The 46,809-nt window shown below is 64.1% G+C and carries 33 protein-coding genes and 1 tRNA gene; 28 read left to right on the top strand and 6 right to left on the bottom strand.

Going from position 1 to position 46,809, the window contains the following annotated elements:
* Both BMY53_RS24670 and BMY53_RS26140 read left to right on the top strand, forming a co-directional pair.
* On the top strand, positions 1-271 hold a 271-nt coding region (locus BMY53_RS24670; RefSeq protein ID WP_143074233.1), incomplete at its 5' end, for a transposase domain-containing protein.
* Between the two features lie 78 nt (positions 272-349).
* Positions 350-493 carry a hypothetical protein gene (locus tag BMY53_RS26140; protein WP_177201045.1) on the top strand — a complete coding sequence of 48 codons (144 nt, stop codon included), beginning with the start codon at positions 350-352 and terminating at the stop codon, positions 491-493.
* A gap of 252 nt (positions 494-745) precedes the next feature.
* On the opposite strand, the gene BMY53_RS24660 is transcribed toward BMY53_RS26140, so the two are convergent.
* A complete protein-coding gene (locus BMY53_RS24660; protein WP_092949741.1) occupies positions 746-1,474 on the bottom strand; it encodes a Bax inhibitor-1 family protein in 729 nt (242 codons plus the stop codon).
* 96 nt (positions 1,475-1,570) lie between these two features.
* On the opposite strand from BMY53_RS24660, the gene BMY53_RS24655 reads away from it, so the two are divergent.
* The 5 genes from BMY53_RS24655 to BMY53_RS24635 all read left to right on the top strand — a co-directional run bounded on the left by BMY53_RS24655 (position 1,571) and on the right by BMY53_RS24635 (position 7,846).
* A complete protein-coding gene (locus tag BMY53_RS24655) occupies positions 1,571-1,972 on the top strand; it encodes a GlcG/HbpS family heme-binding protein (protein WP_092949739.1) in 402 nt (133 codons plus the stop codon).
* Between the two features lie 430 nt (positions 1,973-2,402).
* Positions 2,403-3,563: a glutamine-hydrolyzing carbamoyl-phosphate synthase small subunit gene (gene carA / locus BMY53_RS24650; RefSeq protein ID WP_092949737.1), complete on the top strand. Its 1,161-nt coding sequence runs from the start codon at positions 2,403-2,405 to the stop codon at positions 3,561-3,563.
* A 12-nt stretch (positions 3,564-3,575) separates the two neighbouring features.
* Positions 3,576-6,842, top strand: coding sequence for a carbamoyl-phosphate synthase large subunit (gene carB, locus BMY53_RS24645; protein WP_092949735.1), 3,267 nt, complete (start codon positions 3,576-3,578; stop codon positions 6,840-6,842).
* 81 nt (positions 6,843-6,923) lie between these two features.
* Positions 6,924-7,400, top strand: a complete 477-nt coding sequence (greA, locus tag BMY53_RS24640; protein WP_092949733.1) for a transcription elongation factor GreA — start codon at positions 6,924-6,926, stop codon at positions 7,398-7,400.
* On the top strand, positions 7,400-7,846 hold the full coding sequence (locus BMY53_RS24635) for a DUF4149 domain-containing protein (protein ID WP_092949731.1): 447 nt from the start codon (positions 7,400-7,402) through the stop codon (positions 7,844-7,846). Before greA ends, BMY53_RS24635 begins: the two co-directional genes overlap by 1 nt.
* A gap of 123 nt (positions 7,847-7,969) precedes the next feature.
* Here BMY53_RS24635 and yhbY read toward each other — a convergent pair whose 3' ends face one another.
* Positions 7,970-8,446 (bottom strand): ribosome assembly RNA-binding protein YhbY, encoded by a 477-nt coding sequence (gene yhbY, locus BMY53_RS24630; protein WP_092949729.1) that lies wholly within the window; start codon positions 8,444-8,446, stop codon positions 7,970-7,972.
* Positions 8,447-9,018: 572 nt separating this feature from the next.
* Here yhbY and BMY53_RS24625 point away from each other — a divergent pair.
* From BMY53_RS24625 to phoR, 18 genes are all read left to right on the top strand, one after another.
* The gene (locus BMY53_RS24625) at positions 9,019-10,695 is read left to right on the top strand and encodes a ShlB/FhaC/HecB family hemolysin secretion/activation protein (RefSeq protein WP_092949747.1); all 1,677 of its coding nucleotides are present in this window, start codon (positions 9,019-9,021) and stop codon (positions 10,693-10,695) included.
* A gap of 9 nt (positions 10,696-10,704) precedes the next feature.
* On the top strand, positions 10,705-11,331 hold the full coding sequence (locus tag BMY53_RS24620; RefSeq protein WP_092949727.1) for a toxin-activating lysine-acyltransferase: 627 nt from the start codon (positions 10,705-10,707) through the stop codon (positions 11,329-11,331).
* Positions 11,328-20,756: a hemagglutinin repeat-containing protein gene (locus BMY53_RS24615; protein WP_092949725.1), complete on the top strand. Its 9,429-nt coding sequence runs from the start codon at positions 11,328-11,330 to the stop codon at positions 20,754-20,756. Before BMY53_RS24620 ends, BMY53_RS24615 begins: the two co-directional genes overlap by 4 nt.
* A 7-nt stretch (positions 20,757-20,763) precedes the next feature.
* Positions 20,764-20,835 carry a hypothetical protein gene (locus BMY53_RS26840; RefSeq protein ID WP_404947909.1) on the top strand — a complete coding sequence of 24 codons (72 nt, stop codon included), beginning with the start codon at positions 20,764-20,766 and terminating at the stop codon, positions 20,833-20,835.
* Positions 20,822-21,565, top strand: a complete 744-nt coding sequence (locus BMY53_RS24610) for a DUF769 domain-containing protein (protein WP_404947908.1) — start codon at positions 20,822-20,824, stop codon at positions 21,563-21,565. The genes BMY53_RS26840 and BMY53_RS24610 overlap by 14 nt, the downstream gene beginning before the upstream one ends.
* Positions 21,566-21,821: 256 nt before the next feature.
* Positions 21,822-22,130 carry a DUF769 domain-containing protein gene (locus BMY53_RS24605; RefSeq protein WP_092949721.1) on the top strand — a complete coding sequence of 103 codons (309 nt, stop codon included), beginning with the start codon at positions 21,822-21,824 and terminating at the stop codon, positions 22,128-22,130.
* 95 nt (positions 22,131-22,225) lie between these two features.
* Positions 22,226-22,789: a DUF769 domain-containing protein gene (locus tag BMY53_RS25740; protein WP_143074232.1), complete on the top strand. Its 564-nt coding sequence runs from the start codon at positions 22,226-22,228 to the stop codon at positions 22,787-22,789.
* Positions 22,790-22,955: 166 nt separating this feature from the next.
* Positions 22,956-23,627, top strand: a complete 672-nt coding sequence (locus BMY53_RS24600; RefSeq protein ID WP_092949719.1) for an RlmE family RNA methyltransferase — start codon at positions 22,956-22,958, stop codon at positions 23,625-23,627.
* A 310-nt stretch (positions 23,628-23,937) separates the two neighbouring features.
* Positions 23,938-25,842: an ATP-dependent zinc metalloprotease FtsH gene (gene ftsH, locus BMY53_RS24595; protein WP_092949717.1), complete on the top strand. Its 1,905-nt coding sequence runs from the start codon at positions 23,938-23,940 to the stop codon at positions 25,840-25,842.
* A gap of 146 nt (positions 25,843-25,988) precedes the next feature.
* Positions 25,989-26,843 (top strand): dihydropteroate synthase, encoded by an 855-nt coding sequence (gene folP / locus BMY53_RS24590; protein ID WP_092949715.1) that lies wholly within the window; start codon positions 25,989-25,991, stop codon positions 26,841-26,843.
* Positions 26,844-26,903: 60 nt separating this feature from the next.
* Positions 26,904-28,238, top strand: coding sequence for a phosphoglucosamine mutase (gene glmM, locus BMY53_RS24585; protein WP_092949713.1), 1,335 nt, complete (start codon positions 26,904-26,906; stop codon positions 28,236-28,238).
* Positions 28,239-28,624: 386 nt separating this feature from the next.
* Positions 28,625-29,659: a phosphate ABC transporter substrate-binding protein PstS gene (gene pstS / locus BMY53_RS24580; protein ID WP_092949711.1), complete on the top strand. Its 1,035-nt coding sequence runs from the start codon at positions 28,625-28,627 to the stop codon at positions 29,657-29,659.
* Between the two features lie 135 nt (positions 29,660-29,794).
* Positions 29,795-30,811: a phosphate ABC transporter permease subunit PstC gene (gene pstC, locus BMY53_RS24575; protein ID WP_092949745.1), complete on the top strand. Its 1,017-nt coding sequence runs from the start codon at positions 29,795-29,797 to the stop codon at positions 30,809-30,811.
* Entirely contained in the window at positions 30,808-31,668 is an 861-nt protein-coding gene (gene pstA, locus BMY53_RS24570; protein ID WP_092949709.1) for a phosphate ABC transporter permease PstA, read from the top strand. The genes pstC and pstA overlap by 4 nt, the downstream gene beginning before the upstream one ends.
* Before the next feature lie 62 nt (positions 31,669-31,730).
* On the top strand, positions 31,731-32,516 hold the full coding sequence (gene pstB, locus BMY53_RS24565; protein ID WP_092949708.1) for a phosphate ABC transporter ATP-binding protein PstB: 786 nt from the start codon (positions 31,731-31,733) through the stop codon (positions 32,514-32,516).
* Positions 32,517-32,565: 49 nt separating this feature from the next.
* Positions 32,566-33,273 carry a phosphate signaling complex protein PhoU gene (gene phoU / locus BMY53_RS24560; RefSeq protein ID WP_092949706.1) on the top strand — a complete coding sequence of 236 codons (708 nt, stop codon included), beginning with the start codon at positions 32,566-32,568 and terminating at the stop codon, positions 33,271-33,273.
* Positions 33,274-33,287: 14 nt separating this feature from the next.
* Positions 33,288-33,989, top strand: coding sequence for a phosphate regulon transcriptional regulator PhoB (gene phoB / locus BMY53_RS24555; protein ID WP_092949704.1), 702 nt, complete (start codon positions 33,288-33,290; stop codon positions 33,987-33,989).
* Positions 33,990-33,999: 10 nt separating this feature from the next.
* A complete protein-coding gene (gene phoR / locus BMY53_RS24550) occupies positions 34,000-35,385 on the top strand; it encodes a phosphate regulon sensor histidine kinase PhoR (RefSeq protein ID WP_092949702.1) in 1,386 nt (461 codons plus the stop codon).
* An 88-nt stretch (positions 35,386-35,473) separates the two neighbouring features.
* Here the strand turns inward: phoR and BMY53_RS24545 are convergent, their stop codons facing one another.
* From BMY53_RS24545 to trxA, 4 genes are all read right to left on the bottom strand, one after another.
* Positions 35,474-37,123 carry a hypothetical protein gene (locus BMY53_RS24545; protein ID WP_092949700.1) on the bottom strand — a complete coding sequence of 550 codons (1,650 nt, stop codon included), beginning with the start codon at positions 37,121-37,123 and terminating at the stop codon, positions 35,474-35,476.
* A gap of 266 nt (positions 37,124-37,389) precedes the next feature.
* Complete coding sequence (locus BMY53_RS24540) at positions 37,390-37,656, bottom strand: type B 50S ribosomal protein L31 (protein WP_092949698.1); 267 nt, start codon at positions 37,654-37,656, stop codon at positions 37,390-37,392.
* Positions 37,657-37,913: 257 nt separating this feature from the next.
* The gene (gene rho / locus BMY53_RS24535) at positions 37,914-39,176 is read right to left on the bottom strand and encodes a transcription termination factor Rho (RefSeq protein WP_092949696.1); all 1,263 of its coding nucleotides are present in this window, start codon (positions 39,174-39,176) and stop codon (positions 37,914-37,916) included.
* A 360-nt stretch (positions 39,177-39,536) separates the two neighbouring features.
* Entirely contained in the window at positions 39,537-39,863 is a 327-nt protein-coding gene (trxA, locus tag BMY53_RS24530) for a thioredoxin TrxA (protein WP_092949694.1), read from the bottom strand.
* A 245-nt stretch (positions 39,864-40,108) separates the two neighbouring features.
* Here trxA and BMY53_RS24525 point away from each other — a divergent pair, with 245 nt between their 5' ends.
* From BMY53_RS24525 to BMY53_RS24515, 3 genes are all read left to right on the top strand, one after another.
* Positions 40,109-42,946 (top strand): PD-(D/E)XK nuclease family protein, encoded by a 2,838-nt coding sequence (locus BMY53_RS24525; RefSeq protein ID WP_143074231.1) that lies wholly within the window; start codon positions 40,109-40,111, stop codon positions 42,944-42,946.
* Positions 42,943-46,659 carry a UvrD-helicase domain-containing protein gene (locus BMY53_RS24520; protein WP_092949690.1) on the top strand — a complete coding sequence of 1,239 codons (3,717 nt, stop codon included), beginning with the start codon at positions 42,943-42,945 and terminating at the stop codon, positions 46,657-46,659. Before BMY53_RS24525 ends, BMY53_RS24520 begins: the two co-directional genes overlap by 4 nt.
* Before the next feature lie 27 nt (positions 46,660-46,686).
* Positions 46,687-46,763, top strand: a tRNA-Pro gene (locus BMY53_RS24515).
* Positions 46,764-46,809: the final 46 nt, after the last annotated feature.

The following is a 46,809-nucleotide window of genomic DNA, read 5'->3' as shown; positions in this document are numbered from 1 at the left end:
CTACGTTGAGGACGGCCGCTACAGCATCGACAACAACGTCCAGGAGAACGCGATCCGGCCGTTCTGCGTCGGCCGACGCAACTGGCTGTTCGCCGACACCGTGGCCGGGGCCAATGCCAGCGCAAACCTGTACTCGCTGCTGCAAACCTGCCAGGTCAACGGCATCGACGGCTACCGCTACCTGCGCGCACTGTTCGTTGCGCTGCCCAAGGCCCAGACGGCGGACGACTACGCCGCATTGCTGCCCTGGCGCATCGACCTCGCGGCCTGAATCGCTTCTACCCCGACAACTCGTTGGCGCCAAGGGCGCAGTTCATTGACCGCTTACACTCAAGCTGCAGGGGATGACGTGAAGCTCGACGCCACCGAGCGGCTTTTAGTGGCCTTGGCGAAAAAGCAAGTTATCAATGGTCGCCAGGCCCTTCGACTTCTCAACGATTACATGGAGGAGGCTGACGCCGTTCGGCCGTTCGGTCTGTTCGGCACCGTGTAGACACCAGCCCATCTTCGTGATCGTGAAGAGCGCAGGAATCGCACGGGTGACGTGCTGACGTGGGCCCGCGTCCGTCGATAGAAAGGCCCGGCGTTGCATGCAACGCTGGGCTCAGCCTAGCGAGTGAAATGGCTTCTAAGACATTGATTCATAAGGAGTTTTGGCAATCCTTGTGCATCAGCTAGATAATGCCGGCTGAAATGAAATAGGGCCCTGACGGGCCCTATTGCTATGGTGCGGCGTGGCCTGGTTTTACCGGCGGTCGCCGCCGAAGATGCCCAGCAGGGACAGCAGGGCCTGGAACACGTTGTAGAGATCCAGGTAGATGGCCAGCGTGGCGCTGATGTAGTTGGTCTCACCGCCATCGATCACGCGCTTGATGTCCACCAGCATGAAGGCCGAGAAGATGCCCAGCACGGCGACCAGCAAGGTCAGCATCAGGGCGGACGACTGCAGGAAGATGTTGGCGATGCCGGCGATCATCACGATGAGCGCGCCGACGAACAGGAACTTGGCCAGGGCAGACAGGTCGCGCTTGATGACCGTGGCCAGGGTGGCCATGCACAGGAAGATGGCGGCCGTGCCGCCGAAGGCCGTCATGATCAGCGTGGCGCCATTGCTGAAGCCCAGGATGGCGGCGACCAGCCGGGACAGCATCAGCCCCATGAAGAAGGTGAAGCCCAGCAGGAGGGCGACGCCCTTGCCGGAGTTCTTGTTCTTTTCCACCAGGAACATCAGACCGATGGCGCCGATGAAGAACACCAGGGTGGACAAGCCGTTGGACATGCCCTGGAACAGGCGCAGCTGCACGCCCAGCCACGCGCCCAGCACCGTGGGGACCAGCGAGGCGGCCAGCAGCCAGTAGGTGTTGCGCAGCACGCGTTGGCGCTCAGCCGCCAGCGAAGCGCCGAAACCGCCGAAGCCACCGAGTGGTCCCGACGAATTCTGCAGGTTTTGGTTGTTCAGGCCTTGGTTGTTCATGCGAACCTCCATCAAAAAGAAACCGTCCTCATTCTAGGTGGACGGGCCCACCTTGGCTAAAGTGGAGGCTTCCCCTTTGATTTCAACCGTAGCACTATGAAGCAGAAGCCCTACCTGAGTCTGGAAGACATCAAGCGCATCGCCACCGCCGCCGAGGCCGAGGCTGTCAAGCACCAGTGGGCGGTGACCATTGCCATCGTGGATGATGGTGGGCACCTGCTGTGGCTGCAGCGTCATGATGGCGCCGCCGCCAACTCGGCCGTCATCGCGCCTGCCAAGGCCAAGGTCGCCGCCATGGGTCGCCGCGAATCCAAGATTTACGAAGACATCGTCAACAACGGCCGTGCGGCCTTCCTCAGCGTGCCGCTGGAAGGCCTGCTCGAAGGTGGTGTGCCCATCGTCGTGGAGGGTCACTGCGTGGGTGCGGTGGGTGTCAGCGGCGTCAAGTCCAACGAAGACGCGCAGGTGGCCAAGGCCGGTATCGCCGCGCTGGGTTGAGCATCTCGCGGGGCGAGAGGGGCATGGCGTGGAGCGGCCTCCCGAAGGTTTCACGGAGCCTCCGGCTTCACGCAGAAGCAAGCACAACGTGACGTCATACGAATGACCGTTTGCGCAAAGCTTCTCGGTAGATACCCTGGCAGGCTATACTCAGCAGGTTTACCCGCAACCTACCGCGCCTCGCACACTTCACCCCCGCAAGGAATCACTCTTCACTGAGTGGCCCCTGAGCAGTACCAGAGCTTCCCTGTCGTTCCCGTTCGTTCCGGTCCCCGTCGCCCGCGTTGAGTCCACCCGCCCACCCCGGTGTGCGCTGCTCAGCCCCGGCGCCCAGGACAGGCGCCCGCAACGGAAAGGTCCACGGCAGACCTGGTACCGCCACCTGGGCCCTGAAGCAGAGCTGGGCGCGCGCACAACAACGGAGTTACCCGTGCTGCCCGATCTGCTTTCCTCCCCCCCAGCGATCCTCGCCCTGGCAGACGGCACGGTCTTCAAGGGTTCCGCGCTCGGCGCCGCCGGCCGGACCGTCGGTGAAGTGGTGTTCAACACCTCGCTCACCGGCTACCAAGAAATCCTCACCGATCCCAGCTACTGCCGCCAGATCGTCACCCTGACGTATCCGCACATCGGCAACTACGGTATCAACGATGAGGACGTCGAGGCGACGAAGATCCATGCCGCAGGCTTGATCATCAAGGAGGCTCCGGTCCTCGACTCCAACTTCCGCAAGTCGCGCACCCTGCGCCAATACTTGCAGGACGAAGGCACCGTCGCCATCGCTGACATCGACACCCGCCGCCTCACCCGCGTGCTGCGTGAAAAGGGCGCGCAGAACGGTTGCATCATGGCCCTGAAGGCTGGTGAGCAGATCACCGACGCGCTCATCCAGGAGGCCATCCAGCTGGCCCAGGGCGCGCCTAGCATGGCCGGTCTGGACCTTGCCAAGGTCGTCAGCCGCACCGAGCGTGAAACCTGGACGCAGACCGAATGGACCCTGGGCAAGGGCTACGGCGACCAGACCGCCCCGCGCTTCCACGTGGTCGCCTACGACTTCGGCGTCAAGAGCAACATCCTGCGCATGCTGGCCTCGCGCGGCTGCCGCATCACCATCGTGCCGGCCCAGACCCCGGCCTCCGAAGTGTTCGATCTGGAACCCGATGGTGTGTTCCTGTCCAACGGCCCGGGTGATCCGGAGCCTTGCGACTACGCCATCAAGGCCACCGCGCAACTGATCGAGGCCGGCATCCCCACCTTCGGTATCTGCCTGGGTCACCAGATCATGGCCCTGGCCTCGGGTGCGAAGACCTTCAAGATGAAGTTCGGCCATCACGGTGCCAACCACCCGGTCAAGGACCTGGACAACGGCCGCGTCAGCATCACCAGCCAGAACCACGGTTTCGCGGTGGATGCCGACACGCTGCCCGCCAACCTGCGCCCCACCCATGTCAGCCTGTTCGACGGCACGCTGCAGGGTCTGGCCCGTACCGACAAGCCGGCGTTCTGCTTCCAGGGCCACCCGGAAGCGAGCCCCGGCCCGCATGACATTTCCTATCTGTTTGACCGCTTCATCGGTCTGATGTCCAAGGCCTGATGGAGACCCGCAATGCCAAAACGTTCTGACATTAAAAGCATCCTGATCATCGGCGCGGGCCCGATCATCATCGGCCAGGCCTGCGAATTCGACTACTCCGGCGCCCAGGCCTGCAAGGCCCTGCGCGAAGAGGGTTACAAGGTCATCCTGGTCAACAGCAACCCGGCGACCATCATGACGGACCCCGACACGGCGGACGTCACCTACATCGAGCCCATCACCTGGCAGGTGGTCGAGAAGATCATCGCGAAGGAGCGGCCTGACGCCGTGCTGCCCACCATGGGCGGCCAGACCGCGCTGAACTGCGCGCTGGACCTGCACAAGCATGGCGTGCTGGAGAAGTACAAGGTCGAGATGATCGGTGCCAATGAGCACGCCATCGAGAAGGCCGAAGACCGCCTGAAGTTCAAGGACGCGATGACCAAGATCGGGCTCGGTTCGGCCCGCTCCGGCATTGCGCATTCGCTGGAAGAGGCCTGGAGCGTGCAAAAGCGCATCCTGGGCGAGATCGGCGGCAGCGGGTTCCCCATGGTCATCCGCCCCAGCTTCACGCTGGGTGGCACCGGTGGGGGCATCGCCTACAACCCCGAAGAATTCGAAGAGATCTGCAAGCGTGGCCTGGACCTGTCCCCGACCAACGAGCTGCTGATCGAAGAATCGCTGATCGGCTGGAAAGAGTATGAGATGGAAGTGGTCCGCGACAAGGCGGACAACTGCATCATCGTCTGCTCGATCGAGAACCTGGACCCGATGGGGGTGCACACCGGTGACTCCATCACCGTGGCCCCGGCCCAGACGCTGACGGACAAGGAATACCAGCTCCTGCGCAACGCCTCCATCGCCATCCTGCGCGAAATCGGCGTGGACACGGGCGGTTCCAACGTCCAGTTCTCCATCAACCCGGTCGACGGCCGCATGGTGGTCATCGAGATGAACCCGCGCGTGTCGCGCTCCTCGGCGCTGGCTTCCAAGGCCACCGGCTTCCCGATCGCCAAGATCGCTGCCAAGCTGGCCGTGGGCTACACGCTGGACGAGCTGCGCAACGACATCACGGGCGGCATCACCCCCGCGTCGTTCGAGCCCAGCATCGACTACGTCGTCACCAAGATCCCGCGTTTTGCCTTCGAGAAGTTCCCGATGGCCGACTCGCGCCTGACCACCCAGATGAAGTCGGTGGGCGAAGTGATGGCCATGGGCCGCAGCTTCCAGGAATCCTTCCAGAAGGCCCTGCGTGGCCTGGAGACGGGTATCGACGGGCTCACCGAGCGCAGCAGCGACCGTGAAGAGATCATCCAGGAGATCGGCGAGCCCGGCCCGGAACGCATCCTCTTCCTGGGCGATGCCTTCCGTGTGGGCATGACGCTGGACGAGGTCTATGAGGAAACCGCGGTGGATCCGTGGTTCCTGGCCCAGATCGAGCAACTGGTGAAGATCGAGCTGAGCCTCAAGGGCCGCACGCTGGCTGCGCTGAGCACCGACGAGCTGCGCCTGCTGAAGAAGAAGGGCTTCTCCGACAAACGTCTGGCCAAGCTGCTGGGCACCAACCAGCATGAGGTCCGCAAGACCCGCCATGCGCTGAACGTGCGTCCGGTCTACAAGCGTGTGGACACCTGCGCGGCCGAGTTCGCCACGCAGACGGCCTACATGTACTCCACCTATGACGAAGAGTGCGAGGCCAACCCGACCGACAAGAAGAAGATCATGGTGCTGGGCGGTGGCCCGAACCGGATCGGCCAGGGCATCGAGTTTGATTACTGCTGCGTCCACGCTGCCCTCGCCATGCGCGAAGACGGTTACGAGACCATCATGGTCAACTGCAACCCCGAGACGGTCTCGACCGACTACGACACCTCCGATCGTCTCTATTTCGAGCCGGTGACCCTGGAGGACGTGCTCGAGATCGTGGCCAAGGAGAAGCCGGTCGGCGTGATCGTGCAGTACGGCGGCCAGACCCCGCTGAAGCTGGCCCTGGACCTGGAAGCCAACGGCGTGCCCATCATCGGCACCACGCCGGATTCCATCGACATGGCGGAAGACCGCGAGCGCTTCCAGCAACTGCTGCACAAGCTGGCGCTGAAGCAGCCGCCCAACCGCACGGCCCGCAATGAAGAGCAGGCGGTGGCGCTGGCCAACGAGATCGGCTACCCGCTGGTGGTGCGCCCGAGCTATGTGCTGGGTGGCCGCGCGATGGAAATCGTGCACGGCGACAAGGACCTGGAGCGCTACATGCGCGAAGCGGTGCGTGTCTCCGAGAAGTCCCCGGTGCTGCTGGACCGCTTCCTGGAAGACGCGGTGGAGGTGGACGTCGATTGCATCTGCGACGGCGAAGGCGTGATGATCGGCGGCATCATGGAGCACATCGAGGCTGCGGGTATCCACTCCGGCGACTCGGCCTGCTCGCTGCCGCCCTACACGCTGTCGCAGGAACTGCAGGAAGAACTGCGCCGCCAGACGGCCGCCATGGCGCGTGCGCTGAAGGTGGTGGGCCTGATGAACGTGCAGTTTGCCATCCAGGGCGATGTCACCAAGGGCCTGGCCGAGAACACGGTCTATGTGCTGGAAGTGAATCCGCGTGCCTCGCGCACCGTGCCGTTTGTCTCCAAGGCCACCAGCCAGCCGCTGGCCAAGATCGCTGCGCGCTGCATGGCCGGCGTGAAGCTGCAGGACCAGAAGGCCGCGCATGGCAAGCCGCCGGTGGAAATCCAGCCGCCGTATTTCTCGGTGAAGGAAGCCGTTTTCCCGTTCAACAAGTTCCCCGGCGTGGACCCCATCCTCAGCCCGGAAATGCGTTCTACCGGTGAGGTGATGGGCGCGGGCCGCACCTTTGGTGAGGCCATGCTCAAGAGCCAGCTGGGCGCGGGTTCGCGCCTGCCGCGCCAGGGCAACGTGCTGATCACCGTGAAGAACGGCGACAAGGACCGTGCAGTCGTTCTGGCGCGCGACCTGGTGGCGCTGGGCTTTGGCGTGGTGGCCACCAAAGGCACGGCAGCGGCCATCGCCGAAGCCGGCGTGCCGGTGCGTGTGGTCAACAAGGTCAAGGACGGCCGCCCGCACATCGTGGACATGATCAAGGGTGGCGACATCCAGCTCGTGTTCACGACGGTGGACGAGACCCGCGCCGCCATCGCTGACAGCCGCCATATCCGCCAGGCGGCGCTGGCTAACCGCGTGACCTACTACACCACCATGGCCGGCTGTGAAGCCGCCGTGGAGGGCATGAAGCACAAGGACGGTCTACTGGTGCAATCGCTGCAGGAACTGCACGCCGAACTGCATTAAACTGGCCCATCCATTCCGCCGCCGCTGCTCAGCGTCCCTGAGCGGCAGCGGCGGTTTGTTTTGTTTTTCAAGGTTCTACACATGGCCACGATCCCACTGACCAAGCGCGGCGCTGAAAAGCTCAAAGAAGAACTGCATCGACTCAAGACGGTCGAGCGTCATGCCGTGATCAACGCCATTTCCGAGGCCCGTGCGCAGGGCGACCTGTCGGAAAACGCCGAATACGAAGCTGCCAAGGACAAGCAGGGCTTCATCGAAGGCCGCATCCTGGAAATCGAAGGCAAGCTCGCGGCTGCCCAGGTGATCGACCCGTCCGATCTGGATGCCGGCGGCCGCGTGGTGTTTGGCACCACCGTCGACCTCGAGGAAGAAGAGAGCGGCTCCGCCGTGACCTACCAGATCGTGGGTGACGACGAGGCGGACCTGAAGCAGGGCCTGATCTCGATCAGCTCCCCGATCGCGCGCGCGCTGATCGGCAAGGAAGCCGGCGATGTCGCTGAAGTGCAGGCCCCCGGCGGCATCAAGCGCTACGAAATCGTAGACGTCCGCTATCTTTGATGCTCAGCCGCGTCAGAGCGTTGCTGGCGGCGCTGTGGGCAGGTGAGCTGCTCACGGTGGCGCTGTTGGCGGCGCCCAATGCGTTTGCCGCGCTGGAGCGGGCACAAGCCGGGCTTTATGTCGGCCGTCTGTTCGAGATGGACGCCCGTGTGGCCCTGGCGGCAGGGCTGCTGCTCGTGATGATGGAGCGGCGGCTTCAGCAGGGTGGGAAGACTTCGGGCTCCGTGATGGGCTGGAATCTGGTGCTGCCGTTGCTGGCGCTGTTCCTGACCGTGCTCGGCTACTACGGCCTCCAGCCACTGATGGCCGCTGCGCGCAACGGGCAGGGGTCCTGGACCTTCCTGCAACTGCACGCGGTGTCGCTTGCGCTGTTCGGGCTGCGGATGATGGCGGTCCTGGTGCTTGCCTGGCGCGTGATGCCCAAGTCGGCGGTGCCGCAGGCTTGAAGACTGACACCCGGTGATGTTCTGCGGGAGCAGGCATCGCAGGCATGAAAAAAGGACGGCAGCGCCGTCCTTTGTCATTTCTCGCTAACCGCATGAGCAGTGGCGTAGGGGGAGCGTAGGGGCTCAGGAGGAACTGGCCTTCTTGACGCTGGTCTGGCGCGGCTTCTTGGCGCGCTTGATTTCACCGCCCTGGGTGACACGCTGGTTGCCCAGCACCTGCACCTTCTTGATCTGAGGCCGGTTGTTCCCGCTCTTGGAAAACTTCACGATCTTGACCATCTTGGGCGCCGGGCGGGCGTCCTCGTGGATGGCCTTTTCCTTCTCGACCACCGGGCGCCACAGCACCAGCAACTTGCCGATGTGCTGGATGGGGGCGGCGTCGAGTTCGTCGGCCAAGGTGGCGAGGATGGCCTCGCGGCCTTCGCGGTCGTCGGACATCACGCGCACCTTGATCAGGCCGTGAGCCTTCAGGGCGTTGTCGACTTCCTTGGTCACCGCCTTGGTGAGGCCGTCACCGCCAATCATCACTACGGGGTCCAGGTGATGGGCGTCGGCACGTTTGTCCTTGCGCTGGGCAGGGGTCAATTGAATAGCAGGCATGCGCGCATTATCCGCGAGCAGGCTGCAAAGCACGTTGAAACGCCGGATTCCCGGAAAAAAGACAGCGTCGCTTCTTCTATGTCATTGGCTATGCCCGCTGTTGTTGTGTCCACCGGCGTTACTCCCGGTCACTGTCGCACTGTTTGCAGGCGGCAACATCGAACTGTGCAGCAGTTGGCGCAAATGTTCGGTTCCCCACATAAGGGGGAAACCCTAACTCTGTCGGGTCCGTAAACTTCTGGTCCAAGGCAGTGCGTTGTCGTGTGGCGCCAAGGCAGATGTAAGTTGCACGAGACAACTGAACTGCGGTGGGGACCATCACACTAGTAGGTCGGTGCTACTGCTTCAGTGAGTCTGCGCGGGTCTAGCGCAGTCCTATCAATAGATCGAAAAAATCATGGCGCGCAGCCAGGGTTGGGCGGAGCTTTGCTCAAAAAACACCAATCCACCGCGCGCCACCACAATGAGGATGGGTGGTTATGGGCGGGGGAAGTGATACCCGGCGCGGTGTTGCGTGCGGGATGTGGACGCACGGGAGGCGTGTGCTGTGGTTGGGCCTGTGCGTCGTGCCGATGCCGTTTGCATGGGCACAGACGTCACCGACGGAAGGCGCCGCGCAGGAACTGCTGCGCCAGCAGGAGCGGGAACGGCAGTTGCGGCAGCAGCAGGAGACTCAACCCGACGTCCGGCTGGAGCGGGCTGCGGCCGAGGACGAAACCCGACTGCCGGTAGACGAATCGCCTTGCTTCCGCATCGACCGGATCACGCTGACAGGTGTCGCCGCCGAGCAGTTCCAGTGGGCCTTGAAGGCCGCCAGCCCCAAGGGCGACCAGGCTACCGGACGCTGCCTGGGGGCCGCTGGCATCAACATGGTGATGAAGCGCGTGCAGAACGCCATCGTTGCGCGCGGCTATGTGACCACGCGTGTGCTGGCGTCACCGCAGGACCTTCGGCAAGGCACGTTGGCGCTGACGCTCATCCCCGGGCGCATCAGCGCCATCCGCTTCACCGACGACAGCAACCGGCGCGCGACCAAGTGGAATGCCGTGCCCGCCGCACCCGGTGACATCCTGAACCTGCGCGACATCGAGCAGGGGCTGGAGAACTTCAAGCGCGTTCCCACCGCTGATGCGGACATCCAGATCGCCCCCGCCCAGGGCCCCCATGCCCAGCCGGGCGAGAGCGACCTGGTGATCGCCTGGAAGCAGGGGGTGCCATTTCGCCTGAGCGCCTCCGCGGATGACTCGGGCAGCCGGGCGACTGGCAAGTATCAGGGCTCGGTCACCGTGTCGTATGACGACTGGTGGACCCTCAATGATCTGCTTTATGTCAGCCTCAGCCACGACCTGAGCGGCCTCACCACCAGCTCCGACAGCGCCAACGGCAAGGGCACACGCGGTCACACCGTGCACTACGAGGTGCCATATGACTACTGGCTGCTAGGTTTCACCGCCAGCAGCTACAACTACTACCAGTCCGTTGCAGGCGCCAGCCAGACCTATGTCTACAGCGGCAGCAGCAACAACGGCGAAGTCCGGTTTTCGCGCCTTTTCTACCGCGACGCGGTGCGCAAGACCACGGCCTACCTGCGCGGTTGGGCACGGAGTTCGCGCAACGCCATCGACGACACCGAGGTGCTGGTGCAGCGCCGCCGGATGGCCGGCTGGGAACTGGGGCTGAACCACCGCGAGTTCATCGGCGCCGCCACGCTGGACGCCGGCATGGCGTATCGGCGGGGGACCGGCATGCAGGACTCGCTGCGGGCGCCTGAAGAGGCGTTTGACGAAGGCACGTCACGCCCCTCCATCATCACCCTTGATGCGCAGCTCAACCTGCCGTTCTCGGCCGGCTCGCAACGCATGCGTTTCTCCACCACCTGGCGTGGGCAGTGGAACCGGACTTCCCTGGTGCCGCAGGACCGCTTCTCCATCGGTGGCCGCTACACCGTGCGCGGCTTCGACGGCGAGAGCACGCTGACGGGTGACCGCGGCTGGCTGGTGCGCAACGAGCTCAGTTGGGCTGTGGGCAGTACCGGTCAGGAGGTGTATGCCGGCGCCGACTACGGCGAGGTCGGCGGGCCATCGTCCCGCCTGTTGATCGGCCGGCAATTGGCTGGCGGCGTGATCGGCCTGCGCGGCGGTTACCGGGGCGTCTTCTGGGACGTCTTCCTGGGCACGCCCCTGTCCAGACCCGAGGGCTTTCACACCGGCAGCACGACCACGGGCTTCAGCCTCAACTGGTCCTACTAGGAGGTCGCCATGCGATTCAACAATCTTGATGTGATGGCGCCCGGCCTGCTGGACGCTCCCTGCCATGAAGCCGAGGTGCTGGGCTCGGCGGTCTGGATGTGGATGCATTCCGACTCCCACCGCAACATGCCGCTGCATGCGCTGCAGACCTTGCTGCTGCCGGCCATCAAGCACCGCCAGTTCGTGCTGGCGAGTGAGCAGGGCAAGCCCGTCTTCTTCCTGACGTGGGCCATGCTGACGCAGGAGGCCGAGCGCCGCTACCTCGCCCATTCCCCGCTCGCCATGCCGGAGGCGGACTGGGTGGGCGGTGACCGGATGTGGATCCTGGATTGGGTGGCGCCGTTCGGGCACACGCAGCAAGCCCGCCACCTCACCACCCAGCTGTTTGCCACGCGCTGCTTCCGATCCCTGCATCACCGGGGCAATTCACGCGGTCTTCGCGTGAAGGACTTTCACGGCATCGGTGTGATGACGGAGGAGGCTCGCGCCTGGTCGCAGCTGAATCCCCCGCTACTGCCTGAGATGGTCTCGTCCGCGCCCCTCTCGTCCGCATCTCTCTCGCCGGCGCCCACGGCGCCCGCCACGGCCAACGCTGCCCTGGTTTCCAAGGCCCTCTCTTCAGAACAACAAGCATGAACAAGCATCTTTTCCGGGTTGTTTTCAACAAGAGCCGCAGCAAGCTGGTCGTCGTCGCGGAAAACGTCGCCAGTGATGGCGCCGGTGGTGTGGGCACCAGTGGCAAGCCGGGCGAACGCCCCATGATGGCGACGGTGCGGCCACTTTGTTTCTCCATCCTCCTGGCGCTGGGGGCCGTGGGAACTGCGGCGAACGCGCAGATCGTGGCTGACCCCAATGCCCCGAAAAATCAGCAACCGACGGTGCTGAACTCGGCCAACGGGGTGCCGCTGGTCAATATCCAGACCCCCAGCGCGGCCGGGGTGTCCCGCAACACGTACAGCCAGTTCGACGTCAACTCGCAGGGCGCCATCCTCAACAACGCCCGCAACAGCACGCAGACGCAACTGGGCGGGTACGTGCAGGGCAACCCATGGCTGGCCAACGGCACGGCGCGGGTGATCCTGAACGAGGTCAATGCCAGCAACCCCAGCCAATTGCGAGGCTACGTGGAGGTGGCGGGCGATCGCGCGCAGGTCGTGATCGCCAATGCCGCCGGCATCAGCTGTGACGGCTGCGGCTTTATCAACGCGAACCAGGTCACGCTCACGACGGGCACGCCCCTCCTCAACGGCGGCAGCCTGGAGGGCTACCGTGTGGAGCAGGGCGCTGTCAGCATCTCGGGTGGTGGGCTGGATGCCAGCCGGGTGGATTACACCGACATCATTGCCCGGTCCGTGCAGGTCAATGCCGGCATCTGGGCCCAGACGCTGAAGGTGAGCGCGGGGGCCAACGAGGTCAGCGCGGACCATGCCCAGGTCGCGGCGTTGGCGCCCAGCGGGCCGGCACCGTCCTATGCCATTGACGTGGCGGCCTTGGGTGGCATGTATGCCGGCAAGATCACGCTGGTGGGGACTGAAGCGGGCGTGGGTGTCCGTAACGCTGGCCAGATTGGTGCCTCCGCTGGGGACGTCGTGGTCACGGCCGACGGACGGCTGGAAAACAGCGGACGTATCACGGCCAGCGCGGGTGTGCGCGCCGATACCAACGGGGGCGTCGCCAACATCGGCACCCTCTACGCCCAGGGCGACACCCAACTCACCACACGCGGCGCCGTGGACAACACCGGCGTGATCGCTGCGCAAGGCCAGACCTCGGTGACGGCCGCTGGGGCGCACGGCAGTGTCAACAGCGGGGCGGGCTCATTGATCGGGGCGGGCGTTCGGGCCGATGGGACCGTGGGCGGTGGTGCCCACCTCCAGGTACGCACGGGCGGCCAACTGACGGCGCGGGGCCAGACGCTGGCCAGCGGCGACCTGTCCCTGGTCGGCGCGGGCGTGGACGCCGTGGCTGGACAGTTGTCCGCCAACAACGTGTCGCTGACGGCCAACGCCGGGGACCTGGACGCCAGCCGCGCCACGATCTCCGCCACGCAGGCGCTGACCGCGAACGCCGCAGGCACACTGCGGACCGATGGCGGCAACGTGTCGGCTGATCGGTTGCAGCTGTCGGCCCACGACCTCACGAACGTGCAGGGCCAACTCGTCCAGACAGGCGGCACGGATCTGTTGATCCAGTTGCCGGGCCGCCTGGACAACACCCATGGACGCATAGCCACCAACAGCGCCAACATGTCGCTGGAGGCGCAGGCGCTGTGGAACACCGCCGGGCGTATCGAGCATGCGGGCGCAGGCAGCCTGTTCATCACGGCGAACACGCTGAGCGGCAGCCAGGGCGTGATGGGCACCAACGGTGTCTTGCAACTGGCCGGGCAGTCCATCACGCTCGATGCCGGTCAGACCTCGGGCGACTCGGTCCGGATCCAGGCCGGCTCGTTATCCAATCGTGGCGGGCAGTTGACCCAGGCCGGCAACGCCGGCACGGCATGGATCCAGGCCACTGGCGTGCTGGACAATACGGGTGGCCTGCTGGCGGCGAATGGCGCCGACCTGACGCTGACAGCGGGTGCGCTGGTCAATGCGGATGGTCAGATCACCCATGCGGGCACCGGCTCGCTGGTGGTGCGTGCCACCACCGTGGACGGCGCTCGTGGTGCCATCGATGGCAATGGCGGCCTGGTGCTCAGCGCCCAATCCGTGACGCTCGACAGTGCGCGAACCACGGCCGTGGGCCTGACCATCGAGGCGGCCACGCTCTCCAACCGCGCGGGCCAGATCCTGCAGACCGGGGAGGGTGCCACGTCCATCCAGGCCAGCCAGCGCTTCGACAACACCAGCGGACGCCTGGCGACGAATGGCACCGACCTGATGCTGGGTGCGGCCACCCTGATCAATGATGGCGGCCACATCGAGCACACCGGCAACGGTGCGCTGACCTTGACCGCCACCACGATCGCGGGTGCGCGTGGGGTGATTGCCAGCAATGGCACCTTGGCGCTCCAGGCGCAATCGGTGACGCTGGACGGTGGCCAGACCCTCGCCACCACACTGCGGATCGACAGCGCCACGCTCTCCAACCGCGCAGGGCAATTGCTGCAGACCGGTGCCGGCGCAGCCTCGATCCAGGCCAGCCAGCGTCTGGACAACACGGGCGGAACGGTGGCCAGCAACGGCACCACGATCCTGACGGTCGGTGACCTGCTGAATCAGGGCGGGACGCTGCAGGCCGCAGGCTCCTCCGCCTTGACTGTCCATGCGGCGGGGCAGGTGGACAACAGTGCCCAGGGCCGAATCGTCGCGGGCGGTGCTGGTGCGGTGACGGCGGCCTCGCTGTCGAACGCCGAAGGCACGCTCACGGCCGGTGAGACCTTGCAGGTGACGACCGCCGGCGCCCTCGACAACACGCAAGGGGTCCTGGCCGCCAATCGTGATGTGAACATCAAGTCGTCCGTCGTGACCAACGCCAGCGGCCGCATCGGTTCCGTTCAAGGGAACGCCAGCGTGATCGCCACCAGCGGGGCCCTGGTCAACACGACTGGCCGCGTGGACGCCGCGCAGACCGTCAACCTCGCCTCCCACGGCCTCACCAACAACGACGGTGTGGTGTCCGGCCAGGATGTGCAGGTGGACACACGCCTCCAGGCTCTGGACAACGCCCGCGGCACGGTGGCCGCGCGTGGCTCGCTTGACTTGCGTAGTGGGCAGCTCATCAACGACGCTGGCAGCCTGCAGGCCGTGGGAGCCATGACCGTGGACACGCATGGCCAGGCACTCATCAACCGGAACTCCGGGGCCTCGGCCGGCATCCTGGGTCAGGACGCCGTCACGCTTCGCACGGGCGACCTGAATAACAGCACGGGCTTCATTGGTGCCAAGGGTGACGTCAACGCCACCGCCGCGCAGATCACCAACACACAAGGGGGGCAGATCAGCGGGGAAGGGGCTGTCGCGCTCTCTGGCTCTGGCCTGGACAACCGTGGCGGCAGTGTGCAGGCCCTGGGCGGGGTGTCTGCCGACGTGGGTACGGGCACCGTCGACAACGCGGGCGGCCTGATGCGTTCGGGTGCCACGCTGGATGTGCGCGCTGGCTTGGTGACCAACGCGGGTACACAAGGCAGCAACCAGGGCCTGGAAGCCCGCAATGTCTCGCTCACCGCGGACCAGATCAACAACCAGACCGGCCTGATCCGTGCGGACCAGGCTCTGACGCTCACCGGCGCCGGTGTCCTCAACAACACGCAAGGCATGATCTCGTCCGGCCAGAGCGTGCTGGTGCAGGACCGGAACGCGGCATCGAGGACGCAAAGCGTGGTCAACACCGGCGGCACCATGCTCGCCGGGCAGTCGTTGGGTGTGAACAGTGCGGGGCTGTCCGGTGATGGGCACCTGCTGTCGCAGGGCGACATGAGCCTCAGCCTGACCGGTGACTTCACCAATACGGGCGAGGTGCAGGCCAATGGCAGTGTCACGCTTCAAACTGGCGGCCGCCTAACCAACCAATCGGCGATCAAGGCGGGCAACACGGTCACCGTGTCGGCGGGCAACATCGACAACGCCACCAACGGTGAGATCAGTGCCGGCACCACCACCCTCAACGTGGCGGACACCCTCACCAACCGCGGCCTGATCGACGGCGGCAACACCAACATCAACGCCGGCACGGTCAACAATCTCGGCACGGGCCGGATCTACGGCGACCATGTGGCCATTGGCGCCAGCGTGGTCCTCAACGACGTGGAGAACGGCACGGCGGCAACCATTGCCGCCCGTGGGCGTCTGGATATCGGTGCGGGAACGATCACCAACCGTGAACACGCGCTGATCTTCAGCGGCGGGGACATGGTCCTGGCTGGCGCCCTGGATGCCAACCGCATGGCGACGGGGTCGGCGAGTGTGATCAACAACAACAGCGCGTCGATCGAAGCGCTGGGCAACCTGGCGCTGGCGGCCGGTCAGGTCCGCAACACCAACGAGCATTTCAGCACCGGCCTACTGCAGAGCGCCCCCGAGCACATCATCGAATACCAGGGCTCGGGTTCTCCCAACCGCTACCGGCAGGGTGATACCGACGTCTATGTCTACAACGACGAGACCGACCACCTGCACACGCCGGAGGGCGCCTACGAGAGCTGGTCCAAGTACGAGTACGACCGTACCACCACCAAGACCGTGGTCACCGGAACCGATCCCGGCAAGATCACGGCGGGCGGCGCGATGTTGATCAATGCGGGCACGGTGCTCAATGACAAGAGCCAGATCATCGCGGGCGGCGCGCTGCTCGGGACCATCGGCTCACTGCAGAACACCGATGTGTCCGGGCAGCAGACGGTGAGTGACAGTGGCACGGCAACTTCCTATTGGCGCGACCACCACAAGGGCCGGGACAGCACCGGCAGCAGCAGCACGGCCTACACGCCGCCAGACGTCATCAGCGAGATCAAGCTCGCCCCCACGGTCTACCTGGCCAACACCGCTCCCACGGGGAGCGGCACCCATGTGGCGGCCCACACGGTGGGCAGTGTGACGCAGGGCCCGCTGGGTGCCTTGCTGGCGCAGGTGACGGTAGGCGCAGGCGGCGGCGTGGGAGTGGCAACGCCGAGTGTCCAGATGCCGGTGGGCGTGGTGGGCCAGCCGGTCAACCCCGTCACCGAGGTGCCCGCGCTGGCGCCGGCCGCCAGCGGCCAATCGCAGGTGGTGCGGACGGGCGGTGTCAACACCACGGTGCCGGACAACAGCCTGTTCCATGTGAGCCCCAACCCGACGGGTGGCCACCTGATCGAAACCGATCCGCGCTTTGCGAATTACCGCACCTGGCTTTCTTCGGATTACATGCTGTCTCAGTTGGGCATGGACCCGACCGTCACCCAGAAACGTCTGGGAGATGGCTTCTATGAACAGAAACTGGTGCGTGAGCAGGTGGCACAGCTCACCGGCAGACGTTTCATCGACGGCTACTCGACCGACGAGGCCCAGTACCAGGCCCTGATCGACAACGGCGTCACCTACGCCAAGGCATGGGATCTGCGCCCGGGTGTGGCACTGACGGACGCCCAGATGGCGCAACTGACCAGCGACATCGTCTGGCTGGTGGAGAAGGATGTGACGTTGCCGAACGGGCAGACTACCAAGGCGTTGGTGCCGCAGGTGTATGTGCATGTCAAACCCGGCGATCTGGATGGCTCGGGGGCGTTGATCAGCGGGCAGAGTGTGGCGCTGAACCTGACGGGCGACCTGGTCAACCAGGGCAGCATCGCGGGCCGCGACGTGCTCTCGATCACGGCGGAGAACGTGAAGAATCTGGGTGGGCGTCTCACCGGTGGGGATGTCGCGGTGCAGGCCCGTACCGACCTGGACAACCTGGGTGGCCTCATTGATGCGGGCAACAGCCTGCAGGTCAGCGCCGGGCGCGACCTGAACGTCACCACCACCCTGCGCAGCAACAGCAATGCGCAGGGCAGCGTGACCAACATCAACCGCGTGGCCGGCCTCTATGTGAGCGCGCCGTCCGGTGGGGTGTTGGTGGCGTCCGCGGGCCGGGACCTGACCCTGACTGGCGCGCAGGTCATCAACGACAGCACGGGTGGTCAGACCATCGTGGCGGCGGGCCGGGATCTCAATCTGACCACGGTTGAGGTGTCGAATTCGCAGTCTCTCGCCTGGAATAGCAGCAACTTGCGCAAGGACAGCTCACGGCAGGAAGTCGGCTCCACCATCCAGACCGCTGGTGACGTGCGCCTGGCCGCTGGCAACGACCTGAATGCACGGGGTGCCACGGTGACGAGTGACCAGGGGGCGCTGGTGGCCACGGCGGGCAATAACGTCAACCTGACGGCGGCCGAGAGTTCAAGGACGGTGGACGAGGCCCATCAGCACACCGGCAGCAGCAGCGCGTTCTCGAAGAAGACCATCACGACGCGCGACACCTTGTCCGAGACCACCACGCAGGCCACGACGCTGTCGGCCAACACGGCCTATGTGCAAGCGGGCAATGACATCAACGTGCGCGGCAGCAATGTGGTGTCGACCGAGGGCACTGCGCTCATTGCCAAAAACGACATCAATGTCGAAGGCGCGGCCAACACGACCAGCCAGACGCACTTCTCGCAGACCAAGCAGAGCGGCCTCATGGGTACGGGCGGCATCGGCTTCACGGCCGGGTCGCGCCAGACCAAGGACACAACCTCGGACACGCAGACCGTGCACGAGGGCAGCACCATTGGCAGTGTGGCTGGCAATGTGACGATGAGTGCCGGGCGCGACCTGACGCTCAAGGGCAGCGATGTGGTGGCGGGGCAGGACGTTGCGCTGGTGGGCCGCAATGTGAGCATTGAAGCGGTGCAGGACACGGCGGGCCACAACGAGCTGCACGAGGTCAAGCAAAGCGGCCTGACGGTGGCGCTCAAGAGCGCCATCACGGACACAGCGCAGGCGGTTTACCAATCCGCCAAGAGTGCCAAGGACGCGCCGGATGGACGCCTGACCTCGCTCTACGCGGCCAAGGCGGGCGCCACCTTGATGGCGAACTACGACGATGCGGCCAAGGAGGCCTCGGCGGTGTCGAACGGTGATGCCGGCAGCGTGAGCATCCAGCTTTCGGTGGGCAGCAGCAAGAGCAAGAGTACGTCTGACGCCCAGGCCAGCTATGCACACGGCAGCCAGGTGCTGGGTGGCGGCAACGTGAGCATCGTTGCCGCTGGCGAGAAGGACGCCAATGGCAAGGTGTTGGAGGGCACCGGCAACCTGACGGCGATCGGCAGCACCATCAAGGGCCAGAACGTCACGCTGGACGCGGCCAACGATCTGGTGTTGAAGAGCGCGCAGGACACCACCACGCAGAAGTCCACCAACAGCAACAGCGGTTGGTCGGCGGGTGTTGGGTTGTCCCTGGGCCAGAAGACCGGCATCACGTTCAGCGCCAGCGGCTACGCCGGCAAGGGCCATGCAGACGGCGATTCTGTGCAGCAGGTCAACACCAACGTGGAGGCCACGGACACACTGACGATCCGGACCGGGCGTGACGCCACGCTGGCCGGGGCGCAGGCGGCCGGGCAGCGGGTGGTGGCGGACATCGGCCGCGACCTGACCATCCGCAGTGTGCAGGACACCATGAACTACCACGCCGACCAGAAGCAGGTCAGCGCGGGGGCGTCCTTCACCTACGGCTCGGGTGGCGGTTCCGCCAACATGAGCGTGAACTGGAGCAAGGCGGACGCGGAATACGCCAGCGTGAACCGCCAGACGGGTTTGTTTGGTGGGGCAGGGGGTTATGACGTCCAGGTGGGCAACCATACCCAGCTGGATGGCGGCGCCATTGCCAGCACGGCCACGGCGGACAAGAACAGCTTCTCCACCAACAGCCTGGGTTATACGGACGTCGAGAACCACAAGGAGGCTTCAGCCAAGGCGGGGGGCGTGAGCATGGGGTCGGACATGATGCAGAACCCGACCTACAGCCTGGGCAAGAGCGCGCTGGGTGGCTTGATGGCCAATGCCGGCAAGTCCAGCAGCGACAGCTCCACCACCTACGCGGTGGTTGGCAACGGCACGCTGGAAATCCGCGGGGATGACAAGCAAGCCGCAGCGGGCCTGCGCCGCGACATCGACGGTGCCACGCGTGCGCTGACGCAGGACGACATGGGGGCCATGCAGGACAGCGTCAACCGTAGCAGCGAAGCGGGACGGGTGATGACCGATGTGATCGTCACGCTGGTGGATGATGGGATCAAGAAATTCCTGAGCCCGCAGGCTTACAAGGTGTTCTGCATCCAGCAGCCGTGTACGAACGATCAGGCCGCGAATTCCAAGCGCTTGAACGACGCCAAGGAGGAACTGACTGCGGCGCATCCGGATTGGTCCGAGTCCAAGGTGGCGGAGGAGGCGTTTAACCAGCTGTCGGCCAGTGTGAATAATCCGAATCGGGATCTAGATGCGAAGGGCGTGGCCAAGGTTGCAGCTGGTGAGCAGGGGCTGGATTCGGATTTGTTGGCGAAGGATGGGGGGAAGACGGTCAACAATATTCAGGTGGTGCCGGTGACGGTAGAAGAGTTGGCGAAGCTGACGGATGACGAGAAGAAGGGTTCTACGGTCTTCAGCAATGGGATCTTTAACACCAGAGATCGGGCGGCGCAGTTGGCGTTGCAGATGACGCCGACGAATGCCAATCGAGCTGCGATCGAAAGTAGCGGTGAAACAACGTCGAATCCTACCTATCTTGTACATACTGATAAGGCGAGTAACTTTATCGGTGAACTTTTTGTTGCTGGTGTTGAAAAGGCGGCCGAGGCTTTTGGATTTTTTACGCCTGCTGGGAATTTAAAGGCAGACCTGACTCAAGAACTGCTTTTGTCACGCGACTCAAACGGGGTGGCCAACACGAATTCCAACGGTTCTCTGGCATATACCAATCTGGTGTATGACGCAGGACATAGCCGTGGCACCATGACGCAAACTGACGAACTGCGCGCATTGGCGCAGCGGGGAGTGACCAATTCGCCATTGGTCATCACAGTCAACAATCCTGCCACTTACCAAAGTAATCTGACCGCCGCCTCCTCCGTTGTGGCGCAAGAAAAGCCTACTTTCTGGGCGCCAGGTAATGACCCGGTGGCCCGCGCGGTGGGGTGGTATGCAGGATCCCTAACTTGGACTGACATGACACAGATGTATAGCACGTCTTACTCCGTTCACAGTTGCGGGGGGGCAGCAGCAATTGGGTGTTCGGCTAATAATGTGAATGAGAAGGGTGGGGTCTTGTTTAAGTATGAAGACTTGAGTATTGATGTCATGAATATTAATAGAAATTCGACCGCAGTGCGAAATTTGAACGCGTGGCTGCCCACGCCTCAGCCAGTTGTCATGCCGTCATTTAATATGAATTCTCTGCAAAATAATCGAGGTGAGCGCGATTGGTTGCAGCAGCTTCGGCAGGTGCCAAGTGTTTCATCACCTCAAGTCCAGTCACCCATTGGAGGTGAAACCAAGCCCGATCTCCGTTTGAACCAACTAGAACAGTTGCAGCAGCAACTGGCACCAACGAAAGGCCAGTGATGAGATATTGGATTGGTTTAATGCTCTTGACCGGTTTGGTTGCAGTCGGTTGTGCAGGCGGTGGGGTGCAGTTGGATGAGCGAACTGGTAAACCTTTTCCGATATCGCCAACATCCCCACGTGAATTGGGTTTAAAGTATTATTCGGTCAATCTTTTTAGCCAGTATCACGTGGCTCATGCGTATCTTGATGGGGTCAACGTTAGATCATGCTACTCCGGCGCTGACCCCGAGAATGTACGGTTCAAGATGGTTGAATATAAAAATCGTCCAGCTGAACCAGGTTATTTCCTTAATAGGAAGGATATTGTGGCGAGGAGCGGAGAAGGATTGGATTTTCCTGCCAAGCACCAGTTTATTGGCAGCCGAAAAACAAATTCTCGATACGGCGATTGGGTGCAGTTTGATTCATTTTGTGGTGATTGGACTGCGGGTGGCGTAGTTTCGCTTGGAATTCGGGATAAGCGCTCTTGGTCCATCGAGCAGTTTATTGAAACTCGAAAAATTTGGACTCAACGATTCAATGCGGATGAGATTGCTCGAGGTACGGTTTTTCGAGCCCAGCGCCAACCCGCTGAGAATGTTGTGCGGAATGGTAATGCGTGGGTTTATTTGCATGAGAGAAGTCCTACTGTGCCTGGGGCTGACGAGAGTGAGACTTGGATCCTCCCAATTGGTGATTCGAATTACTATTTTTGCCTTTCTTTTGGTTATATGAGCGGAGCGAAGGCCGCCAATGACGCCGAATATTTGCGCATTCGTGGTCTAGTCGAACAGATTGTCGATTCGTTTAAAGTCGAGAAGCTCTGAGATTAACTTTGCTCCTGGGGTTGGATGAGGAGTCGCCAATATTTGGTTCTGAAGCTGCTGGTCGCTGCTGGTGTATTTTGAAGGTGCTGGTAAAAGACCAATAATGAGATGTATCGTTGTATTGTTATTGGCGCCCATTTTTTTTCTTGTTGGCAGTGCCGGCGGCTCGCAGATGGATATGCGAACTGGCAGGCCGTTTCCAGCATCGCCAACATCTCCCTGTTAGTTGAGTTTAAAGAATTATGATTTGCTTTAAATGATTTCGAAGAACTTCGTGTGGCTTCTGATGGCCTTCGTGCTTGCAGCATGTGCTGCTGGCGAAGGGGGGCTGGATAGCCGACTTGGCAAACCGTATCCGGAGTTTCCGACATCTCCGCGTGAGTTGAGCTTGAAATATTACGTGGTCAATCTTTTTGACCGATATCGAATCTCTCATGCCTATCTTGGTGGGGTTAATATCAGCGAGTGTTATGCTGGTGCGAACCCTAACAGGCTGCTGAAATACCGGTTTCCCACCCCCGTGAAAGCCTTATCCAGGGGTGCATCACCCCTTGGTGGGCACTGAAAAATCGCTTGTAGACGGTTCTGTGAAGCCGCTCTTTTTCATGTCTCGTTCAGGAAACAGTATTTCAGCAGCCTGCTAAAGATGTTCAATTTAAGATGGCGGGGTATGTTAATGCTCTCCCTGAGCCTGGATTTCTTTTAAATAGGGCGGATATCGTGGCGCGACAAGGTAAGCCAAGCGAGGCATCCGCTAGGCATGAGCTTGTTGGGGCTAAAAAGAGAAATACCTATTACGGTTACGATTGGGTGAGTTTCCAGAGGTTTTGTGGGGATTGGACGGCGGGTGGTGCAGTAACTTTGGGGATCCGCGATAGGCGATCGTTGACCATAGAGCAATACATCACGACGCAGGAAGAGCAGAGCCGGCGCTACAACGCTGAGAAAATTGCACGTGGGGAGGCATTTCGTTCAGTGGTATCCCCTACGGAGCGGATGATTCGTGAAGGAAATGATTGGATTCATCTGCACGAGATGAGTCCAACCGCTCCTGGTATGGATGAGAGTGACGTCTGGATGCTTCCAGTTGGAGATTCCAACTATTACTTCTATCTTTCGTTTGGCTACATAAGCGGCGCAAGGGCGGCGAATGGCGCTGAATACATGCGGACCCGGGCGCTGGTTGAACAGATCATCGATTCCTTCAAGATCGAGAAACTCTAGCCCTTTGCTCGTCCTCTGCATCTGCGCAGGAATGGTGGGCCACAGATGATTGACTGAGGCCTCGAGCTCTTCCACGCAGCTCGGCAAGTTGGGCCTGCCCGCTGAAAGACAGTCTGCGAAGCCTCGGCCCGCAGCATCGCCGGCCCTTGAGGCAAAATGGCCCCCAATGAAAGTCGACACCAAAAGCAAGAAGCTGAACAAGGCGTGGCTGAACCAGCACGTCAACGACCCGTACGTGAAATTGGCCCAGAAAGAGGGCTACCGGTCCCGCGCCGCCTACAAGCTCAAGGAAATCGACGAGGAATTCCAGTTGATCCGTCCCGGGCAGGTGGTGGTGGACCTGGGCGCCTCCCCGGGTGCCTGGAGCCAGTACCTGCGCCGCCGCTTCGCGCCCAAGGAAGCGGGCGTGGGCGGAGCGGCTGCCGGGCAACTCAATGGCCGGATCATCGCGCTGGACCTGCTGGAGTTCGAGCCCATCGAGGGCGTGCACTTCATCCAGGGTGATTTCGGCGAGGACGCGGTGCTGGCCCAGCTGGAAGAAGCACTGGGCGGTGCGGCGGTGGATCTGGTGGTGTCGGACATGGCGCCCAACCTGTCGGGCATTGCAGCCACGGATGCCGCCCGCATCTCCCACCTGATCGAGCTGGCGCTGGAGTTTTCCGCCCGTCACCTGAAGCCGGAGGGGGCCTTGGTGGCCAAGGTCTTCCACGGGGCGGGCTACGACGAGCTGGTGAAAGCCTTCCGCGACCAGTTCCGCAAGGTAAAAACGGCCAAACCCAAGGCGTCCCGGGAAAGATCCTCGGAAAACTTCCTGGTCGGCATTGGCCTGAAACGCTAAGAAGCTGTCAGAAAGCTGCTGGAAAGTGCTCAGGCAGCGGTTGTGAAGCGGTGGCAGGCGCCGCCTCGAACGCTGCGAAAAAGTTCGGAAACAGACCCAAAAACAGCTGAAACCCTGATCAGATCGGTCAGAAGCCCCTTGCTTCGGGGCCACCCCGACCGATTCGCGTGGCAATATCTATCGACGGACATGGATTTGCCAATCAGGGGTGGGGTCTTGACTGTCCTAGAATCAACCCCATGTACCGGCCAAGTGCTGCGCCGTCGAAGTTCGTGACGGCAGCAGGGGACGGAAAGACGAAGGAGTCGCGGTGAACAATCAGTGGTTCTCAAAAGTGGCTGTGTGGATGGTGATCGCCCTTGTGCTGTTCACTGTCTTCAAGCAGTTTGATCGCAGCGCAACGCAGGGGAATCCGATCGCCTATTCCGACTTCCTTGATGAAGTCCGGGCCAAGCGAATCAAGACGGTGACGCTCCAGGAGGGCGGTGCCGGAACGGAAATCGTCGCCGTCACCACAGACGGCACCAAGCTGCGCAGTACGGCAACCTACCTGGACCGTGGCCTGGTCGGCGACCTGATCAACTACGGCGTCAAGTTCGACGTCAAGCCGCGCGAGGAGCCGTCGGTCCTGATGAGCATCCTGCTCAGCTGGGGCCCGATGCTGCTGCTGATCGCCGTCTGGGTGTATTTCATGCGCCAGATGCAGGGCGGCGGCAAGGGTGGCGCTTTCAGCTTCGGCAAATCGAAGGCGCGCATGCTGGACGAGGCCAACAACTCGACCACCTTTGCTGACGTCGCCGGTTGCGACGAAGCCAAGGAAGAGGTCAAGGAACTGGTCGACTTCCTGAAAGACCCGCAGAAGTTCCAGAAGCTGGGTGGCCGCATTCCGCGTGGTGTGCTGCTCGTCGGCCCTCCGGGTACCGGCAAGACGCTGCTGGCCAAGGCCATTGCGGGCGAAGCCAAGGTGCCGTTCTTCACCATCTCGGGTTCTGACTTCGTCGAAATGTTTGTCGGCGTCGGTGCAGCCCGGGTGCGCGACATGTTCGAGCAAGCCAAGAAGAGCGCCCCCTGCATCATCTTCGTTGACGAAATCGACGCCGTCGGTCGTCATCGCGGTGCCGGCCTGGGCGGTGGCAACGACGAGCGCGAGCAGACCCTCAACCAGATGCTGGTGGAGATGGACGGCTTTGATACCAACCTCGGTGTCATCGTGATGGCCGCCACCAACCGTCCTGACATCCTGGACCCGGCTCTGCTGCGTCCCGGCCGTTTCGACCGCCAGGTCTACGTGACCCTGCCGGACGTGCGTGGCCGCGAGCAGATCCTGAACGTGCACATGCGCAAGGTGCCGGTCGGTCAGGACGTGCGTGCCGACATCCTGGCACGTGGCACCCCTGGTTTCTCCGGTGCGGACCTCGCCAACCTGGTCAACGAATCCGCCTTGTTTGCCGCCCGCCGCAATGGCCGCGTGGTCGACATGCAGGACTTCGAAAAGGCCAAGGACAAGATCATGATGGGCCCCGAGCGGAAGTCCATGGTCATGCCCGAGGAAGAGCGCAAGAACACGGCCTACCACGAGGCTGGCCACGCATTGGTGGCCCGCCTGCTGCCCAAGACCGACCCGGTCCACAAGGTCACCGTGATCCCGCGTGGCCGTGCCCTGGGCGTGACGATGCAGTTGCCGGAAGGCGACCGCTACAGCATGGACAAGGAGCGCATGCTCTCCACCATTTCGGTGCTGTTTGGTGGCCGCATTGCGGAAGAAGTGTTCATGAACCAGATGACCACCGGCGCCAGCAACGACTTCGAGCGTGCCACGGCCATCGCCCGTGACATGGTCACCCGCTACGGCATGACCGACGAGCTGGGCCCCATGGTCTATGCCGACAACGAAGGTGAAGTCTTCCTGGGCCGCTCGGTCACGAAGACGACCAACATGTCGGAAGAAACCATGCGCAAGGTGGATCAGGAGATCCGCAAGATCATTGATGAGCAGTACTCCACCGCCCGTCAACTGATCGAGGACAACAAGGACAAGATGCACGCCATGGCGACTGCGCTGCTGGAATGGGAAACCATCGATTCCGAGCAGATCAACGACATCATGGAAGGTCGTCCTCCGCGTCCCCCGAAGGACTGGACCCCGCCCACCAACAAGCCCGACAACGGCGGCACGCCGGCAGTGACGACGGGCGGTGCGCACGCCGCAGCTTGACCATTGGCGGGCAACCGCCACGGTGGATCCGTTAAGCTTGAAGGCCGGTTCTGATGAACCGGCCTTTTTCATTGGGGGACTGTGTAGGCAGGCCCCGGCTTAGGCCGCTCCTTCCGTTCTTCCCTGGATTAATTGGTCCCGTGCTCATGAGCTCCCGTCAGATCTGGAAAACCACCCGTTTCGACCTCGACCTTGCGGAACGTCCGCTGGTCATGGGCATCGTGAATGTCACGCCGGACTCATTCTCGGACGGCGGGAAGCACAACGACCCCACGGGTGCCATCAATTTCTGCGAGCGTTTGCTGGGTGAGGGCGTGGACATCCTGGATCTGGGCGGCGAGTCCACCCGGCCCGGTGCGCCCAAGGTCTCGGCGGATGAAGAGTGGCACCGCCTGGAGCCGGTGTTGCGGGCGGCGCTGAGCCTGGGCATCCCCATCTCGGTGGACACCTGCAAGACCGAGGTCATGCAGCGTGCGCTGGACCTCGGCGTGGACATCATCAACGACGTGATGGCCCTGCGTGACGAGGGTGCTGACGAGCTCCTCGCCCGCCACCCTGCCGCCGGCATTTGTCTGATGCACATGCGCGGGGACCCGGCCACGATGCAGCAGGGCGCCCATACCCACTACCTGGATGTGGTGGAAGAAGTGCGGGACTTCCTGCAGGCGCGCCTGGACCATCTGGTGTCTGTTGGCATCGCCCTGGAGCGCATCATGCTGGACCCCGGTTATGGATTTGCCAAGACCGTGGAGCAGAACACCGAGCTGCAGCGACGCCAGGCGGAGCTGCTGGCGCTGGGGCGGCCCCTGCTGGTGGGCTGGTCCCGCAAGTCCACCCTGGGGGCACTCACTGGCCGCGCGGTGGATGAGCGCCTGCCCGCCAGCGTGGCCGCGGCGCTTGCCGCCGTTGCCCATGGCGCTCGGGTGGTGCGCGTGCATGATGTCGCGGCAACAGTGGACGCCCTCCAGGTGTGGCGGGCATTCGGCGGCCCGGTGGGCTAACACGCCCCCCGCATGGGAGACAATGACTGCTCCAGATAGAACAGTCAGAGGTTGCTCCTTATGAGCCGGAAGTATTTCGGTACCGATGGAATCCGCGGCACGGTGGGTCAGACGCCCATCACCCCCGATTTCATGCTGCGCCTCGGTCATGCGGTCGGCCGTGTGCTCAAGCGAAGCTACGCCAAGCCCAGCGTGCTGATCGGCAAGGACACCCGCATTTCCGGCTACATGCTGGAATCCGCCTTGGAAGCCGGCTTTGCCTCGGCTGGCGTGAATGTGCTGCTGACCGGGCCGCTGCCCACGCCCGGCGTGGCCTACCTGACCCGTGCACTGCGCCAGCATCTGGGCGTGGTGATCTCCGCTTCCCACAATCCCTTCGCCGACAACGGCATCAAGTTCTTCTCGTCCAAGGGCGAGAAGCTGCCGGACGCCTGGGAGCTGGATGTCGAGGCCGTCCTGGAAGAGTCGCCCGTGTGGGTGGATTCCGCCAGCCTGGGCCGCGCGCGCCGGCTGGATGACGCCCAGGGCCGTTACATCGAGTTCTGCAAGGCCAGCTTCAGCAATGACCTGAGCCTGCGCGGCATCAAGCTGGTGGTGGATGCCGCCAACGGCGCTGCCTACCAGGTGGCGCCAGCGGTGTTCCATGAGCTGGGCGCAGAGGTCATTTCCATCGGCACCAAACCCGACGGCTTCAACATCAACGACAAGGTGGGAGCCACGGCCCCCCAGGCGCTGGTGGCGGCCGTGAAGGAACACCAGGCTGACTACGGCATTGCGCTGGACGGTGATGCAGACCGCCTGCAAATGGTGGATGCGAACGGCCGCCTGTTCAATGGCGACGAACTGCTGTTTGTGATGGTGGCGGACCGTCTTGCCCGCGGTGAGACGGTGCAGGGGGCGGTGGGCACCTTGATGACCAACATGGCGGTGGAGCTGGCCCTGCGGCAGCGCGACGTCGAGTTCGTCCGCGCCAAGGTGGGCGATCGTTACGTGCTGGAAGAGTTGGCCGCCCGTGGCTGGCAGCTGGGCGGGGAGGGCTCCGGCCACCTGCTGGCGCTGGACAAGCACACGACCGGCGACGGCATCGTCAGCAGCCTGCTGGTGCTGGAAGCCATTGCCCGCAGCGGTCGCCCCCTGGCGGACCTGCTGGAAGGCGTCTCGCTGTTCCCGCAGACCCTGATCAACGTCCGCCTGCAGGCCGACCAGCAGGACTGGAAGAGCAATGCAGCGCTGGCGCGCACCGAAGCGGAGGTCACCGCCGAGCTGGGTGACCGCGGCCGTGTGCTGATTCGCAAGTCCGGCACCGAACCGCTGCTGCGCGTGATGGTCGAGGCCAGCGATGCCGCTCTGGCCCAACGTTGTGCCGAGCGTCTGGTGGACGCCATCAAGGGCTGACGCAGCGCCAGAAAAAAGGACGCCGGGCGTGAACCCGGCGTCAACTTGCATTGGTATCGGCTGCGTCAGTGCGCTAACTTCTTCGGGGGCGTTGGCGCCTTTCTCCTCAGGACCCCTGCAGGTCGCTGTCCAGTCCGGCAAGACCGTTCATCCAAAAGTCTGGGAAGACTAAAAGGCGAACATGACAGCCGGGTGAATTCAATATGACAATCCACCCAGCGGTTGTCGGACGGCCGTCCGGCCCCTGGCAAAGCGCCGTTTTCCGGGGCTTGGGCGCACAGCGAGCGGTTCTTTGGTGACTGTCATAGTCGTCACGGACATGTCACATTCAATTCATACCATCCGTTCCGTTCGCCAACAAACCCTAGCGATAGGACTGAATGACCATGAATCAAATCCGTGCTGGCTTGCTGTTCGCCGCTTGCGCTTCCGTGTTCTCGGTGGCCCAGGCGCAGGATGTGACCGGTGCTGGTGCCTCGTTCCCGGCCCCCGTCTACACGAAGTGGGCTGATGCCTATAACAAGGCCACTGGCGTTCGCATCAACTATCAATCGGTCGGTTCCGGCGCTGGCATCAAGCAGATCCAGGCCAAGACGGTCGATTTCGGCGCGTCCGACGCCCCTCTGAAGGACGATCAACTGGCCAAGGACGGCCTGATTCAGTTCCCGACCGTCATCGGCGGCGTGGTGCCGGTGGTCAACATCCAGGGCGTGGCCCCTGGCCAGCTGAAGCTCAACGGCCAAGTGCTGGGCGACATCTACCTGGGCAAGATTACCAAGTGGAATGACCCCGCCATCACCGCCTTGAACCATGGCGTGACCCTGCCGGACGCCCAGATCGCCCCGGTCCGCCGTTCGGATGGCTCGGGCACCAGCTTCCTGTTCACCAACTATCTGTCCAAGGTGAACGCCGAGTGGAAGACCAAGGTGGGTGAAGGCACGGCCGTGAACTGGCCCGCGGGTGTGGGTGGCAAGGGTAATGAAGGCGTGTCCTCCTACGTGACCCGTCTGCCCAACTCGATCGGTTACGTCGAGTACGCCTACGCCAAGCAAAACAAGATGACCTACGTTCTGCTGAAGAACGCTGACGGTCAGTTCGTATCGCCCAGCGACGACGCCTTCAAGGCCGCCGCCGCTGGCGCCAAGTGGAACGAAACCTTCTACCAGGTGCTGACCGAGCAGCCGGGCAAGACCAGCTGGCCCATCACGGGTGCCACCTTCATCCTGATGCACAAGCAGCAGGACAAGGCTGCCATCGCCGGCGCCGCCCTGAAGTTCTTCGACTGGGCCTATGCCCAGGGCGACAAGATGGCTGACGACCTGGACTACGTGGCCCTGCCGACCGCCGTCAAGGATCTGGTCCGCAAGCAGTGGGCGGACAACCTGAAGGATTCGTCCGGCAAGGCGATCAGCACGAAGTAATTCAGCACACCTGCGTGCAGCCCGGTGCCCCAGAGCAGGACACCGGGCTTTTGCACAAGGGGCGCCGGCGAGAAGCGGTGCCCAGGTCCTGCGAGAGAACCACTACAAGCAACCAGCGGAGGCCCCGTGGCCGCAATACTCCCAGCCAACCACATCGATCGTCAGCGAGGCGACGAGCGAACCCAGCCCCAGGGTAGTCCGCCCGCGCGGCGCCGCGTCGCCCCCTGGGCCGACGGTGTCTTCTCCTTCCTCGCCCATGCCGCCGCCTGGCTGACGCTGGCCCTGCTGGCCGGCATCATCCTGTCGCTGATCGTCGGCGCAGCCCCCGCCATCAAGCAGTTCGGCCTGGGCTTCCTGGTGAGCACCGATTGGGATCCGGTGCAGGAGAAGTTCGGCGGCCTGGTGATGATCTACGGCACGCTGATCACGTCCTTCCTGGCCCTGGTGATTGCCGTGCCGGTGAGTTTCGGCATTGCGCTGTTCCTGACTGAGCTGGCACCGGGCTGGCTGCGCCGCCCGCTGGGCATTGCCATCGAGCTGCTGGCTGCCGTGCCGTCCATCGTTTATGGCATGTGGGGCCTGTTCGTGTTCGGCCCCATCCTGGCCACCTATGTCCAGCAGCCGCTGCAAAGCCTGCTGGGCGGCATTCCCTACCTGGGTGCCCTCGTCTCGGGCCCGCCGGTGGGCCTGGGCATTCTCTCGGCCGGCATCATCCTGGCCATCATGATCATCCCGTTCATCGCATCGGTGATGCGAGACGTGTTCGAAGTCACCCCCGCGCTGCTCAAGGAATCCGCCTACGGTCTGGGTTCCACCACCTGGGAGGTGGTCTGGAAGGTGGTGCTGCCCTACACCAAGACGGGGGTCATCGGCGGCATCATGCTGGGCCTGGGGCGTGCGCTGGGCGAGACCATGGCCGTCACCTTCGTGATCGGCAACATGAACCAGCTCAGTTCGCTGTCGCTGTTCGAAGCCGCCAACACCATCACCTCGGTGCTGGCCAATGAATTCGGCGAGTCTGGCCCGGGCAGCCTGCATCAGGCTTCCCTGCTGTACCTGGCCCTGGTGCTGTTCTTCATCACCTTTGTGGTGCTGGCGTTCTCCAAGGTCCTGCTGAACAAGCTCAAGAAGAACGAAGGGACCCGCACATGAGCGCGACCTCTGCTGGCCGCATGGCCATGTACAACAAGCGCCGCCGCATCAACATCCTGGCCTTGTCGCTCTCCATGGGGGCCATGTGCCTGGGGCTGGTCTGGTTGATCTGGATCCTGTTCGAAACCATCACGCAGGGGATTGCCGGCCTGAACTGGGCCGTCTTCACCCAGATGACGCCGCCCCCCAATGCGGACGACGGCGGCCTGGCCAATGCGATCTTCGGCTCCGCGCTGATGGTGGCGCTGGCCACGCTCATCGGCACGCCCATCGGCGTGCTGGCCGGTGTCCATCTGTCCGAATATGGCCAGAAGACGTGGCTGGGCAACTGCGTGCGTTTCATCAACGACATCCTGCTGTCGGCCCCGTCCATCGTGATCGGCCTGTTTGTGTACAGCATGATCGTGTTGCGCTTCCGTGGTTTCTCGGGCTGGGCCGGCGTCATCGCGCTGGCGCTGATCGTCATCCCGGTGGTCATCCGCACCACCGAGAACATGCTCAACCTGGTGCCCAACGCCCTGCGCGAGGCCGCCTATGCCCTGGGTACACCGAAGTGGAAGGTCATCATGACCGTGACGCTGAAGTCGGCCCGTGCCGGTGTGATCACCGGTGTGCTGCTGGCGCTGGCCCGTGTTTCTGGTGAAACCGCGCCGCTGCTGCTGACCGCCTTCAACAACCGCTTCTGGTCCACCGACCTGAGCGGCCCGATGGCCAACCTGCCCAAAGTGATCTTCGACTTTGCCATGAGCCCCTACGGCAACTGGCAGAAGCTGGCCTGGGCGGCGGTGTTCATCATCACCATCGGTGTGCTGGTGCTCAACATCCTGGCGCGCGTCGTCTTCAAGAACAAGCATTGAGCGGGTGTCCGCACCGCTGCGTCGAGCCAACCACTTTCAAACGAATCCAAGAGGCCCTGATCATGGACGCCAAAGTCGATATGCCGGTGACCGAGCGCGCGAAGCTCTCGGTGAAGAACCTGAACTTCTATTACGGCAGCTTCCACGCGCTGAAGAACATCAATCTGGACATTCCGGAGAACAAGGTGACCGCCTTCATCGGTCCCTCGGGCTGCGGCAAATCCACACTGCTGCGCACGCTCAACCGCATGTTCGAGCTCTATCCGGAGCAACGCGCGGAAGGCCAGATCCTGCTGGACGGTGAAGACATCCTCACCAGCAAGGAAGACGTTTCGCTGATCCGTGCCAAGGTGGGCATGGTGTTCCAGAAGCCCACGCCGTTCCCGATGTCCATCTACGACAACATCGCCTTCGGCGTGCGTCTGTTCGAAACCCTCTCCCGCGTGGAGATGGACGAGCGGGTGGAATGGGCGCTGAAGAAGGCTGCCCTGTGGAACGAGGTCAAGGACAAGCTCAACCAGAGCGGGTCAGGCCTCTCCGGCGGCCAGCAGCAGCGCCTGTGCATTGCGCGCGGCATCGCCATCAAGCCCGAGGTGCTGCTGCTGGATGAGCCGTGCTCCGCGCTGGACCCGATCTCCACCGGCAAGATCGAAGAGCTCATCCATGAGCTCAAGCATGACTACACCGTGGCCATCGTGACCCACAACATGCAGCAGGCTGCCCGCTGCTCCGACTACACCGCCTACATGTACCTGGGCGACCTGATCGAATTCGGCCCCACCGCTGAGCTGTTCATGAAGCCCAAGCGCAAGGACACCGAAGACTACATCACCGGCCGCTTCGGCTGAGCCCGGGCCCGTCAGGCAGCCAGCGACAGAGACAAGAAGGGGAATCACCATGACCGACAAGCATCTCTCCACCCAATTCGACGCCGAACTGAGCGGCATCTCCACCCGCGTGCTCGAAATGGGCGGCCTGGTGGAATCGCAGGTGGCGCAGGCCATCGAGGCCCTGGGCTCGTTCAGTGGCGAGATCGCCACGCACGTGCTCAAGCAGGAGGAGGTGGTCAATACGATGGAAGTGGAGATCGACCGCGATCTGTCCACCATCATCGCCCGCCGCCAGCCCACGGCGCGGGATCTGCGCCTGCTGATCGCCGTGTCCAAGACCATTGCCAACCTCGAGCGCGTGGGCGACGAGGCGGCCCGCATTGCCCGTACCGTGCAGCGCCTGATCAACACCGGTGTGTCCAGCCGCCTGCGCCTGCCGATGTCCGACCTGTCCTACGAGGCGGAACTGGCCATTGCCTCGCTGCGCAAGGCGCTGGACGCCTTTGCCCGCCTGGATGTGGACCGTGCGCTGGAAGTGCTGAAGCAGGACGACCAGATCGACAAGGAGTTCGACGGCCTGATGCGCAAGCTCATCACCTACATGATGGAAGACCCGCGCACCATCTCGTCGAGCATTGACATCGTGTTTGTGGCCAAGGCCATCGAACGGGTGGGTGACCATGCGAAGAACCTGGCCGAAGTCATCATCTACGTGGTCAAGGGGACCGACGTGCGTCACAACACGCCCGACGCCGTTGAACACATGGTGCGCTGAGAGGAGACACGCGAATGAGCCGTATCCTGGTCGTCGAGGACGAGTCCGCGATTGCTGAACTGATCTCCATCAACCTGCGCCACGCCGGCTTCGAGGTCACCCTGGCCGCGAATGCGGAGCAGGCACAGCTGGAAGTCGACCGCGTGCTGCCGGACCTGGTGGTGCTGGACTGGATGCTGCCCGGCCAGTCCGGCCTGGGTCTGGCCCGCGCCTGGCGCGGTGCGGCCCGCACCCGCGAGCTGCCCATCATCATGCTGACGGCACGCGCCGAAGAGGCTGACAAGGTCTCGGGGCTCGATGCCGGCGCGGATGACTACCTGACCAAGCCGTTCTCCACCAACGAGCTGCTGGCCCGCATCCGCGCGGTGCTGCGCCGCAAGGCGCCGGAGGCGCTGGATTCGGCCGTGGACGTGGGTGGCCTGGTGCTGGACCCTGGCACCCGCCGGGTCAGCCGCGAAGGTGTGGAAGTCAAGCTCGGCCCCACCGAATTCCGCCTGCTGCATTTCTTCATGACCCATCCGGAGCGGGTGCACAGCCGGTCGCAACTGCTGGACCGCGTCTGGGGCGACCATGTCTTCATCGAGGAGCGCACCGTGGACGTTCACGTCAAGCGCCTGCGCGAAGCCCTGGAGAAGGTCAACTGCCAGCGCATGATCGAAACGGTGCGTGGCGCCGGTTATCGCCTGACCCAGCAAAGCAGCGCCCTGTCCGCCTGAGCGCCGCGCGATGAGCTGGTTGTTGTCGCGAGTGCTGATGCTGGTGCTGGGGACTGGCATCGGCGGGTGGCTGGGCTGGTGGCTGGGACACTGGATGCTGGCGGCGCCTCTGGCGTCCGGTATCGGTGCGGGCCTGGCCGTTGGCCTGATGGGCTTGTGGGACGCTGCACGCGCCCGCCGCCTTGTGAACTGGTTGAGGGGGGATCTTTCCGGTGAAGCGCCTCGGGTTGGCGGCATCTGGGGCGAGCTGTCCTACCGGATGGAGCGTGGCCTGCGCGACCGTGAGCGGCTGTATGAGCGCGAGCGCCAGCAACTGGAGCAGTTCCTGCTGGCCATCGAGGCATCGCCCAATGGGGTCATCCTGCTGGACGACCAGGACCAGATCCAGTGGTGCAACACGGTGGCGGCCGACCATTTCCAGCTGGACCCGCAGCGGGACAAGCTGCAGCGCATCACCAACCTGGTCCGCTTCCCGGCGTTTGTGTCTTACCTGCAGTCGGGTCAGTACAACCAGCCGTTGGCGCTGCATAACGCTCGGGGCAAAGCCCATCTGCAGGTGTTGATGCGGGACTATGGCGTGGCGGGAGAGTGCCGGCGGCTGATCCTGTCGCTGGACGTGACGGACCGGGAGCGCAATGAATCCATGCGGCGGGATTTCGTGGCCAATGTGTCCCATGAGATCCGCACGCCGTTGACCGTATTGGCGGGCTTCATCGAAACCATGGCCAGCCTCAACCTCACCGAGGCGGAGCGCAAGCGGGTGCTGCACCTGATGCAGCAGCAGACCCAGCGCATGCAGTCGCTGGTGGGGGACCTGCTCACCCTGGCCCAACTGGAAGGCAGCCCGCGGCCGCCGGCCGATCACTGGATCGCGCTAGACCCCTTGCTCACCCGTGTCTCTGCCGATGCGCATGCGCTGTCGGCGGGGCGCCATGAGCTGGTGTGTGCGCGCCAGACCCAGATGGAACTGGCGGGTGTGGAGGCCGAGGTGTTGAGCGCCATCGCCAACCTGATGAGCAACGCGGTGCGCTACACGCCGGAAGGCGGGCGTATTGAGCTGCAGTGGCGGTTGCTGGGTGAGAAGGGTGCGGAGATCGCGGTGATCGACAACGGTCCCGGCATCGCCCGAGAGCACCTGCCGCGCCTGACCGAGCGCTTCTATCGCGTGGATGGCAGCCGTTCCCGGGACACCGGCGGTACCGGCCTGGGCCTGTCCATCGTGAAGCACGTGGTGCAGCGCCACGGTGGCGAGCTGCGCATCGAGAGCGAGCCGGGCAAGGGCTCAGCCTTCCGGCTCATGTTCCCGGCCACGCGGCTCCGGCAGGCGGACGCACCCGCGATGGGTGATGAGTCAGCACCTGCGGCGCTGGCGGGGCGGGATGATGAAGCCGCTTGAGGGCGGCCTGGCAGTGGCCTGAAAGCGACCTGAAAGCGGCTCGAAAGCGGACAGAGGACGGCCTGCCGGGGCGATCGGCCCCGGCCCGTCAAGGTTGTCGCTGCAGGACGATGAAGCTGCCGGTGCGGTCGGTCGGTCGGCGCACGATCGCATCCACGCGCCAGCCTTGGGGCGGTATCGGCGCACCTTCACCCTGGGCGATCAGGCCGGCGTGGCAGCGTGACTCTGCCAGCGGCTGCGTGGCATCCACGGCCCATCCGCCCTGGAATTCCAGCGCGGACAGCACATGCAGAGGCAGACCCGGTGCCGCAATGCAATCCAGCTCTGCGGGCAGGTGGGCCCGAACCCGCTCGACCAGGGGCGAGTTGCTTCGCGCGTAATTCAGCGGATGCAGGCCCAGGGTCATGGCCAGCAGCCAGCTCAGCGCCACACCGCCGGCAGGCAACGCCAGGCTCTTCCAGATGGCATGGCGATGCCGGGCGGTACGCCAGCGCACCAGCCACAGCCAGGCCAGGGTGCCCAGCACGGCCGAGACAAACGTCAACCAGCCAAACTCCGGCTGATAGCCCTGCGCCAGGCGGCGCACGTTGGAGAGGAACTTGGCCGGCCAGCCCAGCTGCAGCGCGCTGTAATAGAGCCACAGGAAAATGGCGCCGGCACTGAAGAAGAACACCGAGAACCAGTCCAGCAAGGCACTGGCACTGCGCTGGAAGGTGGGCAACGCAAAACTGGCCAGCACCGCCAGCGGGGGCAGGGCCAGCAGCAGGGCGCGATCATCCGCATCCATCACCAGGCTGCACAGAAGCGGGATGGCTCCTGTCAGGATGGGTACCGAGACATGGCGGCGTGTCAGGTGCCCGCGCCAGCGCCACAACGACCATAAGGCCAGCGGCCAGGCGGGCCAGCAGAACCAGCCCACCAGCTTGAGCCAGGCCCAGATGCTGCGGCTGTTGGCGTCGATACGCCAGGCCCAGCCATGCATGGGCCAGGCCACCAGGGCGGCCAGGGCCATGGCGCCGAACAACCAGGGCATGAGCTTGCGAGCCTCGTCGTACACCGAGCGGTGGCTCAGCCACAGCGCACCCACGGACAGTGCCACAGCCACTGCGGGCGCACCGCTGGTGGCCAGGATGGGGAGCGACAGCAGCAGCGCGATGCGCGGTTTCCAGCGCCGGAACGGCGCGGCGGACAGGGCATACATCAGCAGCGAGATGCCGACCAGCTGCAGGATCTCGGGCGTGGTTTCATGCCCCAGGCGCAGCAGCCCGGCGCTGGCGATCACGGCCAGCAGGCTGCCGTCGGCCATGGCGCGGGCGTAGTCCACCGCCTGGGCTTCGCCGCCAAAGGCAAACGCGACCGGCTGGGCGGCTTCGGTGCGGGCCAGGTGCAGGCAGCTGTACCAGACCAGCGCCAGCACGGCCGCCAGCATCAGGCCGAAGGGAATGCGCGCGGCGGTGGCCGGGTCCAGGAAGGGGAGCAGCTTGATAAAGGCGGCGCCGATCCAGTAGGGCAGCAGCCCGCCTTCGGCCGGGATGCCGGCGATGGCTGGCTGCAGCCACGGGGCGTGGCCCTGCGCGATGCTGGCCATGAAGCCGAAGGCCGTCAGGTCGGCATTGCGCCAGGGGTCACGGCCGAACAGGCCGGGCAGCACATAGGCGGCGCACAGCAGCAACAGGGCCCAGCGCGGAATGGGGTGGGCGCTTCGCTCGGCCACGACGGCCGGGGTGGGCAGATTCATGCGCGTCTGTCTCGTTGTCGTTGTAGGGAACGGTGGGCATCATGCCCCAGGTGGGGAATTGCCGCCTTCATCTGGGGGCGATGTTGGCCACTTTTCCTGCAGAAAAGTGTGGTGCAAGAACCAGCACCGGCCCGACATCGACAGACATGAAAAAAGGCAGCCGGTTCGGGCTGCCTTTCTTTTGGGGGCGCGCTGAGTGAAGTGCTGAGAGAACTTCTGAGAGAACCTCTGAGTGTTGCACTCAGTGCGACCATCGCGACCTTGAATTACTTCTTGGTCGGGGTGAGCTTGGCAAACTTGTTGCGGAACTTCTCGACGCGGCCACCCAGGCTGTCGATGCTCTTTTGCGTGCCGGTGTAGAACGGGTGCGACTCGCTGGAGGTTTCCAGCTTGACCAGCGGCAGTTCGCGGCCATCGTCCAGCTTGATGGTGTCCTTGGTCGTCACGGTCGAGCGGGTGACAAACTGGAAGCCGTTGGACAGATCCACGAAAGCAACGTCGCGGTAGTTGGGGTGAATGCCTTCTTTAGCCATTTTGGAAACCTCGCTGTGGTGCCGCCAGCCACATCGCACCGTGCGATGCACTTGTCGACAGCGGAAAAACGCAGAGTATAGCGCAAAGGTGAGCAGCGGCTCAATGCTGCGGCAGTGAGCCACCCTTGCTGGTGGCGGGGGCGCCAACAAAAAGCCGCCCGGAGGCGGCTTTTGTGAAGTCTTGCACGAGGCTGGTGCCGTGGGCTGAAGCGTAGCTTGAGCCGTGGCTTGCACCGCGTCTTGGTGCGACAGGGCGTTCAGCCGCCCCGGCGCATCATGTCGAAGAAATCATGGTTGTTCTTCGACGACTTCATTTTGTCGAGGATGAACTCCATCGCCTCGATCTCGTCCATCGGGTAGAGCAGCTTGCGCAGGATCCATGCCTTTTGCAGGATTTCCGGCTTGAGCAGCAGCTCTTCGCGGCGGGTGCCCGACTTGTTCAGCAGGATGGACGGGTAGACCCGCTTTTCCGCCATGCGACGATCCAGGTGGATTTCGCAGTTGCCGGTGCCCTTGAACTCTTCGTAGATCACTTCGTCCATCTTGGAGCCGGTGTCCACGAGCGCGGTGCCGATGATGGTCAGCGAGCCGCCTTCTTCGATGTTGCGGGCGGCGCCAAAGAAGCGCTTGGGGCGCTGCAGGGCGTTGGCGTCCACACCACCGGTCAGTACCTTGCCGGAGCTGGGCAGCACGTTGTTGTAGGCGCGCGCCAGGCGTGTGATCGAGTCCAGCAGGATGATCACGTCCTTGCGCAGTTCCACCAGGCGCTTGGCACGCTCGATCACCATTTCGGCCACCTGCACGTGACGGGCCGCCGGCTCGTCGAAGGTGGAGCTGATGACTTCGCCGCGCACCGTGCGCTGCATTTCGGTCACTTCTTCAGGGCGCTCATCCACCAGCAGCACCATGAGGTGAGCGTCGGGATAGTTGGCCGCGATGGAGTGCGCCAGATGCTGCATCATCATCGTCTTGCCGCTCTTGGGCGGGGCCACGAGTAGGGCGCGCTGGCCTTTGCCCAGGGGCGCGATCAGATCGATGATGCGGCTGGTGATGTTGTCGTCGCCGCGGATATCGCGTTCAAGCTTGAACTGCTCTTTCGGGAAGAGCGGCGTCAAGTTCTCGAACATGATCTTGTGCTTGGACTCCTCCGGCGTCAGGCCGTTGACGCGGTCCACCTTGACGAGCGCGAAATAGCGCTCGCCGTCCTTGGGCACGCGCACTTCGCCTTCGATCATGTCGCCGGTGTGCAGGTTGAAGCGGCGGATCTGGCTGGGGGAGAGGTAGATGTCGTCCGTCGAGGCCATGTAGCTGGTCTCGGGCGAACGCAGGAAGCCAAAGCCGTCAGGCAGGACTTCCAGCACGCCGTCGCCGAACACTTGCTCGCCGGCTTTGGCGCGTTTTTTCATGATCGCAAACATCAGCTCCTGCTTGCGCATGCGAGCGACGTTATCGATCTCCAGTTCTTCGCCCATCGTGATCAGGGCGGAGACGTGAAGCGCCTTCAATTCGGAAAGATGCATGGGATGACCCAGTCTGTCGTCCAGAACCTGCCAAGGCCAGGGACACAAACAACGGTGAGCCCAGGCGTCTCGCAGCCATCATGAAGAGGGCCCGATGGAGGGCCGACTGCATTGCCGTACCTGCGACGGCAAGGAATGAAACCTTGCGCATCGCCTGACGGGCGGCTTCAGGGCCGGTTGGGCAGGGCATACAGACCTGCGTGCTTCGACCAGAAGCTGATGGACATGCGGGAGCTTGGGCGCCGAGTCCACGCGCTCACCCCGGGCATGCTCCAGGAGATTCCGAGAGCGTTCAACCCAGGGCGGGCGTGGTGGCAACAGGTCCGTGGAAAGCCGCTCGGCTGGCCACGGATGAGGAGATTATAGGTTGGCGTCCAGGAAGGACGTCAACTGGGCCTTGTTCAAGGCGCCAACCTTGGAGGCCACGAGCTGGCCGCCCTTGAACAGCATCAGCGTCGGAATGCTGCGAATGCCGTACTTGGCGGCCACTTCGCGGTTGTCATCCACGTTCAGCTTGGTGATCTGCAGACGCTCGGCCGACGACTGGGCAACTTCCTCCAGGATCGGGGCAATCATCTTGCAGGGGCCGCACCATTCGGCCCAGAAATCGACCAGCACGGGCTTGTCGGCTTGGATGACGTCGCTGTCAAAGGAGGCGTCGGAGATGTGTTTGATCTGTTCGCTCATGAATGGAGTCCTTGCTTGCAATCCCTGTGCATGGGCCTGCTCGATAATCCGGTCCGACCAATCCGGTCACCCGGGAGTGGCGGGGATCAAGGCACAATGATTCTTACATAAAGCCCAGAACCCTCATGTCGAGTAGGTACTCCTCGTAAATGTGGGTGTCTTCCTGGAAGTCAAGCCTTTCGACGCGATCCCAGGGGGCGTCCGCTGGGCACAAGGGCGCCTGAAGCCTCTCCGGACCTGTTCCCGTGACCGTTCCCACCGACGATCTGTTCTCCGAACCGCTGTTTTCGAGCGCTCTCCCATTGGAGGGGGCTGTTGCGTCCACGCCTCAGTCAGGGCGCGTAGGCGGGTTGCCGGAGGCGTTCCCGCTGGACGGAGCCCACGCCAATGCGGTCTTCTGGGACCGGCTGGCCGAGCGTGCCGCTGCCTGGCTGGAGGCGCACGGCCTGGCGTCCCGGGATGCCGTGCTGCTGCTGCCGTTTGCGCAGCATCTGGCGCCGGCACGCCGCGCCTGGATGAAACTGAGCCGCTGGCAGCCACGCATCGAGACCACGCACAGCCTGGCCTCGGCGCTGGGGCCCAGCGCCTTGCCCCAGGCGCTGCAACTGACGTTTGATGCCGCCATCGACGCCCTGGCAGCGCGCCAGTTGCTGCGCAGCCAGACCTGGGCGCAGGCCTTGCGGCAGGAAGACGCCCGCGCATTTGAAGCGGCGGTGCAGCGGCTGGTGGAAGCCGCCCATGCCTTGTCCCGCGCCGCCCAGACCCGCTCACCGGCTGGCCGCATCGCTTTCTGGGCACTGGTCCGGCAGACCCTGGCCGCGCAAAGCGGTACGGGCCAGTTGGAGCGCGCCTTGCTGCTGGTCGCCCTGGAATGGGCGGCAGCCGATCCGCGTGCGCCCGCCACCGATGCGCTCTTTGACCTGCGTCCCAGCGCCTGGCTGCATCTGCAGGCCGGTGGCCCGGACCTGCTGGCCAATGCCTTGCTGGACGCCGCGCAGGCGGAGGGCATTCCCTGCCTGCGCCTGAGTGCCGATGTACTGCTGGACGATGCCTATCGCCATGGCGTGCCGCCCGCGCAGGTGGAACAGGCGCCGTGCGATGACTTTGAGGATCTGGCGCAGTGCAGCGCTGCCTCCGTGCTGGACCACCTCAACGCCGGCCGCTCGCCGGTGGCGCTGATCGCCCAGGACCGGGTGCTGCTGCGCCGTGTACGTGCGCTGCTGGAGCGTCAGGGTCTGGGCATTGCCGATGAAACGGGGTGGACACTCGCCACCACCGCGCCTGCAGCCCAACTGATGGCGATGCTGCGCGCCACGCGCCGTGATGCCACGGTGGATGAATGGCTGGCCTGGCTCAAGACACCGCTGGCCGCCGCACTGCGAGAGCGCGCCGGCAGTGGGGCCTTGCCGGCGCTGGAGGCGCGATGTCGCCAGCGCGGCTGGTCGGCCCCGGCCGCTGTGCGGGAAGACCGGCTGACACCGGGCAGCGCCCGCTTGTGGGCCCAGGCTCGCGAAGCAGTGGCGCCGTTGCAGGCCTCAGGCAGCCGCACGCTGGAAGACTGGCTGAAGGAGCTGGGCGAGGTGCTCAAACGCTTGGGTGCCGATGAGCGTCTGGCCGAGCAACCCGCCGGTGGTCCCCAATTGCTGGATGCGCTGTGGCTCAAGCGCTCCCCCTGGCCCGGGTCCGCGCATGAGGCGGTGGTAAAGGAGACCGTGCTGAGCCCCATGGAATTCACCGCCTGGATTTCCGCCACGCTCGAAGCCGCCCAGTACGTGCCACCGATACAGGGGGAACTGCAGGTCATGATCACGCCGCTGGCACGTGCCATGCTGCGGCCATTTGGCGCCGTGGTGCTGCCAGGCGCCGACGCTGCCACCCTGGGGCCGGTGCCGGCCGGCCCGAATCTCATCAGCGACACCCTGGCACGCCAGTTCGGCCTGCCCACCATCGAAGAAAAACGCGACGCGCTGGCGCGCCAGTTTGTTCAGCTTCTGCGGGCGCCGGCCGTCACGCTGCTGCGCTGTGCACACCGGGGCAGCGAGCCGCTGGCGGCCAGTCCCCTCTTGGACCGGCTGGACCTGGCCCGGCAGGCTGCCGGCCTGGGGCCGCTGCCGTTGTGGCGCGACCCGCGTGTGGAGATGCAGGTGCCGGTGCAGGTCCGGCAACGGGCAAGCGCCCAGGCGCAAGGGCGGCTGCCGCGCGCCTTGAGTGCCAGCGCGGTGGAATCCTTACGCCAGTGCCCTTACCAGTTCTTCTCTCGCGTCCTGCTCGGGCTGCGTGAAGTGCAGGAACTGGATCAACAGGCTGACAAGCGTGACTACGGCACCTGGCTGCATGCCGTGCTGCATCAGTTTCATACCGAGCGCCAAGCCGGGCAGGGCGGCGCCATGGACGATGAGACGCGAATGCGCCAGGCGGCCCAGACGCAGATGCACCAGCAAGGGCTCTCGCCCGCAGAGTTCCTGCCGTTCTCGGCGAGCTTCGCGCGCTTTGTGCCCGTGTATCTGGATTGGTTGCGCGAGCGCGAGGCGCAGGGGCAGCTGTTCAGTCAGGGTGAGGTGGCGCGTGAGGTTCGCCCCTGGTCGGGCTGGGATCCCACACTGGCGTCGCTGGCCTTGCTGGGCCGCATTGACCGCATGGACGACGCACCGGGCGGCCGCTGGTTGCTGGACTACAAGACCGGCAGCGTGAAGGGCCTCAAGGACAAGGTGGCTGACCCGTTGGAGGACACGCAGCTGGCGGTCTACGCGGTGCTCATGGGCGCTGCACAGACGCCCTCGGCGGGCGAGGTGGAAGATGACGCATCGGGTGGTGTCGCAGGAGGTGCGGTGGGGGTGGCCTCAGGGCGTCCGGAGTTGCTTCATGCCGAGTATCTGGCGCTGGATGATCCCAAGGGCATCGCTGCGGTTGCGCATCCGGACGTGGCCGAAAGCGCCATCCAGCTGGTGCAGGGCTTGGGTGAAGACCTGCTGAAGATCCATCGGGGCGATGCCTTGCCGGCACTGGGCGAAGGCGTGGCCTGCGAGTATTGCGACATGCGCGGCCTGTGCCGGCGTGACGACTGGGAAGGTGCCGCACCATGACGGCCGCCTACACCCTCAATGGCGCCCCCGTGGCCCGTGAACGCTTTTATGCGCTGGCCTGCGACCCGGCGCGTAGCGTGGTGGTGGAGGCCTGTGCGGGGGCCGGCAAGACCTGGATGCTGGTCTCCCGCATCCTGCGGGCGCTGCTCGATGGCACGCAGCCGCAGGACATCGTGGCCATCACCTTCACCCGCAAGGCCGCCGGAGAAATGCGAGAGCGGCTCAACGAGTGGCTGCACGAATTCGCCCACTGCGACCATGACGGTCGTGTGAGTGCGCTGCGCCAGCGTGGCATGTCCGACACCGACGCTGCGGCGCTTGCGCCTGCCCTGGCTTCCCTGCAGCAGCGCCTGCTGCAGGGGTCCCGTGCGGTGGAGATCCGCACCTTCCACGCATGGTTCTCGCAACTGCTGCGGGCGGCGCCCCTGGAACTCCTGCAGTCGCAGGGCCTGTCGCCCGAGCTGCAGTTGCTGGAGGATGAGAGCGACCTCATGCCCGAGTTGTGGCATCGCTTTCATACGGCCGTGCTGGCCGATGCCGCATTGCTGGCCGACTACGAATCACTGTGCCTGACCCAGGGGCGCAACAAGCTGACGGGGTGGTTGACCGCGGCCTTCAGCAAGCGAGTGGAAATCCGTCTCGCCCATCAGGAAGGTCGGCTGCTGAGCAGCATGCCCGATGCTGGCGACGTGGTGCCCGAGTTCGCGGCTTTTACGCATCCCCTGGAGGGCTTCGGTCTGCTGCGGGCGCCGTTGCAGGCGCTGGCCGTCGAGCTGGGGGGTATGAAAGGCGCCACCACGCGCAAGTGCGCCACGGCGCTGGAACAGGCGTTGCAGCTGGAAGATGAAGCCGCGCTGGAGGGGGTGCGTGCTGCCTTGTTCACGGCCGATGGCAGCCCCCGAAAAGCGGTTGGTGACGCGCCGGAGATTCTGAGCCTGCTGGACCGTGTCACGCGCCTGCAGATGGCGCTGGATCAGCGGCAGGCTCGCCAATGGCACCTGCAGATGTGCGGGTTGGCGTTGGTGCTGCTCGACCAGTTTGAACATCTCAAGCGCGAACGTGGCCTGGTTGACATGAATGACCTGGAACGCGGTGCGCTGGCTCTGCTGGGCGACCCGGCGCTGGCCGGCTGGGTGCAGGAGCGCCTGGATGCGCAGGTGCGGCACCTGCTGATCGACGAGTTTCAGGACACCAGCCCATTGCAGTGGCATGCCCTGTATGCATGGCTGTCCGGTTATGTGGGGGCTGGTGGCGGCGCGAGCGGCCAGCGGCCGCCGTCGGTCTTCATCGTGGGCGACCCCAAGCAGAGCATCTACCGCTTTCGACGGGCAGAACCTCGCGTCTTTGCCGCGGCGCGGGATTTCGTCCGGGAAGGGCTGGATGGTGTGCTGCTGGCCTGTGATCACACGCGGCGCAACTCGCCGCAGGTGCTGGCGGCGGTCAATGCGGTTTTCGAGTCGGCCACCCTGGCGCAACAGTACAGCGGCTTCCGTGCACACACGACTGAATCGGGCGAGGGTGACCCCTTGGACGGGGTCTTTCATCTCGTGGATGAAGGCCCTGAGGACGCGCAGTCCGGCGAGGCCCGGGGGGAGGGCGTCTGGCGGCCCAGCCTGACGCAACCGCGTCGTGAGGCCGAACTGCATCGGCGAGAGGCGGAGGCGCAGCGCATTGCGGGTGCCATCGAGGCCCTGCTGGCCGGCGATCAGGTGGAGCCCGGTGACATCTTTGTCCTGGCCCGCAAGCGTGAGGGGTTGCGGGTGCTGGCGCAGGTGTTGAAGTCCCGCGGGATTGCGCACGCGGCGCCGGAAGACATGCCCTTGCTGGATGCGCCTGATGTGCGGGACCTGCTGGCCCTGCTGGACCTGTTGGCCTCCAACGGGCACAACCTCTCCATGGCGCATGCGCTGCGCAGCCCCTTGTTCGGGGTGGACGATGCAGACTTGCTGGATCTGGCCGCGCGGGCGAAGGCGGTGAAGTGGCTGCCGGGGTTGGACGAGGATGACGGGCTGGCGGATGAGGCACTGGCGGATGAGGCACTGGCGGATGAGCCTCCGCCGGGCTGGGATGACGCCGTGCCTTTTGAGGTGGATGCTGCGGCGATCGTTGATGACACAGGCGCCATCCCGTCCGTGGGCGAGCGGCCTTGGCCTGGTGAACCGTCCTCGCCGGATGGGCCATCACGTCTTGAAGGCTCGGCAGCGTTGGACGACTTGCCGTCTTCCGGGGCGATGTCGTCCATTGACGAGCGCCCCTGCGCTGATGGGGTGCCGCCCGTGGACGAGTCGCCCTCTCCGGATGAACCGCGCTCCTGGTGGGCCGCCTTGATGGATGCGGACCCCTCGACGCTCAGCCCGGCCTTGCAACGCGCGCGGGAACTTCTCCCGCGTTGGAGTGGCTACGCGGTGCTGCGCAGTCCGCACGACCTGCTGGACGCCATCGTGCACGAAGGCGACCTGATGGCGCGTCTGGCGGCTGCCGTGCCGCCCAGCGAGCGCCGCGCACGGCTCCATGCGGTGGAGGCCTTGTTGTCGCTGGCGCTCGACCTGGACGGTGGGCGCTACGCCGGCCTGTATGGTTTTGTGCGTTCCCTCAAACAACGTGCGCTCAAGCTGGCGGCGCCCGCCGAGCCGGATGCGGTGCAGTTGCTCACCGTGCATGGGGCCAAGGGCCTGGAGGCCAAGGTCGTCATCCTGATGGACACGGAGGCCGGCCCGGCGCGGGCCGAGTCCATGGCGCTGGCCGTGTCCTGGCCGGTGCAGGAGGCAGTGCCGAGCACGGTGGCCTTCCTGGTCTCGGAGAGCCGGCCGCCAGCCTCCCTGCAGCCCTTGTTGGACGACGAGAAGGAGCAGCGGCAGCGCGAGGAACTCAACGCGCTCTATGTGGCGATGACGCGTGCACGCCACCGCCTGCTGATCAGCCGGACGGCGGCCAGGCGAGCCAGCAGCAGCGCCACATGGTGGGCGCGGTTGCAGCCGCTGGCAGCCCCGATGCGGGTGCCCGACGATGGTGGTGCGGATGCGGAAGTGGATGTGAATGCGTCGATAGCGCGCGACCTGGATCAAGTGCGAGCCGGTGATCGGGTCGCGGTCCTGAAGCAACTGCCGCCAGCGCCCCCCATGGCGCAGCGTCCGGCAGTGGCTGGGGCTGTGCAGCCTGCCGAGGGCGCCCGGGGTGGCGGCGAGCTCGGCCAGGGGCCGGAGGTGGTGGACGACAGTGCCGCCCTTGGCGAGGCGCTGCACCGGGTACTGGAGTGGCACAGCGGCCCGCAGGGGCGGCAGCACCCGCTGGAGCGGCTCATGGCTGCGGCAGCCCAGATGTATGGCCTGGATGCGCGCCGGGACGAGCGGCTGCAGCGAAGCGTCAAGGCCATCCTGGGCAGCGAGAGCTGCGCGCCATTCTTTGATCCGGACCGCCTGCGCTGGCATGGCAACGAGGTGCCATTGAGTTGGCGTCAACTGGATATGCGGCTGGATCGGCTGGTCTGCCGGCGCGGGGAGGGCGGCGCGGCGGACACCTGGTGGGTGCTGGACTACAAGCTGCACCCGGCGCCGCAGAACAACGACGACTATCTGGAACAGCTCTGGCGCTACCGGGAAGCGGTGCGGGCACTGCAGCCGGGGGAGCCGGTGCGGTGCGCGTTTATCACCGGTCAAGGGCGGTTGATCGACTGCACAGAAAGAGTTGCAGACAGAATTGATTGGATGGCCTGAATTTGTGGTTAGAATCACGGTCTTCGTCGGGGCGTAGCGCAGTCTGGTAGCGCATCTGCTTTGGGAGCAGAGGGTCGCGAGTTCGAATCCCGCCGCCCCGACCATCTATCTCATTGAGCCGAAAGGGATTTTCCCTCTCGGCTCAATTCT

Source organism: Roseateles sp. YR242 (assembly GCF_900109745.1).
Taxonomy (GTDB): domain Bacteria; phylum Pseudomonadota; class Gammaproteobacteria; order Burkholderiales; family Burkholderiaceae_C; genus Roseateles.
This window is presented reverse-complemented; position numbering and strand designations above follow the sequence as displayed.

Excerpts from the sequence above, each read along its gene's own strand:
- BMY53_RS24660 (WP_092949741.1), bottom strand. The coding sequence starts at position 1,474 with ATGAACAACCAAGGCCTGAACAACCAAAACCTGCAGAATTCGTCGGGA.
- BMY53_RS24655 (WP_092949739.1), top strand. The coding sequence starts at position 1,571 with ATGAAGCAGAAGCCCTACCTGAGTCTGGAAGACATCAAGCGCATCGCC.
- carB (WP_092949735.1), top strand. The coding sequence starts at position 3,576 with ATGCCAAAACGTTCTGACATTAAAAGCATCCTGATCATCGGCGCGGGC.
- greA (WP_092949733.1), top strand. The coding sequence starts at position 6,924 with ATGGCCACGATCCCACTGACCAAGCGCGGCGCTGAAAAGCTCAAAGAA.
- BMY53_RS24635 (WP_092949731.1), top strand. The coding sequence starts at position 7,400 with ATGCTCAGCCGCGTCAGAGCGTTGCTGGCGGCGCTGTGGGCAGGTGAG.
- yhbY (WP_092949729.1), bottom strand. The coding sequence starts at position 8,446 with ATGCCTGCTATTCAATTGACCCCTGCCCAGCGCAAGGACAAACGTGCC.
- BMY53_RS24625 (WP_092949747.1), top strand. The coding sequence starts at position 9,019 with ATGCCGTTTGCATGGGCACAGACGTCACCGACGGAAGGCGCCGCGCAG.
- BMY53_RS24620 (WP_092949727.1), top strand. The coding sequence starts at position 10,705 with ATGCGATTCAACAATCTTGATGTGATGGCGCCCGGCCTGCTGGACGCT.
- BMY53_RS24615 (WP_092949725.1), top strand. The coding sequence starts at position 11,328 with ATGAACAAGCATCTTTTCCGGGTTGTTTTCAACAAGAGCCGCAGCAAG.
- BMY53_RS24605 (WP_092949721.1), top strand. The coding sequence starts at position 21,822 with ATGATTTCGAAGAACTTCGTGTGGCTTCTGATGGCCTTCGTGCTTGCA.
- BMY53_RS25740 (WP_143074232.1), top strand. The coding sequence starts at position 22,226 with ATGGCGGGGTATGTTAATGCTCTCCCTGAGCCTGGATTTCTTTTAAAT.
- BMY53_RS24600 (WP_092949719.1), top strand. The coding sequence starts at position 22,956 with ATGAAAGTCGACACCAAAAGCAAGAAGCTGAACAAGGCGTGGCTGAAC.
- folP (WP_092949715.1), top strand. The coding sequence starts at position 25,989 with ATGAGCTCCCGTCAGATCTGGAAAACCACCCGTTTCGACCTCGACCTT.
- glmM (WP_092949713.1), top strand. The coding sequence starts at position 26,904 with ATGAGCCGGAAGTATTTCGGTACCGATGGAATCCGCGGCACGGTGGGT.
- pstS (WP_092949711.1), top strand. The coding sequence starts at position 28,625 with ATGAATCAAATCCGTGCTGGCTTGCTGTTCGCCGCTTGCGCTTCCGTG.
- pstA (WP_092949709.1), top strand. The coding sequence starts at position 30,808 with ATGAGCGCGACCTCTGCTGGCCGCATGGCCATGTACAACAAGCGCCGC.
- pstB (WP_092949708.1), top strand. The coding sequence starts at position 31,731 with ATGGACGCCAAAGTCGATATGCCGGTGACCGAGCGCGCGAAGCTCTCG.
- phoU (WP_092949706.1), top strand. The coding sequence starts at position 32,566 with ATGACCGACAAGCATCTCTCCACCCAATTCGACGCCGAACTGAGCGGC.
- phoB (WP_092949704.1), top strand. The coding sequence starts at position 33,288 with ATGAGCCGTATCCTGGTCGTCGAGGACGAGTCCGCGATTGCTGAACTG.
- phoR (WP_092949702.1), top strand. The coding sequence starts at position 34,000 with ATGAGCTGGTTGTTGTCGCGAGTGCTGATGCTGGTGCTGGGGACTGGC.
- BMY53_RS24545 (WP_092949700.1), bottom strand. The coding sequence starts at position 37,123 with ATGAATCTGCCCACCCCGGCCGTCGTGGCCGAGCGAAGCGCCCACCCC.
- BMY53_RS24540 (WP_092949698.1), bottom strand. The coding sequence starts at position 37,656 with ATGGCTAAAGAAGGCATTCACCCCAACTACCGCGACGTTGCTTTCGTG.
- rho (WP_092949696.1), bottom strand. The coding sequence starts at position 39,176 with ATGCATCTTTCCGAATTGAAGGCGCTTCACGTCTCCGCCCTGATCACG.
- trxA (WP_092949694.1), bottom strand. The coding sequence starts at position 39,863 with ATGAGCGAACAGATCAAACACATCTCCGACGCCTCCTTTGACAGCGAC.
- BMY53_RS24520 (WP_092949690.1), top strand. The coding sequence starts at position 42,943 with ATGACGGCCGCCTACACCCTCAATGGCGCCCCCGTGGCCCGTGAACGC.